Source organism: Ruminococcus sp. BSD2780120874_150323_B10 (assembly GCF_015553695.1).
GTDB lineage: Bacteria > Bacillota > Clostridia > Oscillospirales > Acutalibacteraceae > Ruminococcoides > Ruminococcoides intestinale_A.
Genome location: NZ_JADNHD010000018.1, coordinates 1 through 44211, shown reverse-complemented (window position 1 = coordinate 44211; position 44211 = coordinate 1). Strand labels below are relative to the sequence as shown.

The window sequence follows — 44211 nt, the reverse complement described above, 5'->3', positions numbered from 1 at the left end:
TACTCTTTTGTCAAGGTGAACCCGTGGTATTTCTCGTTTTTCCCTCAAAAATCCGAACTTCACTTTGGCAATTTAGGTAAATCTAATATACATTATACCACTAATAATGCATATTTAAAAGGGTATTTATAGAATAATTGTAATTTTTCTTATATTTTTTGTTTGTTAAACAGTAAAAATGTTTCACGTGAAACATTAAATCAACGGTCGGGTAATTTTGTTTGAGCTCGCACAAAACTTTATACTCGGACTAATAAATTTGGTCAACCTTTTTAAAGGCTTGACCTAAATTTTTATTATTTGTGCATTAAAAACTTTTGGCTCTAAAACCCGACTAATTAAATCACCGCAATACACAAATAAGGAATTTTTTTAAAACCTCCTCTCCCCCACTCTAACTATCCCACATATTTTTACATAACACAAAAAGTCCGACAACAACCTTAGTCATTGTCGGACTTTAACGATTTAAATTAATGAAAAGTTATTTACTTATATAATCAATTAAACTTTTCTGTAAGATGTGTGCCAAATATCCTTAGCATACTCTACGATAGCTCTGTCTGATGAGAACTTACCTGCATTAGCAATGTTGATAAGACACTTCTTACCAAACTCTTTACGGTTAGCATAATCTGAGTTAGCTCTGATCTTTGTTTCAACATAAAGTGGGAGATCATAGATGTGGAAGTAGTGGTCTGCCTCCTGCCATGATGTACCATTGATAAGAGCATTGTGGAGTTCAGCAAAGCTGCCCTCGCCCTGAGCGCCGTCATCATCAAATGTGCCGTCGATAAGTGTATCAACAACCTTCTTGATTTCAGGATTAGCCTCATAAAGCTTCTTAGGATCGTAGCCTTCCTTCTTAAGTCTTTCAATATCTTCTACTCTTGCACCGAAGATATACTCGTTCTCTTCGCCTGCGCACTCTGCGATTTCGATGTTAGCACCGTCATATGTGCCGAGTGTTAATGCGCCGTTGAGCATAAACTTCATATTACCTGTACCTGAAGCCTCAAGACCTGCTGTAGATGTCTGCTCTGAAAGGTCAGCAGCAACTACGATCTTTTCAGCGTAAGATACATTGTAGTTAGAAATGAATACAACCTTAAGCTTATCCTTTGTATCAGGATCGTTGTTTACAAGGTTAGCAATCTCGTTGATGTACTTAATGATTGCCTTAGCTCTTGCATAACCGGGAGCAGCCTTAGCACCAAAGATAAATGTTGTTGGTGTCCAGTTAGGAAGCTTGCCCTCTTTAATGCGGAAGTAAATTGTCATAATTGAGAATGCGTTAAGAAGCTGTCTTTTATATTCGTGAAGTCTTTTTACCTGAATATCATAGATAGAATCAGGGTTAATCTCTACGCCGTCCATCTTCTTGATGTACTCTGCAAGCTGAACTTTCTTCTTCTTCTTGATTGTGTTAAACTTTGTAATTGTCTTAGCATCAATGCAGTCATTGAGCTTTGAAAGAAGTGAAAGGTCAATAAGCCAGTTGTCGCTGCCAACTTTCTCTGTGATAAGTGCAGCAAGTTCAGGGTTGCAAAGACCTAACCAACGGCGCTGTGTAATACCGTTTGTCTTGTTCTGGAATCTTTCAGGATATACCTGGTACCACTCCTTAAGAACATCGTCCTTGAGGATCTCTGTGTGAAGCTTAGCAACACCGTTTACATATGTGCCTGCATATGTTGCAAGTCTTGCCATATGAACTGTGTTAGCGTCAACAATACGCATCTTGGCTTTCATATCCTCACTAACGCCCTTAGCTGTGAGCTCTTCCTGGAGCTTATTTGCGATAAGGCAGATGATGTGGTAAATTTCAGGAATTACCTGCATCATAAGGTCAGCATGCCACTTCTCGAGAGCCTCGCCGAGAACTGTGTGGTTTGTGTAAGCACAAGTCTTTCTTGCAATCTCGAAAGCCTCGTCAAAGTTCATACCCTCGTTCATAAGAAGTCTTACGAGTTCAGGGATTGAACATACAGGGTGTGTATCGTTAAGCTGAATAGCGTTTTCCTTAGCAAAGAAGCTGAAATCGTTGCCGTGCTTTGCCTTGTATCTGCGCATAATATCCTGAAGTGAAGCAGAGCAGAAGAAATACTGCTGCTTAAGTCTTAAAACTTTACCTTCATACTTATTATCGTTAGGATAAAGAACCTTTGTGATGTTCTCAGCATCGTTCTTCTCCTGAACTGCTCTGTTGTACTCTGTATTGTTAAATGCCTGGAAGTCAAACTCATTGATAGCTTCAGCCTGCCAAAGTCTGAGTGTGTTGATGTTAGTTGTCTTGCAGCCGATAACAGCCATATCGTAAGGAACAGCCTTAACTGTCTGACCCTTGAAAGAAACTGTTACAGCCTCGTCCTCACGACGGAGGCACCACGGATCATCAAATCTCTGCCAATCGTCAGCAACTTCTACCTGATAACCGTCCTTGATGAGCTGCTTGAAAAGACCATACTTATAACGAATGCCGTAACCGTCGAGCGGTACTTCCATAGTAGCGGCACTGTCGAGATAGCAAGCTGCAAGACGGCCAAGACCGCCGTTACCGAGAGCTGCATCGTCAATATCTTCAAATACATTGATGTCAACGCCCTTTTTCTTGAGCATCTTCTTTACATCATCAAGAATACCGAGGCAGTAAAGGTTGTTGTACATCATTCTGCCCATAAGAAATTCAGCAGAGAAGTAGTAAGCTCTGCGCTCGCTGTTGTGCTTAGCCTTGCTTGCTGCCCAGTTGTCGGCAATTTCGCCCATAACAGCCTTGCCGAGAGAAAGATGAAGTTCGGAAGGTGTAAGCTCTTCTATCTTCTTACAATACATAGACTGTGCTGTAAGCTCAAGCTTTTCCATAATATTGCTCATTTGTTTAGTCCTCCAGTCGTCCGCTATTTACAGACATTGTTTTTAATTTTTCTGCAAGCTCATCAGTAAGAGCCGCTTTATCAACTCTCCAAGTCCAGTTACCGCCGAGTGTTGACGGAATGTTCATTCTTGCCTCTTTACCAAGACCGAGAATATCCTGAACAGGAATAATAGCCATACCTGCCTTGCTCTCATATGCTGTACGAATAAGACCCCAGTTAAAAGGCTCGTCCTCAGGCATCTGGCAGTAACTTCTTGCATAGCTTACATCCTCAGGCTTAGCTGTTTCTACCCAGCCCATAACGGTGTCATTATCGTGAGTACCTGTGTAAACAATGCAGTTTTCAGTATATTTATGCGGGAGATAATCGTTCTCTTCACCGCTGTCAAAAGCAAACTCAAGTACCTTCATTCCCGGATAACCTGTCTGCTCCATAAGCTCGGTTACATCGGGAGTAAGAGTTCCGAGATCCTCTGCAACAATATCAATCTTGCCGATAGCCTCTTCCATCATCTTGAAGAACTTAATGCGTGGACCTTCAACCCACTCACCGTTAATAGCGTTTTCAGCAGGGTAAGGAATTGAATAGTAGCTTGCAAAAGCTCTGAAGTGGTCGATTCTTGTGAGATCATAAAGCTTTGACGCAGCTTTAATTCTCTCAAACCACCACTCGTAATCTGTTTCTGCGAGGTAATCCCAGTCATAAAGAGGATTGCCCCAGAGCTGACCTGTTGCCGAGAAATAGTCAGGCGGACAACCTGCAACTGCAATAGGATCACCGTCATCATAAAGTTGGAACAACTCGGGGTTAGCCCATGTGTCTGCGCTGTCCATGGCAACATAGATAGGCATATCACCCAAAATCTTAATTCCAAGACCGTTTACATAAGCACGGAAAGCCTCCCACTGCTCATAAAACTTAAACTGTAAGAATTTCCAGAAATCAACATCGTCTTTAAGCTTGCGCTCATAGCGCTTAACAGCTGTTTCCTCGTGCATACGGATTTCTTCGTCCGGCCACTCTGTCCAGGAAACCATATTAAAGCTCTTCTTTACAGCCATATAAAGTGCGTAATTCTTGAGCCACTTGCTGTTCTTTCTCTTAAATGAGGAGAAAGCCTTCTGGTCTTTCTTTTTGAAATTATCGTAAGCAATTCTAAGAGCATCGAATCTGTTGTTGTAGATTTTCTCGTAATCCACTTCAGCATCGTTAGAACCCCAATCATAGCTATCGAGCTGCTCTTTAGTAATAAGACCCTCTTCACAAAGTGTGTCAAGGTCAATCAGGTAAGGGTTACCTGCATAAGTTGAAAAGGACTGATAAGGAGAGTCGCCGTAGCTTGTAGGGCCGACAGGAAGAATCTGCCATACCTTCTGACCTGCCTTTTTGAGGAAGTCAGCGAACTCACGAGCCTCTTTACCAATAGTACCAATTCCGTAGGGGGACGGAAGCGAAGTAACCGACAACAGGATACCTGCACTTCTTTCCATTAAAATCAACTCCATTCTGACGGATATTAAGTTATATTTTCGGGATAAATCAAAAGATTAAATTATAATTACTTAAATGAATTATAATTTAAGGGCAAAAAAACCCTCATATCCACAGTTACGATTTCATTTTACCACAATATTAATTTTTTTACAAGATTTTTTTACAACATTTAGGTTAATTTCCAAATTGTATAAAGAACGGCATTACAAGCAAGTTTTCTTATATAATTTCGGGAATTTTTACTTCCGTTTGTTTCACCGAGCAAAAGTTTTACGGGAAATTTACTGCAATTTGCACAAATTCCCACATAAACAAGTCCGACAGGTTTTTCATCTGTTCCTCCTGTCGGCCCTGCAATACCCGTGGTGCTTGCGCCGATGTCGGCATTTGCAAGTTTTTTTACACCCTCCGCCATCTGCAAAGCGGTTTCGGGCGACACTGCGCCGAGTGTGTTAAGAGTTTCTTCGCTCACTCCGAGCACCTTGTGCTTAATTTTGTTTGCATACGAGCAAACACCGCAGTCAAAAACCTCGCTTGCACCGCTCACGGCGGTAATTCTTCCCGAAAGCAAACCGCCCGTGCAGCTTTCGGCGGTGGCAAGCTTAAGGTTATTTTTTGTGAGCTTTTCCACTACCATATTCTGCAGCTCATCGGGATTTATATTCTCTTCCCTGAAAATTTTTTCCAAATCATCGGCTGTATATGTCAGCATAGTAAGACTTCCTTTTTATAGTATATCCAAATTTATGTAAACTAATTTTAATCATCATCTTCAAGTTTGCCGCCGCAGTTTGGGCAATGCTTAGTATCGCCTTTTTTATTAAAGGGAGAAAATTCGGAAATTCCGAATTTTCTATTTTCTTCCCTTTTTCCTATCTAAATTTTCAAGCATTTTTATACTGCCAAGATAATCATTTTCAACTTCACTAAGTGTACGGGCTTTATATTTTTTATATTCATTTTCAGCCTTTTCCATTGCTTGTTTATGAGTAACTTTACCGTTTCCGATTAAAAGCTGTTCTCCGCTCATTGTAAGTATATTATCCAAATGTTTTGCCCAGTCAGCCATAGTCATAACCTGTCCACGCTCTGCCTGTCTTTCCGCAAAATCAAGATAACCGGATACAATTTGTCCCATTGCTCTCAATTCTTTTTCATTAAGATAATTTTTTGCGACCTTTGCCTCTTTCAAAGTCGGATGATTTCCGACAAATGTAGTAAGTCCCATAAACTCTTTTTCGGCGTCCGCTCTATTATAAATTGTTTCAGACGCTGTTTCGCCGTGAACCGCATAATGTATCTTGTTTTGTACTTTTTTAAAAAATTCAATAGAAATATCCGCTTTTGGGTCATAATCTATACTTGTGGCATAAATTTCAAGGACTTGTCTGTAAAAGACCTTTTCGGAAGCACGAATATCACGAATTCTCTCTAAAAGTTCTTTAAAATATCCGCCGCCACCAAGTTCTTTTAATCTGTTATCATCAAGAACAAAGCCTTTTTTCATATATTCCTTAATAATTTTGGATGCCCAAAGCCTAAACTGAATACCTCTCTGTGATTTTACTCTGTAACCAACCGATATAACCACATCAAGATTATAATAATTGGTAGGTTTGGTAGAAAATTCGGAATTTCCGAATTTTCTCATAGTCTGCTCCTGAATCAGTTCTCCCTCATCATAAATATTTTTAATATGTTCATTAATAGTTGATTTAGCTTTCTGAAATAACTCTGCCATATCTGCCTGACTTAACCAAACCGTATTGTCATCAAAAGTAACATCTATCTTGGTTAGTCCGTCTTCAGTTGTATAAATAATTAAATCAGATTTGTTCTGCATAAAAATTCCTTTCAAAAGAAAATTCGGAATTTCCGAATTTTCTGTTTTATCAATCCGTACCCGTCAAAAACGCAATACTTCTTTCAATCGAATCTTTTGATGTGCCCCAATCCTGTCCCTGACTGCGGTAATCGAACATTGAACAAAAGTGTGTAATATCCGCCTTAAGGCTTACAAGGTAATTTTTTGTGAGGGCGGCGGTTTCAGCGTAAAAGTCAGGCAAAAGTTTTGACGAAATTCCGCCCTTGCCCGTTGCGGCACTCATTATAAAAGAATAGTGCTTTAAACAGATAAACGGCTGTTCGTTATACAACTTTCTGAATTCTTCGCCCTTTGCCCACTCTACAAAAACCGTTGCCATAAAATGGTGCATATCGCTTGCGATTCTGTCGCAGACATAGCAGGAAGATAACTCTTCCTTAATGCCCTCAAGTTGTTTTTTGTCGGGCTTGCCTTTAAGTTTTGCAGGCATATATTTGTCGATAATTTCCTGCAAATGGCTTTCGAGTATAAGTGCGTTGGGCAGTTTTTGACCTACCGTGAACATCTGCGAAAAATGGCGGTGACAAAAACCTTTTTTATTGGTTTCTATTCTGATGTTTGGCTCCATCATTGCATCGCCTGTAATGAATTTAACATACTGCTTTTCGAGCATATCCTCCATTCGGCAGATAGGGCAACCGTCTTTTGGCATAAAAATATCGTTTATCGGTATAGTACAGATTGTTTCCTTCACGGTAATTCTCCTTACACTGTTTATAATTAATAATTATATCACATTTTGACTGTTTTTTATATACTTTTTGGATTTTTTCTTTAATTCATTGTATATTTTTCTATAAGTTTGTTTATTTTTTCCGACTTAAAATAAATATTAAATACAAAGAAAAAGTTTTCAACAGCATTATAATAAATTGTTGAAAACTTTTCTTGTTAATTATATCATTTATAAAGTGTGTCCTTGAAAAAATCCGCTACCATATCCCATAGTTTTTCCTGTGCAAAGAAAATATCTGCGTGTTCTGCGCCGTTTACGGCTACCAAAGTTGCGTCGCAACCGTTTTTTATAAGCAAATCATAAAGCACCTTGCCTTGCGAAAACGGAACAGTTGAATCGTTTGTGCCATGAAAAATCATAAACGGCGGTGCTGACGGTGTTACAAAAGATACAGGGCAACATTCCTGCGCCTTTTCCTTGTTGAGAACTACATTCATTCCCAGCATAAGCGACTCCATACTTGCGCCTGCCTCAAGAGCCGATTTGTACGGAAAAGTTGAAAGGTCTGTCGGCGGATAAAAAGGGCAACAAGCCTGAACTTCGCTTGAATAATCGAGATAATTGCCGACATCAAGGCTTTTGTCGTTGTTGAGTGCGCACATTGCGGCAAGATAACCGCCCGCAGATTCGCCTGCAACACCGAATTTATTTTCGTCAAGAGAGTAACGCTCGGCGTGAGCCTTAAGGTAACGGATAGCCGCCTTAACATCTTCAAGCGGCATTGGGTAAGCACCCTCGTTGCTGGTACGATACTCAACGCTTGCCACGGCAAAACCGTTGAGAGCGAGTTTTGCAAGGTAAGCAAGGTGAGCGGATTTATCCATTCGTATCCAACCGCCGCCGCAAATCCAAACAATGCAGGGGACTTTTTTCATTCTGCTCTGCGGATAAATCAAATCCAGCTTTAAATCCCGTGTTGTATGACCAAACCAAGCGTCAACCTGAGCAAATGTAATATCAGAAACAGTGTAGTATCTCGGCTTTTCAATATTCAAATCAAGATTAATTTTCATAAGATTTCCCTTTCGTTGTATTGTACAATATTTTAAAAATAATACTTGTTTATTATGATAATTTTAGCATAACAATATTAAAATTTCAATAATTTTAATAATTTATAATTATGGTTTAACTCACAGTTTAGCCAAGCAATTATAAAAGTTTGGTCGACCTTTTCAAAGGTCGTGGGTGTGGGCAAAGCCCACAAATACTTTTTGCTAACGCAATTTTCAGATAGCCTAACAGTTTGCTGTTAGGCGGCTTGAACACAACGGCAAATGCCCTTAAATGCGATAGCAACAAAAAAGCCATTCGATATATAATGAAAAGTTAATGATTTCTTTTATAAAAGGCTGTCGCCTGTTTTGTCAAACTAAGTGCAAGCACGCAAACAGCGTAGCTGTTTGCGACTGATGAAATGTAATATTGGAAGATATTATGGGCGCTGCCCAAACCCGCAATTTTTGAAAAAATTGAGTAAACTTTTTTGTTTTTGGGAGGATAATTTAGCGTTAGCTAAATTTCAATGCCCGACCGACACTCCGCTAAACCATAATTTATTATTGTTATCCAAGCATTTAGAATAGAACCCTTACAAAAAATTTCACAAAGCAAAAGGACTGCTTTTGAGTCGCCCCCAAAAAGTCAGACTAAAAATCTAACGATTGTAGGTCGGCTCATTATTATCGGCAGTCCTTAATCTCACGCTTCGGTATTATATTTTTTAGGCTCGGTTTCGTACACATTATTGCCCTTACTGTCAATTGCTACAATGCAAGGAAAATCTTCGACAGTATATCTTCTGACCGCCTCTGTTCCCAAATCTTCGTAACACAGCATTTCTTCTTTTTTAATGCTCTTTGCTATCAAAGCGGCGGCACCGCCGATTGCCGCAAAATACACACAGCCGTTACGGACAATAGCGTCTATTACTTCCTTATTTCTTGCGCCTTTGCCTACCATTCCTTTTAATCCGAGGTCAAGCAATGCAGGTGCGTACTTATCCATTCTATAACTTGATGTAGGGCCTGCAGGGCCTACTGCGTATCCGGGTTTTGCAGGTGCAGGGCCTACATAATAAATTATTTCGCCCTTAATATCTACAGGGAGGTTTTCGCCTTTTTCAATAAGCTCAAAAAGTCTTTTATGTGCCGCATCTCTGCCTGTAAGCATTGTGCCGCTAAGCAAAACGCTTTCGCCTGCTTTTAAATTTTTTATATCTTCATCGCTGAGCGGTAATGTTAATTTTTTAGGCATAGTTCTCTCCCCCTTAAATTTCTGCGCTTGCGTGTCTTGCCGCATGGCAACAAATATTTACCGCAACAGGCATACCTGCGATATGAGTCGGCGAAGTTTCAATATTAACTCCGATTGCTGTTGTAGTTCCTCCAAGACCGGCAGGACCGAATCCCATTTTATTTATGCTCTCAAGCAATTCGTCCTCAAGTTTTGCGTAACGCTCGTCTTCATTGTGTGTGTCAATTGCTCTGAATGTTGCCTTTTTTGCAAGCTGGGCACTTCTTTCAAATGTACCGCCGATACCTATGCCTACTACAATAGGTGGGCACGGGTTAGGACCTGCGGTTCTTACAGTATCAAGAATAAATTTTTTTACACCCTCAATTCCGTATGACGGAGTAAGCATTTTTATTGCAGACATATTCTCACTGCCAAAGCCTTTGCCGCCGGCAGTAATTTTTATTTTGTCACCTTTTACAATTCTTGTATGAATAATGGCAGGTGTGTTGTCCTTAGTATTTAATCGGTCAAAAACAGGGTCATTTACCACGCTTTTTCTTAAATAACCATCCTTATAAGCCTGTCGTACACCCTCGTTTACCGCATCTTCAAAACTGCCGTCCTCAATAACGACCTTATCGCCGTACTCTACAAACAAAATTGCCATACCTGTATCCTGGCAAAGAGGTACTTCTTCCTTTGCGGCAAGTTTGTCATTCTCAATAATCTGTGTAAGCACACTTTTGCCTACTTTTGACTTTTCGTTTTCTCTTGCTTTTTCAAGAGCGGTCATTATATCTTTTCCGATAAAATAATTGCAGTCGAGAAAAAGCTGTTTTACCGTTTGTGTTACGGTTTCAGCCTTAATTTGTCTGATATTCATACTCAAATTCCTTTCGGTGTGATTTATCCGTATCTTTTATTATAAAACTTTTTGTGACTTATTTCAATGAATTTTGACGCTTTATCTAAAGTTGAAGAAAATTATGGTTTTAAGAAAAGTTGTAATTAAATAATTAAAAAATTTAGGTCAAGCCTTTGAAAAGGTTGACCAAACCTTTACAATTGATTGGTAAAACATTTAGCTAAGCGTTAATTAATAAACTCCAATATTTTTACGCAAAAAGAACAACCACTGTAAAACAGTGGTCGTCCTTTTTTGGGTATAATAAAGAAAAAACTTGTAATCAATTTTAATCATCTGTTAAGCAGATGTTTTTTATACTGTGCAGGAGTGTAACCGTAAACCTTTTTGCACTGCGTAATGAATGACTTTACATTTGCAAAGCCGTTTTCAACTGCGGCAACCGTTACGGTAGAATTTTTTGTAAGCATATCCTGCAAAGCATTTTCAAGACGAAGATTTGCAAGGTACTCCGAAAAGCTAACCTGTGTTACGCTCTTAAAGTATTTTGAGAAATAAGACGGCGAAAGATTAACCACGCTTGAAATCTCGTTAAGAGGAATCTCCTGCTTGAAGTTTTCGTTGATATACGCAATAGCGGTTTTTGCATATGAAAAATCACGCTTCGGTATAATGAAAGAATTAGAACTTCTCTTAAGTGAAGTACAATATTTAAGCAATTTGTAGTATAATAAATTAACTCCTGAAATCTGCTTTAATACACCGTATTCGTCATGGTCTATATCAATACTTGCAATCTGGCGCAAAATTTCGCAGATTTCACCTTTTTGCTCGGATCTTTCGTGAAGATCAAAGATAACGCTGTCAATGGTCTTGCAAAACATTCTCATATATTCAAACGAAAGCTGAATAATAATCATATTCGCATGATGTCCCATTTTAGGACGAACCAAATGCACATCTTCGCTGTTAAAAATTTTACATTCCCCGGCAGGAAGATCCATAACCTCGCCGTTGTGAGAACACTCTCCAAGACCTTCAAGTACATATACAATCTCCGGTTCACGATGCCAGTGAAGTTCGGTTTTATGTGTTTCAGACGATAAATTGCAATATAGAATTTTTGCCGGAATGTTTTTGTCATAATTTACGATTTCGTATTTGTAGTTCATTTTCACTACCTCCGCAAACAGATGTTGCATTTAACAAAATTTTGTTGTATTATGTAATTATTATAAACAAGTTTGTAAATTATTGATATAGATATTTGTTTTTAGTTTATAGATAAATGTTGCATAAAACTAAAAAAACGGAAATTTACAGGTGAAATATGGAAAAATATAATAAATACAATATACAAGCCGCTCATAATATTTTAAACGGAAAGTACCATTTTTCAAAAAAATACAGTATAATTGCCCTTAATCAAAACATTCCCGCCTTATATTATGTACTGAAGGGCAGTGGCATTTTATGGATTGACAAGATAAAATATGATATAACCGAAATGCAAAGTATATTTGTAAGACCAAATGTTGAGGCTACTTTTGAATGCGGAGATGACAACTGCGAATTGCTGTATGTATTTTTTACAGGTGTAGATTATATGTGGCTCATTTCTCATACGGCATTTACATCGGGACTTTATGTTACCCCGCCTATTGAATTACCTGATGTTGAAAAATTGTTCAATATTACTGTTGACGGAAAAGGAGACATTTATCAGAACGCAAGGATAAATGCAAGAATGTGCTATTTGCTTTCTTATTACATACAATATTTTCCTGCGGTAAACGAAGAGTTTAATCACTATGTACTCTCTGCGGCAAAATATATTGAACTCAATTACCGAAATTCAAGTTTTACCGCAACCGATGTTTCAAACTATCTGAAACTCGACCGTTCTTACCTTTATAAGCTGTTTAAATCGGAAATGGGTATGTCTGTACACGATTATATCAATAAATTACGAATTTCAAGGGCAAGTTCATTGCTTGCAACTTCCAATCTTACCATAAAAGATGTTGCAAGCGAATCGGGATTTGCAGATCAAATGTACTTCTCCCGACTTTTTAAAAAGAAAAAAAATCTTACTCCGAGTCAGTACAGGTCATATTTTAAAGATTCACAACAAGATGATATTTAACAAAAATCCGCATTTGTGTAAAATGCGGATTTTCTTGCTTTAAAACATTTTTATTTTGCAAACATCTTTGTTTAGGATTTTATTTTTAGCTTTTACTTACCGAAATATATTTTTGCTTGCTGCTTGTAGGTTTTTCGGGAATGGTCATTTTAAGTTTTCCTTCACTAATTAAAGGAGTTAAATATCTCTTACCAAAGCCTTTTGCATTTTTTAAATTAAAGTATTCAGTAATTTCTTTTTTAGTTCTAGGAACTTCGCAAAAATCAAGTATTTTTTCAAAAACATCTTCACCTTGGGTACTGACTTGGGTACTGACTTGGGTATTTTCATCTTTTTGAGGACCGACAATTTCAGTTGCCGCCTTTGAAAGAGGAATAATAATTTTAAATACATCACCTTCAATAAATTCAGGTGTACCGCCGGAATAAAGCTTTGTATATTTAAAAGTGTTTCTCATTCCCGAACCCAACTCATCCGCAAGGGAAACTTCTCTGAAAACTTTTGCAATTACAGGATTTTTTGAAAAAGGTTTAAAATCATTAAGTTCAAGTTCACCGTTACCATGCGAAACATTTCCGTTTTCAGTAAACATTTTATCCTTTTCAATCACAAATTTTGCAACATATCCGGTTGAATAATCACGATGAGCAAGACTGTTAGAAAATATTTCTCGTAAAATAGCATCTCTTGCACTCACAGCCTGCACACCTTCAAGTAAAAAAGGATCACTCAAATGCTTTTTACCAAAATTCATAAGTCTGTCAAATGTATCAAAAAGATTTGTTATTATAACATCTCGGTCGTCATATCTGTCTAAATTTTCAACTCTGAAAATAGCATCGGTTTTATATTGCGGTAAAGCAGATGCTATTATTTCATCTTTACCGAACAATAAAATTGCAGCTAATGTAATACCATCTTTATTGCTGTTACTTTCCCTTGCAATAAGACCAACGCTCCTTAATAACTCCTCATCAGTCATAGTCAGCCAAGGATGGTTTTTATTTCTTGCCCTTGACATTCTTCGTGCTCTCTCTATTACATCTGTGCGTAAATCGGATATATTATATTGTGTAAGTACATTATCAACAAAACATTTACCTTGTTTTCTGGAATATAAATTAAAAACCAAATCACCCGAATTTGTTATATCTACATCAGAATCATTATTTCTATCGTAAATTTTACCTCCGCATCTGCATACTTGTGGATTTTCAGGTACATAAATATGGATTAGATATTTATCTTGAAAAATTATATCTTCAATTTGTAAATACAATAAAGGATAAAATTTTGTGGGATTATTAATTGATGTAACAAAATTTTTCTTGATTTTTTCTATGCAATTCTTGTCAACACCAATTACTGTACCGTCATCTTTAACACCTAAAAAGATATGACCGCCAAATCTATTTGAAAAAGCACAAACAGTTTCATATACATCTTTTGTTATATCAACCGTTGATTTTTTAAACTCAATATCTATACCTTCACCTTTCGATATTAAGTTTTTTGCTTCATCATAAGTCATATAAAATTCTCCGTATTATTGAGTTATAATTATTATAAGTATAAAAAGATTAATTATACTTTAATTCATATCTTCCTTAATCTCAACAACCTTTACAGTGTCAAGTTCAAACCAGAATGTACTGCCTTTGCCGAGGGTGCTTGTTACACCGCATCTTGCGTTGTGGGCATTCAAGATAGATTTTACAATTGACAGTCCAAGACCGGTGCCTATTACACTGCGCTTGTGCTCCTTGTCAACCTTATAATATCTGTCCCAAATGTACTCGAGTTTGTCGGCAGGAATACCCTCGCCGTGATCGGTTACATTGATTCTCACCTTTTCACCGATTACCTGCTGGGTAACAACAACCGTTTTGTCCTCGCCCGCATAGTTAATAGCGTTATTTACAAGGTTGTATATAACCTGCGAAATTTTCAGTTCGTCAGCTTTTACAAATACTCTTTCCTTGCATTTATCAAGATAAATATTATATCCGTCCTGCTCCTTGAGCTTTGCATATCTCGCAAAAATAGTTTTGAAACTGTCGGTAATGCAGAAAACCGACTTTTGAAGTTCCATTGTGCCCGACTGCAATTTTGACAAATCAAGCAAATCATTTACAAGGCTTGAAAGTCTTGTTGCCTCGTCAATGATAATCTGAATGTTCTCGGCGGTATTTTCACCCGGTAAATCACGCATAACTTCGCCGTAGCCTGTAATCATAGTAAGCGGTGTGCGCAAATCGTGGGAAATATTTGCGATAAGTTCCCGTTGCAGTCTTTCGTTTGCGGCGAGTTCTTTTTTGGCAAAATTCAAGGTATCGTTGAGTTCCTGAACCTCAAGATAACCCTTTGAATCAAACTCGACATCGTAGTTTTTCTTTGCAAGTTCTTTTGCCGCCTTTGTTGTAAGCGAAATAGGTTTTGCAATTCTTTGGCTTGCATAAAGTGATATTGCCACAGCAAGCACGAAAAATACAATAGAAATTACAAAAATTTGGTCTTTTATAATTTCAATCGTATTATTAATCGGTGTAATTACGGAAGAAACTATTACAAAACATTCGGTGCCGTCCTCGAGAGAGAGAATTTTGCCGTATGTCATAATTTTTGCTGTACCGCTCGATTTTCTCTTCCAGTTAAATTTACTTGCGGTATCGTTTGTGGCGGTATTTTTCTCATAATCTTCAAAAAGACCGTCCTGTCGTTCGTTCTCACCTATGATTTCAAGGCAGCTTCCGTTGTTATCGGACGCACAAGAATAGTATGAATAAACTTTGTGAGCCTCAATGTTCAGCGAAACTGACGGAGAGGCATAGTTACATTCGTAGCGTTTTTGAAAAAATGCTGTGCTTGTATCGTAAACCTGTACACACAAAGAATTGTATGACGCCACATTTTCTATGGTTGCAAGCGGATTTTGATTGTTTTCAAGAGATTCCGCTATTATTTTTGCACTTTTTTCCGCCGCATTTTTCTTGGTAGATGTGTAGAACGATTCAAGAAAAAATGATTGGAATATCCACAGTACAACAAGAATTAAAAGACCAAAAAGCAAAAAATAACATAAAAGTGTGAAATGCAACGGCATTTCTCTGTTTTTTACCTCAGCCCAGCTGAGTTTTCTGAATTTAGAGTGTTTCAAAACGATAGCCAACTCCTCGCAGAGTAACAATACATTTGCTGTAATCTTTCAGACTTTTTCTTAACAGCTTGATGTGAGTATCAAGCGTACGCTCGTCACCGAAGAAATCGTAACCCCATACTTCGCTAATCAGCTTTTCACGGGTGAGCGCAATACCCTTGTTTTTCACCATATAGAAAAACAGCTCGTACTCCTTTGGAGTCATCTCAACTCTTTCGCCGTCAATGGTAACAATTCGTGCGGAAAAATCAACGCTAAGACCTTTGTATGTAAAAATATCCTTTTCAGGCTCGCTGTTTGCCTTTCCGCTTCTTTTTATAACTGCGTTTACACGCATCATAAGTTCCTTTGGTGAAAACGGCTTTACCACATAGTCGTCACTGCCGATTTCAAAGCCGTGAATTTTGTCGTACTCCTCACCTCTTGCCGAAAGCATAATAATAGGTGTGGATTTAAATTTTCTTATTTCTTTGCAAGCCGAAAAACCGTCAAGTTCAGGCATCATAACATCCATAATAATCAAGTCAAAATCCTGTCGTCTGCAAAGCTCGATAGCCTGCATACCGTCAACGGCCTCTTCTACCTCATAGCCCTCAAACTCGGCATATTTTTTAATAATCTGTCTGATTCTGTATTCATCATCAACAACAAGCAATTTGCTCATAACGGCACTTCCTTTCGTATCCCTCATTATATATGAATATCGTAACTTTTTAATGTGACAATTTTTTGATGTTCTTTTTAAAATTAATAAAAGTTTGACCAAACTTTTATAACCTATGTGCTGACATCTAATTTCTGTCAAAAAATTTCGTTAATCTATTCCGTAAAATCTTTTTGCATTTTCTGCGGTAATATTTAAAAGCTCCTGCACATCTGTATTTCTGATTTCAGCAATTTTTTCCGCCGTATATTTTATCATTGTACTGTCGCACCTTTTGCCACGGAACGGTACGGGTGACATATACGGACAATCGGTTTCAAGCAAAAGTCTGTCAAGCGGCACTTCTTTTGCAACCTCAACGCTGTGTCTTGCATTTTTAAAAGTAACAACTCCGCCAAGACTGATGTAACTTCCGTAGCGCATCACTTCACGCATCATCTCAACACTGCCCGAAAAGCAGTGAACAAGCGCCTTAGGTTTGTACTTTCTCAAATAATTGAGAGTATCGCCGTGTGCCTCTCTGTCATGCACGATTATCGGCATATTTACATCAAGCGAAAGTTTTATCTGTTCTTCAAAAACTCTGTTCTGCAAATCTTTAGGAATATCCCAATGATAATCAAGTCCCGTTTCTCCGACAGCTACAATTTTTTTGTGCTTTAAAAGCTCTGCAACCCGGTCAAGATAATCATTTGGCATATCTTCGAGATTTTCGGGGTGAAATCCAACCGTACCGTACATAAAATCGTATTTTTCGCAAAAATCTATACAGACTTTTGCGGTTTTTAAATCAACAGCGTTGTTTACAATGCCGCACACGCCGTTCTCTTTCATTGAGGAAAGCAAAACTTCTCTGTCCTCGTCAAACCATTTGTCATCGTAATGTGCGTGCGAATCAAAAATGTTATAAAAATTATTTTCCATAATTACAAAGCCTTTGCTTTAATTTTTCCCGATTGACGGGGGTATTTTTGCGGTGTGTTTTTAACTTTTCTGACTACCGCAATTGCTCTTTCTCCGCCGTTTTCGGGTAATTCAAAGAAATATTTTTTTTCAAGTTTACCGCCGAGGGTGTTAATTGCATTTAAAGATTCTTTAAATTCCTCGTTTGCCTGTGCGCCCTTCATTGCGCAGAACGCACCTCCCACCTTTACATACGGCAGGCAGTATTCGCTCAAAACATTCATTCTCGCAACTGCTCTTGACACTGCAAAATCAAAACTTTCCCTAAGTTTTTCATCTCTTGCGCCGTCCTCCGCTCTGCTGTGGATAAGTTCGGCTTCAATACCGAGTTGAGCGCATACCTCGCCCAAGAAAACAAGTCTTTTATTCAGGCTGTCTATAAGGGTGATTTTTATGTCGGGTCTGGCAATTTTCAGAACAACACCCGGAAAACCCGCACCCGTACCGACATCGGCAAGACTGCTGTTCTGCGGAATGTCAACAAAGTTGAGCAAGCTAAGGCTGTCGGTAAAATGTTTGAGTGCCACACCGCTCTCGTCTGTAATTGCGGTAAGATTCATTTTTTCGTTCCACTCTGCAAGCAATTCAAAATATTTTTGAAACTGCTCGTACTGATTTTCCGTGAGTGTGATTTTGTAATCTTTTATATAATTTTGGAGCAAATCCTTAATCATAAATTCCTCCGATTATTTATTCTGTGCAAGCCAAATGAGCAAAACGCTGATGTCGGCAGGCGAAACTCCCGAAATTCTGGACGCCTGTCCAATGCTCAACGGTTTGATTTTATTCAGCTTTTCCTGCGCCTCAAGTCTTAATCCCTTAATTGTTCTGTAGTCAAAATCATCGGGCAGTCGGCGGTTTTCAAGTTTGCGCATCTGCTCAACCTGCTTTAATTGCTTTGAAATGTAGCCTTCGTACTTGATTTCCACTTCAACCTGCTCAAAAATGTTCGGGTCAAGTTTCGGTCTGCCTGTGTCTATACTTTCAAGCGACTTGTAGTCAAGCTGCGGTCTTTTTATAAGGTCAATAAGATGTACTCCCGTGGTAATTTCACTTGTGCCACGCTCTGTAAGAATTTTGTTTACTTCTTCTGTCGGAGAAATTACAGTTGTTTTAAGTCGCTTTATCTCCTGCTTTTTAAGCTCCTGTTTGTTAAGAAATTTTTGGTATCTTTCTTCGCTGATAAGTCCGATTTTGTGGCCGAGCGGAGTAAGTCGCTCGTCCGCATTGTCCTGACGGAGAATCAAGCGGTACTCACTTCTCGATGTCATCATTCTGTAAGGCTCGTTTGCACCCTTGGTTACAAGGTCATCTACAAGAGTGCCGATATAAGAGCCTGCTCTGTCAAGAATGAGCGGAGATTTTCCGAGGACTTTCAAAGCGGCATTAATTCCGGCAACAAGTCCCTGTGCCGCCGCTTCTTCGTAACCCGAGCTGCCGTTAAACTGACCCGCACCGAAAAGGTTTGGAAAATCTTTAAATTCAAGCGTTGCAAGCATAGCTGTCGGGTCAACACAATCATATTCAATGGCATAGGCAGGGCGCATAATTACGCAGTTTTCAAGACCTTTTATGGTGTGGTAAAACTTAAGCTGTACCTCCTCGGGGAGTGATGAGCTCATTCCCTGCAAATACATTTCTTCTGTGTCAAGACCGCACGGCTCAATAAAAAGCTGATGTCTTGGCTTATCCTTAAACCTCATTATTTTATCTTCAAAACTCGGGCAGTAACGAGGGCCTATACCCTCGATTTTACCTGCGTAAAGCGGTGAACGGTGAATATTTTCAAGGATAATCTGCTTGGTTTCGTCATTTGTCCAGCTTATGTAGCAGTCCACCTTGTTCTCGCCCAAACTTTCGGTTTCATAAGAGAAAGGCTGCGGCGGTTCGTCACCCTTTTGTACTTCAAGGTCTGTATAATCAATGGAATTTCTTAAAACTCTGGCAGGAGTACCTGTCTTAAATCTTCTTAACGGCAAGCCGAGTTTTTTAAGACTTGCACCAAGGAAAGATGCAGGAAAAATGCCGTCGGGGCCGCTTTCGTATGATACTTCGCCCACAAAAATTCTGCCGCCGAGGTATGTGCCTGTGGCAATAACAACCGTCTTGCAATGAAAAACCGCTAACATTCTTGTGGTAAGGTCGTAACCGTCCTCTGTCTTTTCTATTTCAACGATTTCCGCCTGTCTTAATTCAAGATTTTCCTGCAGTTCAAGTTTGTGTTTCATAACCGTTGAATATTTGCGGCGGTCAATCTGCGCTCTCAATGAGTGAACGGCAGGACCTTTACCACGGTTGAGCATACGGGACTGCAAAAAACATTCGTCGGCAGTCTTGCCCATTTCGCCGCCGAGTGCGTCAATTTCACGAACAAGATGACCTTTTGCCGTTCCGCCGATTGACGGATTGCAAGGGCAGTTGCCGACGGCATCCATATTAATAGTAAAAACAGCAGTTTTACAGCCAAGTCTGGCGGCAGCCAAAGCCGCCTCAATGCCTGCGTGACCCGCACCGATAACTGCTACATCATATTCTCCTGCAAAATATTTCATATATTTCATTCCTTTTTAGGGTTAATAAATTATAAAAGTTTGGTCAACCTTTAAAAAGGCTTGACCTAAATTTTAAAATTATTTCGCTTAATTTGCACATTAAACCATAATTTACTCTGACTTTCGATTTTCAATAACAAGATTACTTGCCCACGCAAAAATTATGGAATACTCTGTCTACAACTTCATCACTTGTTCTCTCACCCGTGAGTTCAAGCAAACTTGTAATTGCCTCTTCAATGCTTACAGTGATTGCATCATAGGTAAGTCCGATTTCAAGAGCATTTTTTGCGTCTTTTACAGAGTTTAGGGAGTTCAGTACCGCCTGCCTCTGTCTTTCATTGGAAAGTACACCCTCACTCGGGTTAAAATTATCCATTCCCGCAATATCTTCAACCGCTTTTACAAGCTCTGCTCTGCCATCTCCGCTTTTTGCCGAAAGATAAACCACATTTTTTATCTTGTTTTCAATGTACTCTGTGTCAAGCTGTTTGTCCAAATCGGTTTTGTTGATTATTGCAATGCACGGCACTTCGCCTGCCGATTCTATCAATTCTTTATCGTCATCGTCAAGACTGCGGTTATAGTCAAATACCGCAAGCAAAAGTCCGCACTGCTTTAATCTGTGCTTTGCTCTGTCAACTCCGATTTTTTCTACCTTGTCATCGGTTGTTCTAAGTCCCGCAGTGTCGCTTAACCTAAGAATAACATCTCCGACAATTACCGTGTCTTCAATAATATCTCTGGTTGTGCCGGGTATGTCGGTAACAATACTGCGCTCGCAACCCGAAAGCAAGTTCATAAGAGTGCTTTTTCCTACATTCGGTCTGCCCGCAATTACCGTGTCTATGCCCTGCTTTACCGCCTGTCCGCTGTCATAACTCGAAATAAGTCCATCAAGTATTGCAATGCTGACATCAAACGAATCGTAAAGCTGTTCGTCGGTTACTTCGGCAATATCTTCTTCGGGATAGTCTGCCCATGCGGAAAGATGTGCCGCCGTTGAAAGCAAGAGATTTTTTACTTCGTCAATTTTGTTGCGAACCGCACCCTCTTTTACACAAAGAGCCGCCCTTGCGGCGGAACGGGATTTTGCGGAAATGATGTCGATTACAGCCTCCGCCTCGGAAAGGTCGATTTTTCCGTTTAAAAATGCCCGTTTTGTAAATTCGCCTGCCTGTGCCGGAACTGCGCCTGCATCAAGCACCGCACGAAGTACAAGTTTTGTAATATAGATACCGCCGTGGCATGAAAGCTCGACAACATTTTCGCCCGTATAGCTTAAAGGTTCACGAAAAACAAGAGCAACTGCCTCGTCAATTTCTTCGCCGTCACTTATAATTTTTCCGAAAGATGCGGTATAGCCTTTCATATCGGCAAGTTTTTTATTATTGATGCCTTTAAAAATTTTATCGCATACAGTAAACGCAGAATCACCGGAAATACGAATAACCGAGATACCGCCCTCACCCTGCGCCGTGCTGATAGCAGCAATAGTGTCAGACATAAAATCACTCTCTTTAAAATGGTTTTAAATAAAAAAACAAAAGGGAGCAAAAATGCCCCCTTTCTTTAAAAATCATTATTTATCAATTCTGCCGTAAAGTCCGTCAAGGCTTCCTTCGTTAAGGGGCTTTCTGTCGGGATTTACCTCGTTATTAACAGAGTTGTTGTTGTACGGGCGTCTGCCGCCTCTGCCTCTGTTGTAACCTGAATTGCTGTTTCTCTGATATCTCTTGTACTTTGGATCAGGTCCTATTACAACATGACGGTTTGCGTTTTCGCCCTCGCTCCATGAAATAGCACCGTTCACCTTCTGTACAGAAGTATGAATAATTCTTCTTTCATACGGGTTCATCGGCTCAAGACTTGTTTTTCTGCCTGTCTTAATTGCCTTGAAAGCAAGCTTTCTGCCGAGAATTTCAAGAGTTTTTTCTCTCTTTTCACGGTAGTCGCCTGTGTTTACAGTAACCTTAAAGTACGAATTGTCAGCGTGATTTGCAACAAGGCTTGTAAGGTACTGCAATGCGTCGAGTGTTTCGCCTCTTCTGCCGATTACAAAACCGACATTTTCACCCTCAAGGTCAAACTCTACGCCGTTTTCAATTTCTTTTTTATTGATAGAAACCGACTCAAGCTTCATATTCTTAAGTACATTGCTTAAAAATTCTTCCGCTGTTTCGGCCGGGCCTGCCTTAAGAGTAATTTTTACCTTAGCGGGTGCACCGCCAAAAAGACCGAATTTCTTTTTCTCGGCACGCTGAATAACCTCAAACTCAACAATCTCGGATTCGTCAATACCGAGCTGTCTTTTTGCGTCTTCAAGGGCGAGAACTTCAGTTTCGCCAACGCCGATTGCTTCTCTAATCATAGTATTCACCTATTTCAATTACTTCTTTTTCTTTTTGCCGTTCACGTTTGACTTTGTGCTTGTCTTCTGTTCAACAGGTGAGTAAACATAAGGTACATTTGCCTCGTTTAGCTCCATAAGAGCAATGTGACGAGCCTCTTCTTTTGCGGTGAAGTGTACCGGAGTAAAGAACTTTGCTATAATCAGCGATTGGATAAATGCAATTACTGATGAGCAAATCCAGTAAAAACCTACCGCAGCCGGAACGGTATATGCGATATAGGCTGTGAATAACGGCATTACATACAGCATTACCTTTAGACAACCCTGCTGCTGTGCCATCTGAGCCTTATTGATTCTCTGCATTACTAACTGTGAACCAACATATGATACAAAACAAAGTACAGGAATGAGTGAGTACCATGAGAAAATACCCATATCCTTTGGAATTGTAAGAAGGTTGATTCCCATCATATTAAATCCGTTTGCAAAATCGATTATCTGCTGGCAGTCCGCAGCTGAGAACAGTCCCTGAATTGTTTCAGTGTTCATAATGCTTGGGAACACCCTGATAAGCTCGATTTGCTGATAAGTAGCATTTGTTGTTATTGTGTAACCCGGAATTGTGTTCATATACGAAACAGCACTGTTTACTGTGTCCGAGTTAAGATGAAGTGTGTTTGTAAGAGGATATGCAACGGCATAAAAAATACCGAGCATTACAAGGAGAGGAATTATCATTGTAAGGCAACCGCCCATTGGCTTTACTCCCTCTTTTTCGTAAAGCTTGTTCATTTCCTCCTGGAGCTTAACCTTGTTATTAGCGTATTTTTCCTGAAGCTCTTTTTGCTTTCTTTGCAGCCTCATTGTGCCTGCCATAGATTTTTGTTGCTTGACAGTAAATGGGAACAAAATAAGTCTGATTACAATAGTAAATACAACTATTGAAAGGCCGAAATCTTTTAGAAAGTAGAATGCAGCCCAAAGAACATAGCCGAGAATACTTCCAAAAAATCCAAATATATTTGCCATAAGCTACCTCACTTAATTTTTCTTGGCTTGTCCGTTTTTTCCGGGACAGGATCGTAGCCACCCTTTGAAAAAGGATTACAGCGCAGTATCCGCCATATGGTCAGAGCGGTACCCTTTAATGCGCCAAAGCGCTCTATCGCCTCAATTCCGTATTGAGAGCAGGTAGGCTCATACTTGCAACTTTTTGGCAGATGCGGAGAGATTGCAGCTTTATAAAATTTTATCAGCAGAATTAAAATTCTTTTCATAATATTACTTTTTCAGAACGCCGGCAGACTCCATATGATTTTTCATAGCGTCATATACCTTTTGAGATTTTACAAAAGGAGTCCTAGACCTTGCCACAAAGACAAAATCGTAACCGGGTTTCAAATCATTGTAAAGCTGATAATATGCGGCACGAATCACACGCCTTGCACGGGTGCGCTTAACCGCTTTTCCGACTTTTTTGCCCGTAGTTATTCCAAAACGCAGGTTATCGGATTTATTTTTTATAACATATGTTACCAAAACAGGACTTACAAAGGATTTTCCCCTCCTGTAAAGTCTGGAAAAATCCCTATTGTCCTTTAAAGTGATGAAGTCACTCAAAATTAAAACCACCTAAGCAAAGTAAAAGCCGCAAACAACAAAGAAAGACCACTGTAATAAAGTGGCCTGTTCTTTAGTAAGACAACCTTTTTCTACCTTTAGCTCTTCTTCTAGCCAATACTTTTCTACCGTTGGCTGTAGACATTCTCTTTCTGAAGCCGTGCTCCTTCTTTCTGTGGAGCTTCTTTGGCTGATAAGTTCTCAACATACTGAAAACCCTCCCTTCAATATATAACCTTGCAATATAGCATTATATATTAATTTTTCTTTATAGTCAACAAAAAATAAAAAGTTTTTTTAAAATTTGTAAAGCAGAGCGGTTTTACGGTTTGCTTATATACTTATATATAGAAAAAGATTGCTGATAATATTTATTAATATAAAAATTAATATAAAAAGAAAATTGAAAGAAAAATAAACATCCGATTTTTTATTTTTTCCGTTTCAAAGCAATTATAAAATTTTCGGTTTTCTCTTTTAGTTTTAATTAAGCGTATTCCTAAGTTTTAAAAAAGAGTCTTTTAAAGTCAAAAATTAAATAAAAATCCTCTCTCGGGCTTTAAAAGCACCTTAAAAGCCATTATTTTTAGAGTAATAAAAAGATTGATTTTTTTTAGGAAGTGTTCTATAATATAATAGAATAGATTTACTATGGGGTAATATGGCGATATTGCCGTATTTATTATGGGAAGGAAGTCGTATATGGAATCTTTTGAAGAAGCGTGGGGAATCATATGCAGTTATTGCAAAACTAAAATTACCGATGTCGCTTACAACACTTGGATCAGCAGAATCGAGCCTATCGAACTTGATTTTGACAAGAACAAAGCTGTAATTTTAGTTCCTAACGATTTTCATCGTCAGACTATAACTCGCTGCTATCTTTCTCTGCTCAATGAGGCTTTTGAAGCCGTCTTCGGTCAGATTTTCGTTATTGAAATGAAAATTCCCGAAGAAATCTCTGTCAAAGAGGAACAACAGGCAGCTGCAAATGCGGAAATCACAGACATAAGTTATGAATATACTTTTGATACTTTTATTGTCGGCTCATCAAACAAATTTGCTCATGCAGCCTGTCTTGCAGTTGCCACAAATCCCGCCAATGCCTACAATCCGCTGTTTTTATACGGAAATTCCGGTCTTGGCAAAACTCATTTGCTTTATGCAATCGGCAACGAAATCAAGAAAAATTCACCCGAAAAAACTATTTGTTACATAAAAGGTGACGATTTTACCAACGAACTTATCGAGTCACTTCGTATGGCACGAATGAGCGAGTTCAGAAAAAAATACAGACAAGCAGATATTCTGCTCGTCGATGACGTTCAGTTTATCGGAGGTAAGGAAAGTACACAGGAAGAATTTTTCCATACTTTCAATGCTCTTTATGACGCCCACAAGCAGATCGTTCTTACATCCGACCGTCCGCCAAAGGAAATTAAAACCCTTGACGACCGACTTCGTTCAAGATTTGAGTCCGACCTCATTGCCGATGTTCAGCCGCCTGATGTAGAAACAAGAATCGCTATCATTAAAAGAAAGGCAGAGCTTCTCGATCTCGACCTTTCAAATGAGGTTTGCGAGTACATTGCTTCTAAAATCAAGGCTAATATTCGTCAGCTTGAGGGCACAGTTAAAAAATTAAAGGCAAAAAACCTCGTAAATCAGGAGAAAATTACAGTTTCTTCGGTTCAGGAGGTTATTTCAGACATTCTTAATAACGATACTCCGCCGGAGGTTACCGTAGAGCGCATTATCGAGGAAGTTTCCCGTACTTTCGGCGTTACTCCCGAGGCTATCCGTTCTGAAAACAACAGAAGTGCAAACATCAGCAATGCCAGACACATTGCAATTTATATTTCAAGAGAGCTTACAACACTCTCAATGGCAAACATCGGTGAAGAATTCGGCGGCAGACATTACTCCACCGTTATCTATACCGTTAAAAAGGTTAAGAAAATGATGCAGAATGACCGCAAGATCAAAGAGATAATCGACGATACCATCAAGAATATCCGTGACAGGTAGTTCAACGGGTTTTCAACATATTTGGTTACACGATTTTAACCTTTTAACATTATTAACATTACAGTTTTGTAACATTTGTAAACACTTAAATTTCGGCTTAAAGGCTTAGCTTTCAGCCGTTTGGTCAATACTTGAAAGCATACAGATTTAACACAACCTGTTAATGCCTTTCCATAATTTCAACATTTTTAGTATGTTCAAAAATATTAAAAATTTATTTCTAAAAAACTTTGAAATATTTTTCCGTAAATTGCACTAATTAATGCAATTTCGGACTTATTTTCACCGTAGTTGGGGGAACACCCTAAAAAGCTGCGTTCACAGCAAAAAAATCAGGAAAAAATCCGTATTTTTATGAGCCTGAAAAAGAGGAGATTTTTGCCTATATATAATAGTATAGAAAAATCTAAAAAAACAGGCTTTGAATTTACAATTTTTAAAGCGTAAAATTTACGGATTTTTTAATCAAAAATGTGGCAGGATTTTTCCGTACAGTCGGAAATCTTATAAAAAACAGCTTTTAAAAGGCTTTTTTATACCGAATCCGATTAACATTTTTATTAACATTTCACTAACAATTTTCAACCCTATGTTGAAAGAAAAAGTCCTTTTAACAGACGATGCAAAAGCTGTTAAAAGGCTGTGGAGTGTTTTGTGGACGGTTTTTTTAAGGAATAATCGGAAAAGTTACAATTTTTTAACAATTTAACACCCCCTACTACTACTACGAAATATTTAAATTATCACTACATAAAGGAGAGCTACACTTGAAAATTTCGTGCTTGCGAACAGACCTCGCTAACGCTGTGTCAAATGTGTCACGAGCAGTATCTTCAAAAGCTGCAATACCCGCTCTTGAAGGTGTGCTTATAAAAGCGTACGACAATTCACTAAATATATCAGGCTACAATCTTGAAATAGGAATCACAACTGACATTGATGTTACCATCCAGGAGGAAGGCGAAATTGTTGTCAGTGCAAAGCTTTTTCTTGATATTGTCAGAAAGTTGCCGGAAGAAATCGTTATGATTGAGACCGACGAAAGAATGGTGACTTACATTACCTGCGGAAATGTAGATTACCAAATTGTGGGAATGTCATCAATCGAATATCCGGATCTTCCTACTTTTGAACAGACAGATATGATTACCGTAAATGCAAAAACTCTGCGTGAAATGATCAGGCAGACAGTATATGCCGTGTCCGATAACAACGCAAAGCCGATTTATACGGGTTCACTTTTTGAAATTGAAGACGGACTTTTCAGAATCGTAGCAATTGACGGCTACAGAATGGCAATCAGAAGTGAAAATGTAGATTCCGAAAGCAAAAATAAATTTGTTGTTCCGGGAAAAACTCAGCTTGAAGTCCTCAAACTTTTGGGCGATGACGAGCAAAATGTAGATATTATCATAGGTCAAAGACACATCACCTTCAAGGTTGACAATTACAGAGTAATTTCAAGACTTATCGAGGGTAATTTTATCGATTACAAGACAACTATTCCGACCGATGTAAAAACAGAGGTCATTATAAACACAAGAGTTATCATAAACTCGGTTGAAAGAATGTCACTTTTAAACAACGACAGAATTCAAAGCCCTGTAAGATGCAATTTTGATAATGACGAAATCAAACTTTCATGTGCGTCTGCAGTCGGCAGAGCAAACGACAGTATTTCGGTTTCGATTATGGGAGAAAAAGTTGAGATTGGTTTTAACAACAAATATTTGCTTGACGCTCTCAAAAATTGCGATACCGATGAAATCAGACTTGCTTTAAGCGGCCCGATTAAGCCGATGGTTATCAAACCGGTGAAGGGCGACAGCTTTTTGAGCATTGTAGTTCCAATGAGGCTTTCAAATGAAGGATAAAAAAATCAGCATTGACACAGAATGTATAAAATTACAGGATTTGCTTAAGCTTGCAGGTCTTTGTGACACGGGCGGAATGGCAAAAATGATAATTCAGAACGGAGATGTCACCGTAAACGGTGAGGTTTGCACTATGCGTGGCAAAAAAATGCGTAAAGGCGACTTTGCAGAGTTTGACGGAGAAAAAATTACCGTTATCTGAGCTGGGAATGATATTTTTTGAAGGTACTTGCGCTGAAATTTGAAAATTACAGAAATCTTGATGACGCAATTATTACCCCGTGCGACGGTGTGAATGTAATTTACGGCGACAACGCACAGGGAAAAACCAATCTGCTTGAGGCTTTTTGGATGTTTTGCGGCGGTCATTCGTTTCGGGGTTCAAAGGACAACGAACTTATAGGTTTTGGCAAGCCTTTTGCAAAACTCGAAGTCCGATTTTTCGGACAGGACAGGGAGCAGACCGCCTCTATAAAATTCAAAGGCAATAAAAAGCAGGTAGAAATCAACTCTGTAGCCAAAAATTCGGCTGCGGCACTGATTGAAAAATATTGTGCGGTCGTTTTTTCGCCCGAACATCTCAATTTAATTAAAAGAGGCCCGTCCGAAAGGCGAAAATTCATTGACAGCGCTATTTGCAGAGAAAAATTAAAAAATGCGGTGGTGCTTTCAAAGTACAACCGCACGCTTAATCAGAGAAATTCTTTGCTCAAAGATATTTACAGGCATCCCGAACTTGAAGAAACTCTTTCAATCTGGGACAATTCCCTGCTCTTGAACGGTGCTATACTCATAAAACAGAGAATGGAGTATCTCCAGATGCTCGAAAAACGGGCTGCGGAATACCATTTTGGCATTTCGGGCGGCAAAGAACAGCTTGAAATCAGGTATTTATCGACTACAAATGCCGAATACGGCGACAGCATTGAGCAAATTCACCAAAAATTATGCGAAACTTTTGAACAAAGCAGGGCAGATGATATAAGAAACGGCTGTACTACAAAAGGTGCGCACAGAGATGATGCAGAGATACTTATAAACGGCAAAAATGCAAGACTTTATGCCTCGCAAGGGCAGCAAAGAAGTGCGGTATTGTCATTAAAACTTGCCGAGGCGGCGGTTTTGTCTGAAAGAATGGGCGAAAAGCCGATAATTTTGCTCGACGATGTTATGAGCGAGCTTGATTCCAAAAGACAGGATTTTTTACTGAATAAACTTGATGACTGCCAGGTTTTTATAACCTGCTGCGAGCAGTCAAACAAGGAGCAGCTTAAGCACGGCAAAATTTTTAATGTTTGTAACGGAGTAATCAGTTGAAATGTATTTACATTTGGGACAGGATACTGTCATAACCACAAAATCAATTATCGGTATTTTTGATATGGACAGATGTACCGTTTCTAAAAAAACGAGAGATTATCTTACAGAGGCAGAGAAAAAAGGAAATGTTGTGAATGTTTCTTATGAACTGCCAAAGTCATTTATTGTCTGCAAGGAAAACGGAAAAATCATGGTTTATATAAGCCAGCTTTCGAGTAAAACGCTGTATAAGCGTAACAAAGAAGGTACTTATAAAATATTGCAGTCGGAAATTAATTAATATTACTCAAAGTATAATTTTAATAAAAACAATATTTAAGCGATGCAATAAAATACAAATTATGTGAATAACTAATGAATATTTATTCATTTTAAAATACATTCAAAAAGAGGGATTGTTTATGAAAGCAAAAAAATGTCCTTACTGTTCAAAACGAATTTCGTATATTTCGGGTTTTTCAAGCAGACGAAAAAGTGAATATATATGCACAAGATGCGGAAAGGAAAGTAAAGTCGTAATTAACAAAATGATTTTTGTCGGCTTTGCACTTGCAGTTGCGGTTGCCGCAGGCATTATGCTTTACTGGATTAAGTCGGGCAATATCAGCAATCCTCTCGGAGTTTTGTTTGTTGCCGTACCGCTTGTAATTTTTATGCTTATATCTCCCGTCTTTTTGAATTATGTTCCTCTTAAAAAATATAAGAAATCCATGGAGGCTAAAAAGGCCGGTATGGTTTACTCCGAAAATATTGCCGGCGATATAACCGATGAGTTTGACTTTAACCCGATGAGAACATCACACACAATTACATCCGAACCCGAGGATACAACTCCTAAGGTTGCCATAGATACAAGTGTGTTTAATCAGCTCAAGCAAAAGCGTGACGCCGAGAGAATACATTTGCAGGAAGAGATGAACAGAGCGGACGAAGAAAAAGAGGCAGATAAGGAAACGGATAAGACCGTGGCTTTTGTGCCTGTTATAAGCGATGTAAGCGAAGACCACGCATCTATGGACGCACCGCTTAAGAAAATCCGTTCGGACGCAGATACGGGCTTTTCACGCTCACGCCACTACATTCCGCAAAAGGAAGAGAGCGACGACAACAAAAAAGCCGATACAAACAAATACACCGCAAACAGAAAATTTTAATTTATGCTGAAGTTACCTACTTGTCCTCACTGCCATACCGTTTACGGCTACAGAGAGGTTAAAAAAATTGTAAAAGAAAAATCACATACCTGTTATCACTGCAAAAATGAGTTCAGAGCGAGCAAAAGGCTTTGCTTGGTACTTATACTCATTTTGTTTGTTCTCGCCGTAGCGGCGAATGTAGGTGTGTTATATATGAGCCCTAACCTGAACTTCTATGCTTTGGTTGGCATAAATGTGATTTTTATACTGCTGTTCATAGCATTGTACCCACTGTTTGTATCGTTTAAGGATATAAAAAAGGGGAAGAAAAACAAATAAATTTTGGTTTTATTCTAAATGATGGGGCAGCAGTAATGAATTATGGTTTTGCAAATTGTTTTACCAAGCAATTATAAAAGTTTGGTCGACCTTTTCAAAGGTCGTGGGTGTGGGCAAAGCCCACAAATACTTTTGGTTAATGCAAAGCATTTATAGCCGAACAGCTTGCTGTTTGGCGACTTGAACAAATAGGCGAAAGCATTTAAATGCGACAGCAACAAGAAAAATCATTTGTTATATAATTTAAAAATTAATTATTTTTTATAAAAGGCTACCGCCTGTTTTATCAAACTAAGTGCAAGCACGCAAACAGCGTGGCTGTTTGCACCATATAAATTGCTATATCGGAAGATATTATGGGCTCTGCCCAAACACGCAAGCCTTTAAAAAGGCTTGACCTAAATTTTTAAATTATTTAGCCGAAAGTTACACTAAACCGTAATTTATCCTAACTTTTTGATAAAGAAACTAAATTTTATTATTGACAGATTTTTTGTGATTTGCCAACTGAAAATTTAGAAATTGAAATTAACAACAACCTGACGGTTTATGCGCCGTAATTTTCGGTGCACAAATACGGTCAGAAAAAATACTTTCCGCTCTTTTTAAGAGTGTGAACAGGGCAAAGGCTGTGCCTTGGCTCTGATATTGGAGGTAAAAAAATGGACAATGAAAATAACATTGAGATGACCAAAGTCGAGCAAGAGTACGGCGCCAATGAAATTCAAGTTCTTGAGGGACTTGAAGCGGTCAGAAAAAGACCGGGTATGTACATAGGCTCAACAGGTCCGAGAGGTCTTCATCACCTTGTTTATGAAATTGTAGATAACTCTATCGACGAGGCGCTTGCTGGCTACTGCACAAAGATTGATGTGGTAATCGAGGAGGGCAATATCATCAGAGTTACCGATAACGGCCGTGGTATTCCTGTAGGCATCAACAGCAAGACAGGCTTGCCTGCCGTAACGGTTGTATTTACGGTTCTTCACGCAGGCGGTAAGTTCGGCGGCGGCGGTTACAAGGTGTCGGGCGGCTTGCACGGTGTTGGTGCGTCTGTTGTAAATGCGCTTTCCGAATGGCTTGAAGTAAAGGTTTGCGACGGCAAGGATATTTATATGCAGCGCTATGAAAGAGGTAAGATTGTTACCGACCTCCACAAAATAGGCAAGTCAGACATAAAGGGTACGGAAGTACGCTTTAAGGCAGATCCGCTCATCTTCAAGGAAACCGATGTTTATGAGTACGGTGTGCTTGAAAAGCGTTTGCGTGAGCAGGCTTTTCTTAACGCAGGCGTGCATATTGAGCTTAGAGATGAGAGAAACAAAGACGAAATTATAAAAAACAACTTTGTTTATGAGGGCGGTATAAAGAGCTTTGTCGATTATATTCACAAAAAGAGAGCGCTTGCCGTTATTCATCCCGATGTTATTTATTTTGCCGCAAAGAATGACGAGGACACAATCTCGGTTGAAGTTGCTTTGCAGTATAATGACAGCTACAACGAAAATCTCCTTACATTTGCCAACAACATTCATACCACCGACGGCGGTACTCACGAAGAGGGCTTTAAGCGTGCGCTTACAAGGGTTATGAACGATTACGCAAGAAAGTTCGGCAAACTTAAGGATAACGATAAAAACTTAAGCGGTGAAGATGTGCGAGAGGGTATTACCGCCATCATCAGCGTAAAACTTAAAGAGGCGCAATTTGAGGGACAGACTAAGGCAAAACTCGGTAATACCGAGGTAAGAACCATGGTTGATAAACTCGTAAGCGAAAAACTTATGATTTATCTTGAGGAAAACCCACAGGTCGCAAAGGCTATTTTTGAAAAGTCGCTTGCGTCTGCAAGGGCAAGAGAGGCGGCAAGAAAGGCGAGAGAGAGCGTAAGAAGAAAATCTGCTCTTGAGTCTGCTCAATTACCGGGCAAACTTGCCGACTGTCAGTCAAAAGACAGCGAGATTACCGAAATTTACATCGTAGAGGGTGACTCTGCGGGCGGTTCGGCAAAGGGCGGTCGTGACCGTAAATTCCAGGCTATTCTGCCGCTCTGGGGTAAAATGCTCAATGTAGAAAAGGCAAGACTTGACAGAGTTTACGGAAACGATAAACTTATGCCTGTTATAACCGCACTCGGCACGGGTATAGGCGACGAATTTGATATTACAAAACTGCGTTACGGCAAAATTATTATTATGGCGGATGCCGATTTTGACGGTCAGCATATCAGAACACTTCTTTTGACCTTTTTCTTCAGATTTATGCGTCCGCTCATTGAGGAGGGGCATATCTATATTGCACAGCCTCCGCTTTACAGAATTTCAAAGGGCAAGGAGCACAAGTACGCTTACTCGGACATTGAGCGTGACCAGATTTTAGCCGCAACAGAGGGCAAAACCGAAATTCAGCGTTACAAAGGTCTTGGTGAGATGGACTCTGAACAGCTTTGGGAAACCACTATGAATCCGGAAACAAGACTTATGCTCAGGGTAAACCTCAACGAGGCGGAAGAGGCAGACGAAATCTTCACCATTCTTATGGGCGATAAGGTTGAACCGAGAAGAGAATTTATTGAGAAAAACGCTAAATTCGTTCAGAATCTTGATGTTTAATTCTGTTTTGAACTGAATTTTTTGAGCGGTAAATTTGTGATAATTTAAAATGAATGTTCCCGACCGCAGTTTAATTATTTGGGACAAGAATATTATCATTTGGCAAATTGTCTTTTCATAATAAAAATTTCCGACTGTAACTTAGCTGTTGTCGGAAGTAAGAATATATTTTATACAAATTGTCTTATCGTTGTAAAAGGAGTGATTTTTGTGCATTCACGAACTAAATTCCGTGTGCGTTATGCCGAAACGGATTGTATGGGCATTGTTCACCACTCAAATTATCCGATATGGTACGAAATGGGCAGGGGCGACTATGTAAAAATGCTCGGCTTTAATTATCGTGAAATGGAAGAACAGGGAATTATGACGCCGCTTTTGAACCTTAACTGTTCATTCGGCAAGCCTGCGCTTTATGACGATGAAATTATTTTACGCACAAAGGTAATTTTAATTTCAGCCGCAAGAATTACTTTTTCATACACAGTAAAGAGAATAGAGCCTGACGGCTCGGAAACAGAACTCGGCTACGGTACTACCGAGCACGGATTTGTCGATTCAAAGACATTCCGCCCGATAAGCATAAGAAAGCGTATGCCCGAGCTTTACGAAAAGATAAAACAATTTACATAAACCTTGAGGAATGAATAATATGGACAACGAAAATATGGAAAATGGAGTATTTAATCACGGAAGAATAAAAGATGTCGATGTGAAGGAAGAAATGAAATCAAGTTTTCTTGACTACTCGATGAGCGTTATTATCTCCCGTGCGTTACCTGATGTTCGTGACGGTTTAAAACCTGTTCACAGGCGTATTCTCTACACAATGTACGAAAAGGGTCTTGACCCTAACAAGCCGTACCATAAGTGCGCAGACACCGTAGGTGCTGTGCTCGGTGCGTATCATCCTCACGGTGATGCGTCTGTTTACGATGCGCTTGTTCGACTTGCACAGGACTTTTCAATGAGATATATGCTTGTTGACGGCCACGGTAACTTCGGTTCGGTTGACGGTGACCCGCCTGCCGCATACAGATACACAGAGGCGAGAATGAGCAAGATTTCTTGCGAAATGCTTACCGATATTGACAAAAAGACGGTCGATTTTCAGCCTAACTTTGATGACAGACTTGAAGAGCCAACCGTACTTCCGAGCAGATTTCCTAACCTGCTTGTAAACGGTTCTGACGGTATCGCCGTAGGTATGGCTACAAAGATTCCTCCGCACAACCTCGGCGAAACCATTGACGCCGCTTGTGCGCTTATTGATAATCCCGATATTGACCTTGCCGGTCTTATGGACTATATGCCCGGCCCTGACTTTCCGACAGGCGGCATTATTATGGGCAGAAGCGGTATAAGAGCTACTTATGCGACCGGCAGAGGTAAAATTACCGTGAGAGCCAAAACAGAGATTGTAGAGGCTAAAAACGGCAGATACAAGATTATTGTTACCGAACTGCCTTATCAGGTCAACAAGGCAAGACTTATCGAATACATTGCCGACCTTGTGAAAGACAAGAGAATTGACGGTATTTCTAACATTGAGGACCACTCCGACCGTCAGGGTATGCATATTGAAATTGATGTTAAGCGTGAAGCGTCCGCAAGCATTGTTCTTAACAACCTCTTTAATCTTACACAATTACAGACAACTTTCGGCGCAATTATGCTTGCAATTGTTGACGGTGTGCCTAAGATATTAAACCTTAAGGAAATGCTTACAGAGTATGTAAACTTCCAGCAGGAAATCATACGCAGAAGAACGGAATTTGACCTTAAAAAGGCAAAGGACAGAGAGCATATCCTTGAGGGCTTGAAGATTGCGATTGACTTTATTGACGAGGTAATCTCAATCATCAGAAATAGTAAAGACCAGGCTACCGCTAAGGTAAACCTTATGGAGCGCTTTGGTCTTGACGATGTTCAGGCACAGGCAATTGTTCAGATGCGTTTAGGTCAGCTCACAAATATGGAGCGCACAAAAATTGAAGACGAAATTGCCGCTTTAAAGACAAAAATCGAAGAATACAACGCTATTCTTGCCGATGAGGGCAGACAGCGTGAAATTATCAAGGAAGAGCTTATTGTAATCAGAAATAAGTTTGCAGATCCGAGAAGAACGGAAATCTGTGCTGTCAACGGCGAAGTTGACATTGAGGATCTTATTCCGAATCAGGAATGCGTGCTCACACTTACTCAATTCGGCTATGTAAAGCGCCTTGCTGTTGATACCTACAAGATTCAGAACAGAGGCGGCCGTGGCGTATCGGGTATGTCACGCAGAGAAGAAGATGTTGCGACTGAAATGTTCGTAATTAATTCTCACGATTATGTACTGTTCTTTACCGATAAGGGCAGAGTGTACAGGCTCAAGTGCTATGAAGTGCCGGAGGGAAGCCGTCAGTCAAAGGGTATGAATATTGCAAATCTGCTCCCGATTGCGGCGGACGAAAAGGTAACTTCTATGATTAGAGTGCCTGAATTTGACGAGGAAAAGTACCTTGTTATGGTTACAAAGCAGGGTATTATAAAGAGAATTTCTCTCAATGCATATAATACCGCAAGAAAAGGCGGACTTATTGCCCTTGAACTTAACGAGGGTGACGAGCTTGCATGGGTAAGACTTACAGACGGCAATCAGCAGGTTATTGTGGCTACAAAGAACGGCCTTGCTATCAGATTTGAAGAAACCGATGTTCGTCCTATGGGTAGACAGGCAAGAGGCGTTAAGGCTATTTCTCTGCGTGAGGGCGACTGCGTTGTGGGTATGTGCGTTGTTACAAACGATGACCTTATTCTTACTGCGTCCGAAACAGGCTTTGGCAGAATTTCAAATGTAAGCGACTACCGCTTGCAGAGCCGTGGCGGTAAGGGTATTACCAACTACCACACCGAAAAATACGGAAATGTTGCAGCTGTCAGTGCGGTTAAGCTTGACGAGGATATTATCATTATTTCGCAGGAGGGCGTAATTATCAGAATTGCCGCCGATACTGTAAGAATCTGTAACAGACCGAGCAAGGGCGTTACTCTTATGAGAATAGGCGAAAACGATAAGGTAGTTACTGTTGCAAGAGCACCTCACGAGGACAGTGAGAGCGAAAAAACAGAGGAAACAGCCGAAGAAGAAACTTCCGAGGAGAATACTGCCCCTGAAACAAATGCCGAAGAGAATACAGAAGAATAAATAAAAAATATAGCCTTCCCGTAAAAAGGAGGGCTATAACATATTTTGATAAAAGTAATTGTCGGGTAAAAATTATGGTTTAGCACAGTTAATCGCAAGGCTAAGATTAAATAATTTAAAAATTTAGGTCAAGCCTTTTTAAAGGTTGACCAAACTTTTCTAATTTTTTGGCAGAGAGCGTGTTTTTTACTTTATTAACCTGAATATTAAATCACATATTTCCGACAAAACCAACACTTTGACTAATCAAACGAGGTAATAGGTATGAAAAAAATTGTGCCTGTACTGTTTGCTTTGGTGCTTGCCTTTTCTTTTGCGGCTTGTAAAGAGCAGAAAACAATTGTAAAAGGCGGTACGGCTTCACTTGACGAAATTCTTGCTTACACAAAGGAAAAAGCGCAGGAGGACAGCACCAATGTGAACGGCAAAAGATATAATATAAATATTGAGAAATTTACCGAGCGCTATAACGAAATAATGTTTCGTTCGGGCGGTGACGAATATCTCAGTATGGAAAATTGGAAAAGGCTCGGAGAAACCAAAAAAGACGCTAACGGAGTTGAGTATTTTTGTTATTACTATGATATAGACAATGCCGAGCTTACCGTGGCGGTTGAGTCACGCAGTCACAAAATAATGAATGTCGGCTGCGGCACTACTATGTCAAAGTATGTGTCTATTGACGGCGAACATCAGTACAGCGAAAGAATACTTAATATGTCGGCTGTTATGGCTGCTGCCGTCGGAGGCTACACAAGCGATGATGTTGAGCTGTTTGAAAAGATTTTTAACGAAACTACCTTTGAAAACAAAAGTTCGCTTGCTTATGAAAACAATATTTTTAACCTTACTACAGGCAAAAAAGGCAAAAAAGACGAAAATAACGACAGTACAATGCTTTTTAGGTATTTTCCCGTTACCGACGAGCATTTGACCGAGTGGAATATTCCTACTTATTCAGAGTAAAGAGGTATTGTTATGACTCCCGAAAAACTTACAGAAATTTTATATCTTGCAGAAAATTTAAAGAAAAATACCAGACACAGTTGGCTTTCAAACGGCAGGCGAGAGAGCGTTGCCGAGCATAGCTGGAGATTGTCGCTGTTTGCTTATTTTGTAAAAGATGAGTTTCCAAATGTAGATATGGACAAGGTGATTATGATGTGTATTTTTCATGACCTTGGCGAGGCTTTTACAGGGGACATTCCGTCATTTTATAAGACGAGCAATGACGAAGAAATCGAAAAGCATAAACTTTGCGAATGGTTAAATACTCTCCCACAGCCTTATAAAGATGAGCTTACTTCTCTTTATAAAGAAATGGACGAGCTTAAAACCGAAGAGGCAAAGCTCTGGAAAGCTATGGATAAACTCGAAGCGTCAATTCAGCATAACGAGGCGGAAATCCGTACATGGCTGCCGCTCGAATATGAATTAAACCCCGTTTACGGCGAAAAAGAATGCGGCTTTAATGAATATATGAAAAGCCTGCAGGAATACACAAAGCAATTATCTTTGGATAAGATTGCGAAGGAAAGTAAGAAAGATTGAAAAATGCACCAAAAAGTTTCTGACTTTTTGGTGCATTTCTTTGTGTATCATTTTTTGAGAGATTTTTATACAAATTCAAGTTTTAATTTTTTACCCATACCTTTTGCAATTCTTTCAATTGTTTTTAAAGATGGATTTGCACAGCCGTTTTCAATTTTACTTATATCGCCCTGTGCAATTCCCGTGGCTTCGGAGAGTTGTTTTTGAGTCATATTCATTTCTTTTCTACAATCAAGAATTGCATTGATAAGTTGGTATTCAGGCTCTAAAGCATCATATTCACTCTTAAAATTTTCATCTTTTAATCTTTCATTTAAAGTTACTCTGAAATTTTTAGACATAATCAAATCTCCTCTCGATTAAGATAATCATTTCTGTATTTTTTAGCTAAAGTAATTTCAGCTTTTGGAGTTTTTTGCGTTTTCTTTATAAATCCGTTTGTAAGTATTATTTTTTGCCCAATTACAAAGAAATAAAAAATTCCGGTAATATCATTTCCGACTTTATTTCTGATTTCAAAAATACCGTCTTCAATATGTTTTGAAAATGGCTCTCTAAGTTCATTTCCTCTAATTTCAAGCAATTCAAGATTTTTAAATATTTTTGCCTGCATTTTGTTATCTTGTTTTAAAATGAATTCTTCAACAGGACAGGTTCCGTTTTCTAATTCATAATATTCAACACAAAAACTTATTTATACAACACCTTTATATAATTATTATATAGTATATATCCTATATTATCAAGAGCATTTATAATTGACACAATATAATAAGTGTTATTTAGAAAAAGTCAAGGCAGTTAGTGTTTTATACTGTTATCGCAGACATAAAAATAACCGCCCAACTATTTGACAAGCAAGTGTTGGACGATTATTTAATCCGAAAACATAATAAAGACTGATTGCTTTATTATATTTTTTCTGTAACTTATTATATATTAATCAAAACGGGCGTGAGGCTCGTTTTTTATTTTAAAAATTATCTGTTTGGAACATTATAATTGAAAGTGCGGCGAGAGGTGCGGTTTCCGCTCTTAAAATTCTTTTGCCGAGGGTTGCCGGACTGCCTCCGTTTGCGATGATTTTATCAACTTCGGACTGCTCAAATCCGCCCTCACTGCCGATAAACATTGCTATACTTTTTGGCTTTTTATCGAGAATTTTATTTACTTTTTCTCCTCCAAGTTCGTAAAAAATAATCTGTTTTTCGCTTTCAAGGCTCATTTGTGCGGCTTTTTCAAAGCTCACGCAGTCGCAAACCTGCGGGATGATTCCTCTTCTGCTCTGCATTGCCGCCTGCAAAGCTATCTTTTGCCAACGCTCGCATTTTTTCTTTATTGACTTTGCGTCAGGTCTTGAAACGCATCTTGCCGAGAGCATGGGAACTATTCTTGATATGCCGAGTTCAACGCATTTTTGCACAATATAGTCCATTTTATCGCCCTTTGGCAGAGCCTGATACAGGGTTACGAATACATCGGGTTCATTCTCACACGGCCTTTTTTCCGTAATTTTTACCGCAGAATATTCGGCTGTAATCTCTGTGAGTACACATTCGCACTGCGTATTGTCGGGGGTAACCAGCGTGAGTTCTTCGCCTTTTTTCATTCGCAATGATTTTGATATATGTCGTGCGTTTTCACCTGAAATAACATAGGTGTCGGAAGTGATATTTTCATCTGTAAAAAACCAAGCCATTTAAAAAACCTCTTTTTATTTTGTTGAGGGATTAGCAGGTATAAAGTAAACGGATTAAAAAACTATCTGTAATTTTAAATTTCTAATCTAATCGTTTTGCTAAACCCTGAGCTGTATAAAATCTAATATTTATGTTTTTAATATACCAAAAATACCGCATAAATGCAAGTTTTTACCGCTTTTGTATATACGCACTTTGCCTGTATATACTATATATAGAAAAGAAAATCGTAAAAGGGAGTTTATGTATGCAATTAAAAGGTTCGCAAACAGAGAAAAATCTTGAGGCGGCTCTTGCCGGTGAGTCGATAGCAAGAAACAAATATACATTCTATTCAGATAAGGCAAAAGCCGACGGATACGAACAGATAGCCGAGCTTTTTGAAGAAACCGCAAAGAACGAAAAAGCCCACGCACAGATATGGTACAATCTTCTGAAAGGAAAAACGAGTACAACGGAAGAAAACCTACAGCTTGCTTCGGACGGCGAATATTACGAATGGAATGAAATGTATCCGCAGTTTGCAAAGACAGCAAGAGAAGAGGGCTTTGACTTTATAGCAGGTTTGTTTGAAAAGGTTGCCGAGATAGAAAAGCAACACGAAGAAAGGTTTAAAACTCTGCTTAATAATGTACAGGAAAAACTTGTTTTTTCAAAAGACGGAGATGCGGTATGGATATGCCGAAACTGCGGTCATATTTGCGTCGGAAAAACCGCTCCGACCGTGTGTCCTGTCTGTGCTTACCCACAAAGTTTTTTTCAGCTGAAAAGCAATAATTATTAAAAAGAAAATTAAATAAAAAATAGTTAAAAATTGAGTTTTAGAGATAAAGCTCAATTTTTTATTTTGTAAAAAGCACAGTATTTAAGCGGTTATTTTAAAATTTATAAAGATAGAAATAGGCATATTTTTATTTGTAATACTTTTGTAATATATGCTGATTTTTAGTTACAAACTTGTTACAAATCGGTATCTAAAAAGTAAACTTTCATTTTCTTGCAATTTGACTACAAATTTGCAGGATTTTAATTCAAAAAACGAAAAAATAATTTGCTAATACAGAAAAAAAGTCGAAATCGTTGTGCATTTTCCATAAAAACTTTACTTTCTTGCTATTTGACATATTCAAAACATAAGCCTATAATAACGCCGTTGCTTGCGAACAGCTTTAACAAGCGTTACAACAGCCTTCACAAGTAACCAAATTTTAGAAAAAAGCCAAACGGAAAGCGGTTTTTGCGCTTGCAAAAATCACTGAAGAAAGGAAGAATTTCTTATGATGCTAAAAACATTTTCAAAGCCTGCAATTAAATGGACGGTCGCAGCAATTCTTTGTGCAACTCTTTCTGCAGGAGCTTTGGTAAATGCAGTAGCAGCCACAGCTACAGCAGATGAAGTTACCGCAAGCAAAACTTATGTTGAAAGCTCAACAGAGTTTGAGGTGGGCAACGGCGATGTTGTTGTAAGCACAAACAAAAACTTCAATATGTCTTTTGATGTAATCAAGGCAAATAAAATCACAATCGACAACTGCGGTGAAAAGCAGACTATATCTCTTGCAAAGGGTACGGTTGAGGAAGTTCTTGACAGAACAGGAATTACCCTTACAGACAACAAGAGCGTTACACCGTCACTTAACACAGTAATCACAGACGATACGAACATTTATGTTTACAACGCAAAAAACATTAAGCTAACAACAAACGGCACAGAGATGAGCGTAAAAGCCCCTGAGGGCACAGTAGAAAACGCTCTTAATATTCTTGGCTACACTGTTACTGACAATGATATTTTAAGCGTTGACAAAAATGCTCAGGTTGAGGACGATATGGAAATCATCCTCAAAAAGGTAACATATGTTGACGAGAAATCAACAGAGAAAATCTCTTACAAAACAGTTGAAAAAGATTCTGACGATATTATGACAGGCGAGTCTGAGGTATCTCAAAACGGTGCAGACGGTGAAAAAGAAGTAACCAAGAGATGTAAATACATTGACGGTAAGTACGCTTCAACAAAGGTAATCGGCGAGAAGGTTACAAAAGAGCCGGTTGACAAGGTTATTCTTAACGGCACAAAGAGAGGCACTATAACCGATACAAGCGGCGCACCTGTTTCATACCGCTATATGGTTTCGGGTTCGGGTACAGCCTATACGGCGGCTCCGGGTTCACTTACAGCAACAGGCGCAACAGTTTACGAGGGCGGCGTTGCGGTAAACCCTGCAATCATTCCTTACGGTTCAAAGCTCTACATTGAGGCGGCAGACGGCAGTCATGTTTACGGCTATGCAACCGCTGTTGACACAGGCGGAGCATTGATGGACGGTTCGGCTATAGTTGACCTCTTCTACTTCAGCTACGATGACTGCGTAAACTTTGGCAGAAGAGATGTTAATGTGTATGTTCTTTAATATATAAATTTAAGCGGAAGTGCGTTTGCATTTCCGCTTTTTCTGTAAAAATAATATAATGCTTGATTTATCGGCAAATATAAGCTATAATATACGAAAAGTGTAAATTCGCATTGAAAGGATTTTGAAATATGAAGAAGATTATCTCTGCATTGTTGATGGCATCTGTAATTGCAATTTCAGCAGCAGGCTGTGGATATAATGATGCTCTTGAGCAGGCGTCTAAGGCAAACCAGCAGACAACATCTGCAAGTCAGTCATCGGATTCTACATCTGACGAAACAAGCAAGGTGACAGACGCCGATTACAAAGATACCTTTGACGGACTTTGCAGCTATATGCAGGATAAGGGTTATTATACAGACAAAGCTGTCAAAACAGAAATGGACGCATCTTTTATCGGTGCAAAGCAGGGCGTTAAGTACAGCATAAGCAATAACCTTGCTATTGAGCTTTATGAGTACGATACAACTAAACTCAACGGTACAGCAAAAGAAATCGTTAAAGAGGTAAAGGACAGCAACAGCTTTACTATTATCGAGGGTTATCCTGTAAATGCGGCTTACCTTTCAAATAACGGCAAGTATCTTATGATTTACAACGATACAAAAATAGACAAGAACAACCCTAAAAAAGACTCAAACGAGTATAAGGCAAGAGAAAATGCGGTTGAGGACTTCCTTGCATTTAAAAATTGATTTGTAATTTAATAAGCATAATTAAAAGGAGATACCGAGCGTGGTATCTCCTTACTTTTTGTTTATTCTCAAAATTTATTACCGCAATAAGGGCAGAAGTTCATATCAACAGGCGATTGCTTACCGCATTTGGCACAAATCTTTTCGGCAGAATTATTTTCCGCTTTTTCTGTATTATTAAATACAGGTTGAGGAACGAAATCCTGCGGCGGTGTTTGCGGTGTCGGCTGAACATTATTAACTCTGTTGTCTGCATATGGATTCTCATAAACAAATTGCTGTGAAGGCTGATTATCAATCGGCTGATTGTTTGGAACAACAGGCGGAGCAAACGGTGTGCCGTTATTCTGATTAAACGGCATCTGCGGCTCATTGTCGTGAACAGGCTCGCTATCTCTGTAAAAGCGTGTTGCTTCGCTGTCGACAGGTGAAAGCATAAGGCTGTCGGTTGTTTTCTTTATATAGTTAAAGTACATTAAAGCCACAATGCTTACGAATATAAACGGAATAAGCTCTATAATACCGCAAACTAAGGTAATAGGGTAAAAAGTATTTGCAACATTTGTTACTGTATCAAAAAGCTCTGAATTGTTTACAAAATTGCTTGAGAAATTCACACCCGATCTTTCAAGTGTTCCGGATATTTGATTGGCAAAGTAAAACAAAGCGTCAATCGAGCCTGATATAAACATATATCCTATAACAGACGATATAACAGAGATTACCGCATAAACAAAACCCGATACGGCGGTTGCCTTTGCGCCCGCTTTTGTAATAAATACAGATGAAAGCGAATACTTAATGCCTTTTGTAAGTTTACAGGAGGCAAGGAAAAAGATAAACTCGCAGAGAGTACTGATAAAATTAATACCCAGCAGTATAGCAGAAGTTCGGAAAATATCTTCGGGCACATCAGAGCCGAATACAATTAATAAAATAACCAATATCAATGATACTGCAAGCGATATTCCCGTAAAAGCGGTAAAGATAATTGTAAGTACCCTTAAAAATGTAACAGGCGGTTTTAGCTTTACGATAGGCCTGCGGCTTCTTGCTGTGCAGAACAGCAATATAAATGCAAACAAAAAGGCTAAAGTCGATATATCAATAGAAAAAGATAAATTGACATTCTCATTTTTTTCTATAATGTATTTGAATGAAATCATCATAGAAGAAACCGCTGTGACTATTTTGCAAATAGTAGGTACACAAAAGGTAAGTGCAGTGATAAGGATAATAGGTTTTCTGAAAAAACCTCTAAGTATATCAACATTGTGTTGATACGGATTAAAAGGCTGGTTCATAGTTTTCCTCCGATTAAATTGATAATTATATTTTATAATATAGTATAATTAATTGCAATAGAAAGAAATAATTTATACAAAGTTGTCGATATAAATTGTTATTAATGTATTTAGTTAAGCTAAAGCAATTTTAATTGTAAGAAAATAAAGAAAAATACATTGATTATATAGACTGTATTAATATAATATTGAAAATCATTATGCTTAAGTAAAACATAACTACTATATATTGTAGTTGTGTAAATAAAAAAGTCGAATATAGTCGTATTTAAAATAAAATAGGAATTTTTTTAAAGTTTTTTTAAAAAAGTGTTGACATTTGGTAAAGTAAATGATATAATAATTGAGCACTTGAGAGTGACACGGAAAATTCCGATAAACACTAAGTGCGTAGGACCTTGAAAATTAAACAACGAAAAGATAAAGGAACCCGTAATACTTTGAGGATACTCAAAGATTTACAGTGAGATGCACACAACAAAGCATCAGAAAT

Annotated in this window: 41 protein-coding genes; 16 read left to right on the top strand and 25 right to left on the bottom strand. The window is 38.8% G+C overall.

Annotated features, from left to right (window positions below; all coding sequences use genetic code 11):
- Positions 1–504: 504 nt before the first annotated feature.
- From I2E21_RS10655 to I2E21_RS10615, 9 genes are all read right to left on the bottom strand, one after another.
- A complete protein-coding gene (locus I2E21_RS10655) occupies positions 505–2874 on the bottom strand; it encodes a glycogen/starch/alpha-glucan phosphorylase (RefSeq protein WP_195411298.1) in 2370 nt (789 codons plus the stop codon).
- Between the two features lie 4 nt (positions 2875–2878).
- Positions 2879–4366 (bottom strand): 4-alpha-glucanotransferase, encoded by a 1488-nt coding sequence (gene malQ / locus I2E21_RS10650; protein WP_195411297.1) that lies wholly within the window; start codon positions 4364–4366, stop codon positions 2879–2881.
- A gap of 173 nt (positions 4367–4539) precedes the next feature.
- Positions 4540–5082 carry a CinA family protein gene (locus I2E21_RS10645; protein ID WP_195411296.1) on the bottom strand — a complete coding sequence of 181 codons (543 nt, stop codon included), beginning with the start codon at positions 5080–5082 and terminating at the stop codon, positions 4540–4542.
- 141 nt (positions 5083–5223) lie between these two features.
- Entirely contained in the window at positions 5224–6213 is a 990-nt protein-coding gene (locus tag I2E21_RS10640; protein ID WP_195411295.1) for a virulence RhuM family protein, read from the bottom strand.
- Between the two features lie 49 nt (positions 6214–6262).
- A complete protein-coding gene (locus I2E21_RS10635; RefSeq protein WP_022234769.1) occupies positions 6263–6949 on the bottom strand; it encodes a DUF6062 family protein in 687 nt (228 codons plus the stop codon).
- A gap of 206 nt (positions 6950–7155) precedes the next feature.
- Positions 7156–8004 (bottom strand): alpha/beta hydrolase, encoded by an 849-nt coding sequence (locus tag I2E21_RS10630; protein WP_195411294.1) that lies wholly within the window; start codon positions 8002–8004, stop codon positions 7156–7158.
- A 688-nt stretch (positions 8005–8692) separates the two neighbouring features.
- Positions 8693–9247 carry a Fe-S-containing hydro-lyase gene (locus I2E21_RS10625; protein WP_186936367.1) on the bottom strand — a complete coding sequence of 185 codons (555 nt, stop codon included), beginning with the start codon at positions 9245–9247 and terminating at the stop codon, positions 8693–8695.
- A gap of 13 nt (positions 9248–9260) precedes the next feature.
- Positions 9261–10106, bottom strand: a complete 846-nt coding sequence (locus tag I2E21_RS10620) for a fumarate hydratase (protein ID WP_303107211.1) — start codon at positions 10104–10106, stop codon at positions 9261–9263.
- A gap of 320 nt (positions 10107–10426) precedes the next feature.
- Positions 10427–11266, bottom strand: a complete 840-nt coding sequence (locus tag I2E21_RS10615) for an AraC family transcriptional regulator (RefSeq protein ID WP_195411292.1) — start codon at positions 11264–11266, stop codon at positions 10427–10429.
- A gap of 158 nt (positions 11267–11424) precedes the next feature.
- Between I2E21_RS10615 and I2E21_RS10610 the strand changes: the two genes are divergently transcribed.
- Entirely contained in the window at positions 11425–12240 is an 816-nt protein-coding gene (locus I2E21_RS10610; protein WP_186936364.1) for an AraC family transcriptional regulator, read from the top strand.
- 85 nt (positions 12241–12325) lie between these two features.
- Here I2E21_RS10610 and I2E21_RS10605 read toward each other — a convergent pair whose 3' ends face one another.
- The 12 genes from I2E21_RS10605 to rpmH all read right to left on the bottom strand — a co-directional run bounded on the left by I2E21_RS10605 (position 12326) and on the right by rpmH (position 23757).
- Positions 12326–13771 carry an RNA-binding domain-containing protein gene (locus I2E21_RS10605; protein ID WP_022234763.1) on the bottom strand — a complete coding sequence of 482 codons (1446 nt, stop codon included), beginning with the start codon at positions 13769–13771 and terminating at the stop codon, positions 12326–12328.
- A 60-nt stretch (positions 13772–13831) separates the two neighbouring features.
- Positions 13832–15397, bottom strand: coding sequence for a HAMP domain-containing sensor histidine kinase (locus I2E21_RS10600; protein ID WP_195411291.1), 1566 nt, complete (start codon positions 15395–15397; stop codon positions 13832–13834).
- The gene (locus tag I2E21_RS10595; protein WP_022234761.1) at positions 15384–16061 is read right to left on the bottom strand and encodes a response regulator transcription factor; all 678 of its coding nucleotides are present in this window, start codon (positions 16059–16061) and stop codon (positions 15384–15386) included. The genes I2E21_RS10600 and I2E21_RS10595 overlap by 14 nt, the downstream gene beginning before the upstream one ends.
- A gap of 150 nt (positions 16062–16211) precedes the next feature.
- Complete coding sequence (locus I2E21_RS10590) at positions 16212–16985, bottom strand: TatD family hydrolase (RefSeq protein WP_195411290.1); 774 nt, start codon at positions 16983–16985, stop codon at positions 16212–16214.
- Between the two features lie 2 nt (positions 16986–16987).
- The gene (rsmG, locus tag I2E21_RS10585) at positions 16988–17698 is read right to left on the bottom strand and encodes a 16S rRNA (guanine(527)-N(7))-methyltransferase RsmG (protein ID WP_195411289.1); all 711 of its coding nucleotides are present in this window, start codon (positions 17696–17698) and stop codon (positions 16988–16990) included.
- 12 nt (positions 17699–17710) lie between these two features.
- The gene (gene mnmG, locus I2E21_RS10580) at positions 17711–19576 is read right to left on the bottom strand and encodes a tRNA uridine-5-carboxymethylaminomethyl(34) synthesis enzyme MnmG (protein ID WP_195411288.1); all 1866 of its coding nucleotides are present in this window, start codon (positions 19574–19576) and stop codon (positions 17711–17713) included.
- 142 nt (positions 19577–19718) lie between these two features.
- Positions 19719–21083, bottom strand: coding sequence for a tRNA uridine-5-carboxymethylaminomethyl(34) synthesis GTPase MnmE (gene mnmE, locus I2E21_RS10575; protein ID WP_022234757.1), 1365 nt, complete (start codon positions 21081–21083; stop codon positions 19719–19721).
- A gap of 75 nt (positions 21084–21158) precedes the next feature.
- On the bottom strand, positions 21159–21947 hold the full coding sequence (gene jag, locus I2E21_RS10570; protein WP_022234756.1) for an RNA-binding cell elongation regulator Jag/EloR: 789 nt from the start codon (positions 21945–21947) through the stop codon (positions 21159–21161).
- A gap of 18 nt (positions 21948–21965) precedes the next feature.
- The gene (locus tag I2E21_RS10565) at positions 21966–22958 is read right to left on the bottom strand and encodes a YidC/Oxa1 family membrane protein insertase (protein ID WP_022234755.1); all 993 of its coding nucleotides are present in this window, start codon (positions 22956–22958) and stop codon (positions 21966–21968) included.
- 8 nt (positions 22959–22966) lie between these two features.
- Entirely contained in the window at positions 22967–23206 is a 240-nt protein-coding gene (gene yidD / locus I2E21_RS10560; RefSeq protein ID WP_117706617.1) for a membrane protein insertion efficiency factor YidD, read from the bottom strand.
- Positions 23207–23210: 4 nt separating this feature from the next.
- Entirely contained in the window at positions 23211–23549 is a 339-nt protein-coding gene (gene rnpA, locus I2E21_RS10555) for a ribonuclease P protein component (protein WP_022234754.1), read from the bottom strand.
- Positions 23550–23622: 73 nt separating this feature from the next.
- Positions 23623–23757 (bottom strand): 50S ribosomal protein L34, encoded by a 135-nt coding sequence (rpmH, locus tag I2E21_RS10550; protein ID WP_022234753.1) that lies wholly within the window; start codon positions 23755–23757, stop codon positions 23623–23625.
- A gap of 494 nt (positions 23758–24251) precedes the next feature.
- Here rpmH and dnaA point away from each other — a divergent pair, with 494 nt between their 5' ends.
- The 12 genes from dnaA to I2E21_RS10490 all read left to right on the top strand — a co-directional run bounded on the left by dnaA (position 24252) and on the right by I2E21_RS10490 (position 37602).
- Complete coding sequence (dnaA, locus tag I2E21_RS10545) at positions 24252–25577, top strand: chromosomal replication initiator protein DnaA (RefSeq protein WP_022234752.1); 1326 nt, start codon at positions 24252–24254, stop codon at positions 25575–25577.
- A gap of 767 nt (positions 25578–26344) precedes the next feature.
- Positions 26345–27451 carry a DNA polymerase III subunit beta gene (gene dnaN, locus I2E21_RS10540; RefSeq protein WP_022234751.1) on the top strand — a complete coding sequence of 369 codons (1107 nt, stop codon included), beginning with the start codon at positions 26345–26347 and terminating at the stop codon, positions 27449–27451.
- Entirely contained in the window at positions 27441–27653 is a 213-nt protein-coding gene (locus I2E21_RS10535) for an RNA-binding S4 domain-containing protein (RefSeq protein ID WP_195411286.1), read from the top strand. Before dnaN ends, I2E21_RS10535 begins: the two co-directional genes overlap by 11 nt.
- A gap of 17 nt (positions 27654–27670) precedes the next feature.
- On the top strand, positions 27671–28768 hold the full coding sequence (recF, locus tag I2E21_RS10530; protein ID WP_022234749.1) for a DNA replication/repair protein RecF: 1098 nt from the start codon (positions 27671–27673) through the stop codon (positions 28766–28768).
- A gap of 1 nt (position 28769) precedes the next feature.
- Positions 28770–29051 (top strand): extracellular matrix/biofilm biosynthesis regulator RemA family protein, encoded by a 282-nt coding sequence (locus I2E21_RS10525; RefSeq protein ID WP_022234748.1) that lies wholly within the window; start codon positions 28770–28772, stop codon positions 29049–29051.
- A 121-nt stretch (positions 29052–29172) separates the two neighbouring features.
- On the top strand, positions 29173–29925 hold the full coding sequence (locus tag I2E21_RS10520) for a hypothetical protein (RefSeq protein ID WP_195411285.1): 753 nt from the start codon (positions 29173–29175) through the stop codon (positions 29923–29925).
- Between the two features lie 3 nt (positions 29926–29928).
- A complete protein-coding gene (locus tag I2E21_RS10515) occupies positions 29929–30246 on the top strand; it encodes a hypothetical protein (RefSeq protein ID WP_195411284.1) in 318 nt (105 codons plus the stop codon).
- A gap of 662 nt (positions 30247–30908) precedes the next feature.
- Positions 30909–32858 carry a DNA topoisomerase (ATP-hydrolyzing) subunit B gene (gene gyrB, locus I2E21_RS10510; protein ID WP_195411283.1) on the top strand — a complete coding sequence of 650 codons (1950 nt, stop codon included), beginning with the start codon at positions 30909–30911 and terminating at the stop codon, positions 32856–32858.
- Positions 32859–33068: 210 nt separating this feature from the next.
- A complete protein-coding gene (locus I2E21_RS10505; RefSeq protein WP_022234745.1) occupies positions 33069–33491 on the top strand; it encodes a thioesterase family protein in 423 nt (140 codons plus the stop codon).
- Positions 33492–33510: 19 nt separating this feature from the next.
- Positions 33511–36051, top strand: a complete 2541-nt coding sequence (gene gyrA, locus I2E21_RS10500; protein ID WP_195411282.1) for a DNA gyrase subunit A — start codon at positions 33511–33513, stop codon at positions 36049–36051.
- A gap of 264 nt (positions 36052–36315) precedes the next feature.
- Positions 36316–37017, top strand: coding sequence for a hypothetical protein (locus tag I2E21_RS10495; RefSeq protein WP_022234743.1), 702 nt, complete (start codon positions 36316–36318; stop codon positions 37015–37017).
- Between the two features lie 12 nt (positions 37018–37029).
- Complete coding sequence (locus I2E21_RS10490; RefSeq protein ID WP_195411281.1) at positions 37030–37602, top strand: HD domain-containing protein; 573 nt, start codon at positions 37030–37032, stop codon at positions 37600–37602.
- Positions 37603–37667: 65 nt separating this feature from the next.
- On the opposite strand, the gene I2E21_RS10485 is transcribed toward I2E21_RS10490, so the two are convergent.
- The 3 genes from I2E21_RS10485 to I2E21_RS10475 all read right to left on the bottom strand — a co-directional run bounded on the left by I2E21_RS10485 (position 37668) and on the right by I2E21_RS10475 (position 39301).
- Entirely contained in the window at positions 37668–37943 is a 276-nt protein-coding gene (locus tag I2E21_RS10485) for a helix-turn-helix transcriptional regulator (RefSeq protein WP_022234741.1), read from the bottom strand.
- A gap of 2 nt (positions 37944–37945) precedes the next feature.
- Positions 37946–38236 carry a type II toxin-antitoxin system RelE/ParE family toxin gene (locus tag I2E21_RS10480; protein WP_347708285.1) on the bottom strand — a complete coding sequence of 97 codons (291 nt, stop codon included), beginning with the start codon at positions 38234–38236 and terminating at the stop codon, positions 37946–37948.
- Between the two features lie 339 nt (positions 38237–38575).
- The gene (locus I2E21_RS10475) at positions 38576–39301 is read right to left on the bottom strand and encodes a 16S rRNA (uracil(1498)-N(3))-methyltransferase (protein ID WP_022234740.1); all 726 of its coding nucleotides are present in this window, start codon (positions 39299–39301) and stop codon (positions 38576–38578) included.
- A 248-nt stretch (positions 39302–39549) separates the two neighbouring features.
- Between I2E21_RS10475 and rbr the strand changes: the two genes are divergently transcribed.
- From rbr to I2E21_RS10460, 3 genes are all read left to right on the top strand, one after another.
- Complete coding sequence (gene rbr, locus I2E21_RS10470; RefSeq protein WP_022234739.1) at positions 39550–40086, top strand: rubrerythrin; 537 nt, start codon at positions 39550–39552, stop codon at positions 40084–40086.
- Between the two features lie 493 nt (positions 40087–40579).
- Positions 40580–41716 carry a 3D domain-containing protein gene (locus tag I2E21_RS10465; protein ID WP_195411280.1) on the top strand — a complete coding sequence of 379 codons (1137 nt, stop codon included), beginning with the start codon at positions 40580–40582 and terminating at the stop codon, positions 41714–41716.
- A 131-nt stretch (positions 41717–41847) separates the two neighbouring features.
- Positions 41848–42414, top strand: a complete 567-nt coding sequence (locus I2E21_RS10460) for a hypothetical protein (RefSeq protein WP_195411279.1) — start codon at positions 41848–41850, stop codon at positions 42412–42414.
- Between the two features lie 68 nt (positions 42415–42482).
- On the opposite strand, the gene I2E21_RS10455 is transcribed toward I2E21_RS10460, so the two are convergent.
- On the bottom strand, positions 42483–43718 hold the full coding sequence (locus I2E21_RS10455) for a zinc ribbon domain-containing protein (RefSeq protein ID WP_195411278.1): 1236 nt from the start codon (positions 43716–43718) through the stop codon (positions 42483–42485).
- Positions 43719–44211: the final 493 nt, after the last annotated feature.

Coding starts and splice junctions, on each gene's coding strand:
- rsmG (WP_195411289.1), bottom strand. CDS start 17,698: ATGATTAAGGATTTGCTCCAAAATTATATAAAAGATTACAAAATCACA.
- gyrA (WP_195411282.1), top strand. CDS start 33,511: ATGGACAACGAAAATATGGAAAATGGAGTATTTAATCACGGAAGAATA.
- dnaA (WP_022234752.1), top strand. CDS start 24,252: ATGGAATCTTTTGAAGAAGCGTGGGGAATCATATGCAGTTATTGCAAA.
- I2E21_RS10610 (WP_186936364.1), top strand. CDS start 11,425: ATGGAAAAATATAATAAATACAATATACAAGCCGCTCATAATATTTTA.
- I2E21_RS10565 (WP_022234755.1), bottom strand. CDS start 22,958: ATGGCAAATATATTTGGATTTTTTGGAAGTATTCTCGGCTATGTTCTT.
- gyrB (WP_195411283.1), top strand. CDS start 30,909: ATGGACAATGAAAATAACATTGAGATGACCAAAGTCGAGCAAGAGTAC.
- I2E21_RS10520 (WP_195411285.1), top strand. CDS start 29,173: ATGAAAGCAAAAAAATGTCCTTACTGTTCAAAACGAATTTCGTATATT.
- I2E21_RS10595 (WP_022234761.1), bottom strand. CDS start 16,061: ATGAGCAAATTGCTTGTTGTTGATGATGAATACAGAATCAGACAGATT.
- I2E21_RS10475 (WP_022234740.1), bottom strand. CDS start 39,301: ATGGCTTGGTTTTTTACAGATGAAAATATCACTTCCGACACCTATGTT.
- jag (WP_022234756.1), bottom strand. CDS start 21,947: ATGATTAGAGAAGCAATCGGCGTTGGCGAAACTGAAGTTCTCGCCCTT.
- I2E21_RS10625 (WP_186936367.1), bottom strand. CDS start 9,247: ATGCCTAAAAAATTAACATTACCGCTCAGCGATGAAGATATAAAAAAT.
- mnmE (WP_022234757.1), bottom strand. CDS start 21,083: ATGTCTGACACTATTGCTGCTATCAGCACGGCGCAGGGTGAGGGCGGT.
- mnmG (WP_195411288.1), bottom strand. CDS start 19,576: ATGAAATATTTTGCAGGAGAATATGATGTAGCAGTTATCGGTGCGGGT.
- I2E21_RS10630 (WP_195411294.1), bottom strand. CDS start 8,004: ATGAAAATTAATCTTGATTTGAATATTGAAAAGCCGAGATACTACACT.
- I2E21_RS10605 (WP_022234763.1), bottom strand. CDS start 13,771: ATGACTTATGATGAAGCAAAAAACTTAATATCGAAAGGTGAAGGTATA.
- I2E21_RS10590 (WP_195411290.1), bottom strand. CDS start 16,985: ATGGAAAATAATTTTTATAACATTTTTGATTCGCACGCACATTACGAT.
- I2E21_RS10485 (WP_022234741.1), bottom strand. CDS start 37,943: ATGTCTAAAAATTTCAGAGTAACTTTAAATGAAAGATTAAAAGATGAA.
- rpmH (WP_022234753.1), bottom strand. CDS start 23,757: ATGTTGAGAACTTATCAGCCAAAGAAGCTCCACAGAAAGAAGGAGCAC.
- malQ (WP_195411297.1), bottom strand. CDS start 4,366: ATGGAAAGAAGTGCAGGTATCCTGTTGTCGGTTACTTCGCTTCCGTCC.
- I2E21_RS10490 (WP_195411281.1), top strand. CDS start 37,030: ATGACTCCCGAAAAACTTACAGAAATTTTATATCTTGCAGAAAATTTA.
- yidD (WP_117706617.1), bottom strand. CDS start 23,206: ATGAAAAGAATTTTAATTCTGCTGATAAAATTTTATAAAGCTGCAATC.
- I2E21_RS10640 (WP_195411295.1), bottom strand. CDS start 6,213: ATGCAGAACAAATCTGATTTAATTATTTATACAACTGAAGACGGACTA.
- I2E21_RS10515 (WP_195411284.1), top strand. CDS start 29,929: ATGCTGAAGTTACCTACTTGTCCTCACTGCCATACCGTTTACGGCTAC.
- I2E21_RS10495 (WP_022234743.1), top strand. CDS start 36,316: ATGAAAAAAATTGTGCCTGTACTGTTTGCTTTGGTGCTTGCCTTTTCT.
- I2E21_RS10455 (WP_195411278.1), bottom strand. CDS start 43,718: ATGAACCAGCCTTTTAATCCGTATCAACACAATGTTGATATACTTAGA.
- rbr (WP_022234739.1), top strand. CDS start 39,550: ATGCAATTAAAAGGTTCGCAAACAGAGAAAAATCTTGAGGCGGCTCTT.
- I2E21_RS10655 (WP_195411298.1), bottom strand. CDS start 2,874: ATGAGCAATATTATGGAAAAGCTTGAGCTTACAGCACAGTCTATGTAT.
- I2E21_RS10615 (WP_195411292.1), bottom strand. CDS start 11,266: ATGAACTACAAATACGAAATCGTAAATTATGACAAAAACATTCCGGCA.
- I2E21_RS10645 (WP_195411296.1), bottom strand. CDS start 5,082: ATGCTGACATATACAGCCGATGATTTGGAAAAAATTTTCAGGGAAGAG.
- I2E21_RS10460 (WP_195411279.1), top strand. CDS start 41,848: ATGAAGAAGATTATCTCTGCATTGTTGATGGCATCTGTAATTGCAATT.
- I2E21_RS10465 (WP_195411280.1), top strand. CDS start 40,580: ATGATGCTAAAAACATTTTCAAAGCCTGCAATTAAATGGACGGTCGCA.
- I2E21_RS10525 (WP_022234748.1), top strand. CDS start 28,770: ATGTATTTACATTTGGGACAGGATACTGTCATAACCACAAAATCAATT.
- I2E21_RS10535 (WP_195411286.1), top strand. CDS start 27,441: ATGAAGGATAAAAAAATCAGCATTGACACAGAATGTATAAAATTACAG.